General features: G+C 72.5%; 40 protein-coding genes. 21 read left to right on the top strand and 19 right to left on the bottom strand.

Translation table 11 applies throughout. The annotated features are described in order from the left end of the window. Positions 1–122 precede the first annotated feature (122 nt). Positions 123–542: a DUF4383 domain-containing protein gene (locus tag ACFV9Q_RS02780; RefSeq protein ID WP_377227765.1), complete on the bottom strand. Its 420-nt coding sequence runs from the start codon at positions 540–542 to the stop codon at positions 123–125. A 185-nt stretch (positions 543–727) separates the two neighbouring features. On the opposite strand from ACFV9Q_RS02780, the gene ACFV9Q_RS02775 reads away from it, so the two are divergent. Further along, positions 728–907, top strand: coding sequence for a CsbD family protein (locus ACFV9Q_RS02775; RefSeq protein WP_377227764.1), 180 nt, complete (start codon positions 728–730; stop codon positions 905–907). Between the two features lie 25 nt (positions 908–932). On the opposite strand, the gene ACFV9Q_RS02770 is transcribed toward ACFV9Q_RS02775, so the two are convergent. From ACFV9Q_RS02770 to ACFV9Q_RS02730, 9 genes are all read right to left on the bottom strand, one after another. Next, entirely contained in the window at positions 933–1,589 is a 657-nt protein-coding gene (locus tag ACFV9Q_RS02770; protein ID WP_377233037.1) for a response regulator, read from the bottom strand. Beyond that, a complete protein-coding gene (locus tag ACFV9Q_RS02765) occupies positions 1,586–2,626 on the bottom strand; it encodes a sensor histidine kinase (protein ID WP_377233036.1) in 1,041 nt (346 codons plus the stop codon). Before ACFV9Q_RS02765 ends, ACFV9Q_RS02770 begins: the two co-directional genes overlap by 4 nt. Beyond that, positions 2,623–4,080, bottom strand: a complete 1,458-nt coding sequence (locus ACFV9Q_RS02760) for a serine hydrolase domain-containing protein (protein ID WP_377233035.1) — start codon at positions 4,078–4,080, stop codon at positions 2,623–2,625. The genes ACFV9Q_RS02765 and ACFV9Q_RS02760 overlap by 4 nt, the downstream gene beginning before the upstream one ends. Positions 4,081–4,120: 40 nt before the next feature. Continuing rightward, complete coding sequence (locus ACFV9Q_RS02755; protein WP_377233444.1) at positions 4,121–5,617, bottom strand: mannitol dehydrogenase family protein; 1,497 nt, start codon at positions 5,615–5,617, stop codon at positions 4,121–4,123. A 20-nt stretch (positions 5,618–5,637) separates the two neighbouring features. Beyond that, the gene (locus ACFV9Q_RS02750) at positions 5,638–6,456 is read right to left on the bottom strand and encodes a carbohydrate ABC transporter permease (RefSeq protein ID WP_377233034.1); all 819 of its coding nucleotides are present in this window, start codon (positions 6,454–6,456) and stop codon (positions 5,638–5,640) included. Beyond that, positions 6,453–7,397, bottom strand: a complete 945-nt coding sequence (locus tag ACFV9Q_RS02745; protein WP_377233033.1) for a carbohydrate ABC transporter permease — start codon at positions 7,395–7,397, stop codon at positions 6,453–6,455. Before ACFV9Q_RS02745 ends, ACFV9Q_RS02750 begins: the two co-directional genes overlap by 4 nt. 9 nt (positions 7,398–7,406) lie before the next feature. Then, entirely contained in the window at positions 7,407–8,780 is a 1,374-nt protein-coding gene (locus ACFV9Q_RS02740) for an ABC transporter substrate-binding protein (protein WP_377233032.1), read from the bottom strand. A 294-nt stretch (positions 8,781–9,074) separates the two neighbouring features. Then, positions 9,075–9,875: a DeoR/GlpR family DNA-binding transcription regulator gene (locus ACFV9Q_RS02735; protein WP_377233031.1), complete on the bottom strand. Its 801-nt coding sequence runs from the start codon at positions 9,873–9,875 to the stop codon at positions 9,075–9,077. A gap of 77 nt (positions 9,876–9,952) precedes the next feature. Beyond that, positions 9,953–11,347: an aminotransferase class I/II-fold pyridoxal phosphate-dependent enzyme gene (locus ACFV9Q_RS02730; RefSeq protein WP_377233030.1), complete on the bottom strand. Its 1,395-nt coding sequence runs from the start codon at positions 11,345–11,347 to the stop codon at positions 9,953–9,955. 191 nt (positions 11,348–11,538) lie between these two features. On the opposite strand from ACFV9Q_RS02730, the gene ACFV9Q_RS02725 reads away from it, so the two are divergent. Genes ACFV9Q_RS02725 through ACFV9Q_RS02690 form a run of 8 tightly spaced genes read left to right on the top strand, consistent with a single transcriptional unit; the run spans position 11,539 to position 23,018 of the window. Then, positions 11,539–12,951 (top strand): amidase, encoded by a 1,413-nt coding sequence (locus ACFV9Q_RS02725; RefSeq protein ID WP_377233029.1) that lies wholly within the window; start codon positions 11,539–11,541, stop codon positions 12,949–12,951. Continuing rightward, positions 12,948–14,072 (top strand): PotD/PotF family extracellular solute-binding protein, encoded by a 1,125-nt coding sequence (locus tag ACFV9Q_RS02720; RefSeq protein WP_377233028.1) that lies wholly within the window; start codon positions 12,948–12,950, stop codon positions 14,070–14,072. Before ACFV9Q_RS02725 ends, ACFV9Q_RS02720 begins: the two co-directional genes overlap by 4 nt. Then, on the top strand, positions 14,072–15,106 hold the full coding sequence (locus ACFV9Q_RS02715) for an ABC transporter ATP-binding protein (protein ID WP_377233027.1): 1,035 nt from the start codon (positions 14,072–14,074) through the stop codon (positions 15,104–15,106). The genes ACFV9Q_RS02720 and ACFV9Q_RS02715 overlap by 1 nt, the downstream gene beginning before the upstream one ends. Before the next feature lies 1 nt (position 15,107). Continuing rightward, positions 15,108–15,983, top strand: a complete 876-nt coding sequence (locus ACFV9Q_RS02710; protein ID WP_377233026.1) for an ABC transporter permease — start codon at positions 15,108–15,110, stop codon at positions 15,981–15,983. Then, entirely contained in the window at positions 15,976–16,800 is an 825-nt protein-coding gene (locus ACFV9Q_RS02705; RefSeq protein WP_377227750.1) for an ABC transporter permease, read from the top strand. Before ACFV9Q_RS02710 ends, ACFV9Q_RS02705 begins: the two co-directional genes overlap by 8 nt. A gap of 3 nt (positions 16,801–16,803) precedes the next feature. Continuing rightward, positions 16,804–18,942: a hydantoinase/oxoprolinase family protein gene (locus ACFV9Q_RS02700; RefSeq protein ID WP_377233025.1), complete on the top strand. Its 2,139-nt coding sequence runs from the start codon at positions 16,804–16,806 to the stop codon at positions 18,940–18,942. A gap of 3 nt (positions 18,943–18,945) precedes the next feature. Next, positions 18,946–20,940 (top strand): hydantoinase B/oxoprolinase family protein, encoded by a 1,995-nt coding sequence (locus ACFV9Q_RS02695; RefSeq protein ID WP_377233024.1) that lies wholly within the window; start codon positions 18,946–18,948, stop codon positions 20,938–20,940. Further along, the gene (locus ACFV9Q_RS02690) at positions 20,937–23,018 is read left to right on the top strand and encodes an FAD/NAD(P)-binding protein (protein WP_377233023.1); all 2,082 of its coding nucleotides are present in this window, start codon (positions 20,937–20,939) and stop codon (positions 23,016–23,018) included. The genes ACFV9Q_RS02695 and ACFV9Q_RS02690 overlap by 4 nt, the downstream gene beginning before the upstream one ends. Here ACFV9Q_RS02690 and ACFV9Q_RS02685 read toward each other — a convergent pair. Then, positions 23,015–23,806: a helix-turn-helix domain-containing protein gene (locus ACFV9Q_RS02685; protein ID WP_377233022.1), complete on the bottom strand. Its 792-nt coding sequence runs from the start codon at positions 23,804–23,806 to the stop codon at positions 23,015–23,017. The two genes, ACFV9Q_RS02690 and ACFV9Q_RS02685, sit on opposite strands and share 4 nt — an antisense overlap. A 201-nt stretch (positions 23,807–24,007) precedes the next feature. Here ACFV9Q_RS02685 and cynS point away from each other — a divergent pair, with 201 nt between their 5' ends. Together cynS and ACFV9Q_RS02675 are read left to right on the top strand one after the other, a co-directional pair. Further along, a complete protein-coding gene (gene cynS, locus ACFV9Q_RS02680) occupies positions 24,008–24,460 on the top strand; it encodes a cyanase (protein WP_377233021.1) in 453 nt (150 codons plus the stop codon). Between the two features lie 26 nt (positions 24,461–24,486). Further along, the gene (locus ACFV9Q_RS02675; RefSeq protein ID WP_377233443.1) at positions 24,487–25,299 is read left to right on the top strand and encodes a formate/nitrite transporter family protein; all 813 of its coding nucleotides are present in this window, start codon (positions 24,487–24,489) and stop codon (positions 25,297–25,299) included. Here ACFV9Q_RS02675 and ACFV9Q_RS02670 read toward each other — a convergent pair. After that, positions 25,296–26,504, bottom strand: coding sequence for a TerC family protein (locus ACFV9Q_RS02670; protein ID WP_377233020.1), 1,209 nt, complete (start codon positions 26,502–26,504; stop codon positions 25,296–25,298). The genes ACFV9Q_RS02675 and ACFV9Q_RS02670 overlap by 4 nt on opposite strands. A 240-nt stretch (positions 26,505–26,744) precedes the next feature. Here ACFV9Q_RS02670 and ACFV9Q_RS02665 point away from each other — a divergent pair, with 240 nt between their 5' ends. After that, positions 26,745–27,215 carry a macro domain-containing protein gene (locus tag ACFV9Q_RS02665; RefSeq protein WP_377233019.1) on the top strand — a complete coding sequence of 157 codons (471 nt, stop codon included), beginning with the start codon at positions 26,745–26,747 and terminating at the stop codon, positions 27,213–27,215. A 51-nt stretch (positions 27,216–27,266) separates the two neighbouring features. Here ACFV9Q_RS02665 and ACFV9Q_RS02660 read toward each other — a convergent pair whose 3' ends face one another. Then, entirely contained in the window at positions 27,267–28,196 is a 930-nt protein-coding gene (locus ACFV9Q_RS02660) for an inositol monophosphatase family protein (RefSeq protein ID WP_377233018.1), read from the bottom strand. Positions 28,197–28,215: 19 nt separating this feature from the next. Continuing rightward, on the bottom strand, positions 28,216–29,256 hold the full coding sequence (locus tag ACFV9Q_RS02655; protein ID WP_377233017.1) for a helix-turn-helix domain-containing protein: 1,041 nt from the start codon (positions 29,254–29,256) through the stop codon (positions 28,216–28,218). A 320-nt stretch (positions 29,257–29,576) separates the two neighbouring features. On the opposite strand from ACFV9Q_RS02655, the gene ACFV9Q_RS02650 reads away from it, so the two are divergent. The 7 genes from ACFV9Q_RS02650 (at position 29,577) to ACFV9Q_RS02620 (ending at position 35,555) form a co-directional block, all read left to right on the top strand. Then, positions 29,577–29,948 (top strand): hypothetical protein, encoded by a 372-nt coding sequence (locus tag ACFV9Q_RS02650; RefSeq protein ID WP_377233016.1) that lies wholly within the window; start codon positions 29,577–29,579, stop codon positions 29,946–29,948. Beyond that, positions 29,945–31,066, top strand: a complete 1,122-nt coding sequence (locus ACFV9Q_RS02645) for an HAD family hydrolase (RefSeq protein WP_377233015.1) — start codon at positions 29,945–29,947, stop codon at positions 31,064–31,066. The genes ACFV9Q_RS02650 and ACFV9Q_RS02645 overlap by 4 nt, the downstream gene beginning before the upstream one ends. A gap of 123 nt (positions 31,067–31,189) precedes the next feature. After that, complete coding sequence (locus ACFV9Q_RS02640; protein WP_377233014.1) at positions 31,190–31,651, top strand: glycine-rich domain-containing protein; 462 nt, start codon at positions 31,190–31,192, stop codon at positions 31,649–31,651. A 35-nt stretch (positions 31,652–31,686) separates the two neighbouring features. Further along, positions 31,687–32,583: an aminoglycoside phosphotransferase family protein gene (locus ACFV9Q_RS02635; RefSeq protein ID WP_377233013.1), complete on the top strand. Its 897-nt coding sequence runs from the start codon at positions 31,687–31,689 to the stop codon at positions 32,581–32,583. Between the two features lie 138 nt (positions 32,584–32,721). Continuing rightward, positions 32,722–33,768, top strand: coding sequence for a DUF418 domain-containing protein (locus ACFV9Q_RS02630; protein ID WP_377233012.1), 1,047 nt, complete (start codon positions 32,722–32,724; stop codon positions 33,766–33,768). A gap of 30 nt (positions 33,769–33,798) precedes the next feature. Further along, positions 33,799–34,368, top strand: a complete 570-nt coding sequence (locus ACFV9Q_RS02625; RefSeq protein ID WP_377233011.1) for a TetR/AcrR family transcriptional regulator — start codon at positions 33,799–33,801, stop codon at positions 34,366–34,368. Positions 34,369–34,382: 14 nt separating this feature from the next. After that, positions 34,383–35,555 carry a GDSL-type esterase/lipase family protein gene (locus ACFV9Q_RS02620; protein ID WP_377233010.1) on the top strand — a complete coding sequence of 391 codons (1,173 nt, stop codon included), beginning with the start codon at positions 34,383–34,385 and terminating at the stop codon, positions 35,553–35,555. Here ACFV9Q_RS02620 and ACFV9Q_RS02615 read toward each other — a convergent pair. Continuing rightward, complete coding sequence (locus ACFV9Q_RS02615; RefSeq protein WP_377233009.1) at positions 35,539–36,723, bottom strand: sensor histidine kinase; 1,185 nt, start codon at positions 36,721–36,723, stop codon at positions 35,539–35,541. The genes ACFV9Q_RS02620 and ACFV9Q_RS02615 overlap by 17 nt on opposite strands. A 163-nt stretch (positions 36,724–36,886) precedes the next feature. Here ACFV9Q_RS02615 and ACFV9Q_RS02610 point away from each other — a divergent pair, with 163 nt between their 5' ends. Both ACFV9Q_RS02610 and ACFV9Q_RS02605 read left to right on the top strand, forming a co-directional pair. Beyond that, a complete protein-coding gene (locus ACFV9Q_RS02610; protein WP_377233008.1) occupies positions 36,887–37,783 on the top strand; it encodes an ABC transporter ATP-binding protein in 897 nt (298 codons plus the stop codon). A gap of 39 nt (positions 37,784–37,822) precedes the next feature. Beyond that, positions 37,823–38,542, top strand: a complete 720-nt coding sequence (locus tag ACFV9Q_RS02605) for an ABC transporter permease (RefSeq protein ID WP_377233007.1) — start codon at positions 37,823–37,825, stop codon at positions 38,540–38,542. A gap of 53 nt (positions 38,543–38,595) precedes the next feature. On the opposite strand, the gene ACFV9Q_RS02600 is transcribed toward ACFV9Q_RS02605, so the two are convergent. From ACFV9Q_RS02600 to ACFV9Q_RS02585, 4 genes are all read right to left on the bottom strand, one after another. Further along, positions 38,596–39,360, bottom strand: a complete 765-nt coding sequence (locus ACFV9Q_RS02600; RefSeq protein WP_377232447.1) for an ABC transporter permease — start codon at positions 39,358–39,360, stop codon at positions 38,596–38,598. Beyond that, complete coding sequence (locus tag ACFV9Q_RS02595) at positions 39,357–40,196, bottom strand: ABC transporter ATP-binding protein (RefSeq protein ID WP_377232446.1); 840 nt, start codon at positions 40,194–40,196, stop codon at positions 39,357–39,359. Before ACFV9Q_RS02595 ends, ACFV9Q_RS02600 begins: the two co-directional genes overlap by 4 nt. Before the next feature lie 43 nt (positions 40,197–40,239). Further along, positions 40,240–41,079, bottom strand: a complete 840-nt coding sequence (locus ACFV9Q_RS02590) for a DUF4097 domain-containing protein (RefSeq protein ID WP_377233006.1) — start codon at positions 41,077–41,079, stop codon at positions 40,240–40,242. 105 nt (positions 41,080–41,184) lie between these two features. Further along, a complete protein-coding gene (locus ACFV9Q_RS02585; protein WP_377233005.1) occupies positions 41,185–41,718 on the bottom strand; it encodes a toxin-antitoxin system HicB family antitoxin in 534 nt (177 codons plus the stop codon). Positions 41,719–41,903 lie beyond the last annotated feature (185 nt).

Raw genomic sequence — 41,903 nt, 5'->3', positions numbered from 1 at the left:
GCCTCGTTTTCTCCCCGCCCCCCCCCCTTTCCCTCCTTATCCACCCCCCCTCCTGTGTGCTCTCCCTGTCGCGTCCTTCCCCCCCCGCCCCGTCCGGAGCCCCCTGCGGTCGAACGCGTCGCCTAGTAGGCGGCGGCCTCGGTCTTGCGCTGCGGCCAGAGCGCGATGGCCAGGCCGGCCAGGACGCTCAGGGCGTGCAGCCCGTTGTCCGCGGCGTTGATGTTGAGGAAGTTGATCTCGGGGTTGCCCACCGCGAACAGGCCGTACACGAATGCCGCGCCGTACCCGGCCACGAGCAGCCAGCCGAACGTGCGCGCCTTGCCGATGGTGGACCACAGGCTGATCCCGACCACCCCGATCAGGAGGTGCACGATGTTGTGCAGCGGGTTGATCGCGAACCCGAGCAGCGTCTGGCTGTGGTCGTGCTCGGCGAACCCGCTGAACCCGGTCACGAGGAACCCCACGGCTCCCACCAGCAGGTAGACCACGCCGATCGTCAGGGCGAGCCACTGGGACACCCCGCGAGTGCGTGTCGAGGACATGGATTGCGTCATGGCGTTACTCCGTTCTGTTCGGCGTTCTCGCAGGTGGTTCGGAGCCGACACAGGTCCGGATGGGGCGGGTTTACGGCGACTTCTGCGCACGGGCGGAAGCGTTGCCGTGGCGAGTGCGCGACATCGAGGTAAGGGTGAAGGTCCAGGAGTCCCCGAACGAAGGAGAGGACGTCATGGGTATCGACGACAAGCTCAAGAACACTGCCGAGGACGTGACCGGCAAGGTCAAGGAGGCGACGGGCAAGGCCACCGACGACGAGGAGCTGGAGGCCGAGGGCCGGACGGACCAGGCCAAGGCCTCGCTCAAGAAGGCCGGCGAGAACGTCAAGGACGTCTTCAAGAAGAGCGACTGAGCCGAGCCGGCGGCTGAGCAGGACCTCAGGCCTGCTCGACGAGCCCCGCCTCGTACGCGAGGATCGCCGCCTGCACCCGGTTGCGCACACCGAGCCGCGCCAGGATCGTGCTGACGTGCGCCTTGACGGTGCCCTCCGAGAGGTGCAGGCGGGCAGCGACGGCCTGGTTGGCCAGCCCCTGGCCGACCAGGCCGAGCACCTCCGTCTCGCGCGGGGTCAGCACGCCCACCCGGTCGCTCGCCTCCCGCCGCCGGGCGGGGAGGCCCGTGCGGAACCCAGTGATCATCCGGTGCGCGATGCGCGGCGAGAGGTACGCGGCGCCCTCGGCCACCGCGCGCACTGCGATGATCAGCTCGCGGGGGTCGGCGGCCTTCAGCAGGAACCCGGCGGCCCCCTCGTCCAGCGCACGGGCGACGTAGTCGTCCTCGTCGAACGTGGTCAGCACGACGACCGCGACCTCCGGGGCCGCGCGCCGCAGCTCGGCTGCCGCCTCGAGCCCGTCCATGGTCGGCATGCGGACGTCGAGCAGGGCGACGTCGGGCCGGTGCCGCCGGGCGAGCTCGACCGCCTGCGCGCCGTCCCCGGCCTCCGCGACGACCTCAATGCCGGGGTCGCTGCCGAGGATGGCGGCGACACCCACCCGGAGCATGGCGTCGTCGTCGGCCAGCAGGACCCTGATCACGCGACCTCCCGCGCGGCCGGGATGCGGGCGCGCACGGCGAAGCCGTCGCCCGACGGACCCGCGCCGAACGTCCCACCCAGGAGCCGGACCCGCTCGGCGAGGCCGAGCAGGCCGCTGCCGCCCTGCCCCGGTTCCGGCGCCGCCGGTCCGCCGGCGTCGGTCACCTCGACCCGCACCGCGTCCTCGTCCCGCCGGACCCGCACGGTCACCGCGGCCCCCGGCGCGTGCCGGGCGGCATTGGTGAGCGCCTCCTGCACCACGCGGTGCGCGGCCTGCTCCGCCAGGCTCCCCGCGCCGTTCCCCGTGAGGCCGGACGCCGCGTCCGGCGCGTCGTCCAGCCGTACGTCCAGCCCGGCCGACGCCGCCCGCGCGACGAGCGCCGCGATCGTCTCGTGCGGCGGGGCGAGCGGCCCGTCCCCGGCCGGCCCGTCCCGGAGCGCGCCGAGCACGCCGCGGAGGCGGTCGGTGGCCTCCATGGCGGTGACGCGGATCCCGGCGACCGCCGCGCGGTCCGCGTGCCGGTCGGCGGGGGCCAGGCCGGCGGACACCTCCAGCGCCCCGGCCCGGACCGCGATGAGCGCGAGGTCGTGCCCCACCAGGTCGTGCAGCTCGGTCGCGATCCGGGCCCGTTCCTCGGCCCGGGCGCTCCGGGCGACGAGCTCCTGCTCGCGCTCGAGCCGGGCCACCCGCTCGCCCGCGAGCCGGGCGAGCTCCGCCTGCTGGCGGCGGTTGCGACCCGCCAGCCACGGCGCCACGACGAAGACGGCCAGGAGCATCGCCGCGGTGGCGGCCGTGCCGACGTCCACGACCGCGAGCGCCGCCGCCAGGACCGCCGCGCCGGCGAGCAGCCAGGCGGTACCGCGGGCGCGCAGGTGCCTGCCGTGCAGGTAGGCGAGCGGCGCGAGGGCGGGGAAGACGAGCTGCCGCCAGAGCGGCAGCGCGTCGGCCCCGATGCTGTTCAGGACCGCGAGCGCCGCGAGGGCAGCCAGGCCGACGCCGCCGGCGACCTCGTGGCGGTCGGGGCGGTGGTCGGTCACGCGGCCGACCCTACCGGGCTGCGTCGGGGCAGTCCCCGGAGCAGTACCCCGAGCCGGGCGCCGAGCACGCCGAGCCCGGCCAGCGCCGCCACCAGCAGCATCAGCACCGCGGGCAGCCCGAAGTAGAGCAGGGAGGGCCACGGGAAGGTGCGGCCGCCGGTGAGGAAGGACGCGAGCGCCGGCAGGAACGCGAGGACGACGGCGGGGAGCGCGAGCCACACCAGCCGCAGCGCGGTGGCCCACCGGGCCCGGCCCGCGCGGCGCGCGGCCCAGCGCGGCGCGTGCCGCACACCGACGACGCCGAGCGCGCCGGAGGCGAGCAGCAGGGCCGCGAGCCCGAGGTCGAGCGTCCGGGACCCGGCCGGGGGCTCGGGGTCCTCGCCCCGGGTCAGCGCGACCAGCCCGTCCAGCGCGGTCCGGGTGACGTCGGTGAGCCCCGCGCCGTTGGTCAGCACCGCGACGCCGTACCCGGTCGCCGGGTCGATCCACTCGACGGCCCGGTACGTCATGACGAAGCCGGAGTGCCAGCGTGTCCCGTCGTCCTCGGTGTGCCACCCGAGGCCGTAGTCGCCGACGGCGGAGGGCGTGTGCATCGCGTCCAGGCCGGCGGCGGAGACGAGCTGGCGGCCGTGCCCCGTCTGGCTGATCAGCCAGGGTCCCAGGTCTGCGGCGCTGGTGATGACGCCGGCGCTGCCGGTGTCGTCGAACCACCGGGGCTCGGGGCGCCGGACCCACCAGCCGAACAGGGAGTTGTACCCGTCGGCGGGCCGGACGACGTCGTCGCGGGTGGCGCTGCCGGTCATGCCGAGCGGCCCGAACACGCGCTCGGCCAGGAAGTCGCCGAAGTCCTGGCCGGAGGCCACCTCCACGAGGCGGGCGGCGAGGTCGAAGTTGACGTTGCAGTAGGCGTAGGTGGTGCCCGGGTCGGCGGCGAGGGCGTCGTCGTGCAGGCGGGCGACGTAGTCGCTGCGGGACGTCGCCTCGGCCAGGTCGGCGACGTCGACGCTCGTGTCGGCGAGCCCGGAGGTCTGGTCCAGGAGCTGGCGGACGGTGATCTCGTCGACCCGCGGGTCGGCCATCCGCAGCTCCGGGAGCTGGTCGGTGACGCTGCCGTCGAGGTCGATCTTCCCGTCCTCGGCCAGGATCACGACGGCCGTCGCGGTGAAGGACTTGGTGACCGACGCGATCCGCATGGGTGTGTCCGCGGTGACCGGGGACCCGTCCGCGTCGTGCCCGTACCCGGCGGCATGGACCACCTGGTCGTCGTGGGTCACCACGGCGGACAGGCCGGGCACCCCCGAGGCCTCGGCGAGGTCGGCGAGGTAGGTGTCGATCGCCTCGGGGGTGGGCGCGGCGGGCGGCGGCGCCGCGGCGGCCGGCGGGATACCCGCCGTCGCGATGCCCAGCGTCAGCAGCGCCGCCGTGAGATGCCTGGTCAGGGGTGCGTGTTCCATGTCCGGCACGCTAGGGAGCGGCCGGCCCCGGACACATCTGTCAGGTGTCCGGACCACCCCTGACGAAAGTCAGGGCCGCCAGCGTCGCGCGCGCCCCCGCCTGGTGCAGCGAGCCGAGCGCGTCGAGGTAGGCCGCGACGAAGCGCGGCTCGGTCACGAGCGACCCGAACAGGTCCGGGCTGCGCAGGAACGCCACGGCGTCGCCCCGCTGCGAGCGGGCGAGCGGCACGAGCCGGTCCGCGAGCCGGTCGACGACGTCGATGGGCTCGCCCTGCTCGTCGGTCCCCTCGGCGTACCGGGCCCAGCTCGCGACGATCGCCGCCGACCGGACGATCTCGCCGCCGGTGCCGAGCTGCTCGCGCACGATCGGCACCAGCCACTTCGGGATGCGGTCGGAGGTCTCCGCGCACAGCCGGGCGAGCGTGTCCCGCACCTCCGGGTTGCCGAACCGCTCCACCAGCGAGGTCTTGTACTCGTCGAGGTCGACACCGGGGACCGGCCGCAGGGTCGGCGTCGCCTCGCGGTCCATGAAGTCGCGCACGAACCGCGCCAGGGCGGGGTCCGCCATCGCCTCGTGCGCGTACCGGTAGCCGATCAGCCACCCGAGGTAGGCGATGGCCTGGTGGCTCGCGTTGAGCAGGCGGAGCTTCATCAGCTCGTACGGCTCGACGTCCGCGACGAGCTGCACGCCCGCGTGCTCCAGCGGCGGCCGGCCCAGCGGGAAGTCGTCCTCCAGCACCCACTGGAAGAACGGCTCGGCCACCACGGGCCAGCGGTCCGCGACGCCGAGCCGCTCGGCGACCAGGGCTCGGTCCGCGTCCGTGGTCACGGGCGTGATGCGGTCCACCATCGAGCTGGGGAACGCGACCTCGTCGTGCACCCACCGGCCGAGGTCCGGGTCGCGCAGGGCCGCGAAGGCGGCGAAGACGGTCCGGGCCTTCTCGCCGTTGCCCTGCACGTTGTCGCAGGACATCACGGTGAACGGCGGCAGGCCGCGCGCCCGCCGTCGGGCCAGGGCCTCCACCACGTAGCCGAACACGGTGGCCGGCACGGCCCCCGGCCGGGCGTCGGCGACGACGGCGGGCGCCGTCGCGTCGAACTCGCCCGTGACCTGGTCGAACCCGTAGCCGCCCTCGGTGATGGTCAGCGACACGATGCGGGTGTCCGGGTGCGCCATGCGCTCCAGCACGGCCTCCGGGTCGTCCGGCGCGAACAGGTACTCCACGATGCTGCCGACCACCCGCGCGTCGAGGCGCCCGTCCGGGTGCTTGGTCACCAGCGTGTACAGGCCGTCCTGCGCCTGGAGCGCGTCGCGCATGGCGGCGTCGCCGGGCAGCAGGCCGACGCCGCAGATGCCCCAGTCGCGGCCCTCGCCGCGGCGCAGCAGCTCGTCGACCGCGAGCGCCTGGTGCGCGCGGTGGAAGCCGCCGACGCCGAGGTGCACGATCCCGACGCGGACGCCGGCGCGGTCGTAGGGCGGCAGGCTCACGGCGCCCGTCCCGGCGTCTGGCCCGGCGTCGGGCAGCGGGACCGGCAGCGGGACGGCGAGGTCCAGCGTCACTTGATCGCTCCCATCGCCAGGCCGCGGACGAGCTGCTTCTGCGCGATCCAGCCCGCCAGCACCACGGGCACGATGGCGACGGTCGCCGCCGCGGACAGGACGGCCAGGAACTGGCCGCGGCCGTCCACGAAGCTGGTCAGGAACGGCGGGGTGGGCCGCGCCACCTGGGCCGTGAGGAGGTTCGCGAGGAAGAACTCGTTCCACGCGAAGATGAAGCAGATCAGGCCCGCGGCGGCGACGCCCGGCAGCACGATGGGCAGCACGACGCGGAAGATCTCGGTGCCGAGGCGGGCGCCGTCGAGCTGCGCGGCCTCGATGACCTCGCGCGGCACCTCGGCGAGGAACGACCGCATCATCCACACCGCGATGGGCAGGTTGACGCCCACGTAGAGGATGGTCAGCCAGGTGATGTTGTCGAGCCCGCCCACGGACTGGAGCAGCAGGTAGACCGGGATGATCGAGGCGGCCACCGGCATGAAGCGGGTGGAGATGAAGAAGAACAGGGCGTCGCGCACGTTGGCGACCGGGCGGATGCTCAGCGCGTAGGCGGCCGGGACGGCCAGCACGAGGACCAGCAGCGTGGACCCGACGCTCGCGCTGAGCGAGTTGATCAGGTACGGCAGCATGTCGCGCGCGAAGACGGCGTCGAACTGGTCGAGCGTGAGGTCGGGGGCGAAGGTGGGCGGCACCGTGGCGGCCTGGTGCTCGGGCTTGAAGGCCGTGAACACCATCCACGCCACGGGGAAGAAGAACATGAGCACGAGCACCCAGGTGACCGCGGTGATCAGGGCCCCTCGAAGGCGCGAGGAGGTCATCGGTCGATCCCTTCCGTGGAGAAGACCTTGAAGAGGGTGCGCAGCGCGACCGAGGCGACGACGATCGTGACGAGCACGGTCATCACGCCGTACGCGGCGGCCTCGCCGACCTCCAGGCCGACGAACGCCCGCTCGTAGAGCAGGTACGACAGCGTCTTGGTGCCGCCCGTGCCGCGGGTCATGATCGCGATCGGGTCGAAGACCTGCAGCAGCATGATCGAGGCCAGCAGCACCGCGATCTCGACGTACTGGCGCAGGTGCGGCAGCGTGATCGAGCCGAACGTGCGCAGCGCCCCGGCGCCGTCGACGGCGGCGGCCTCCAGGACGTCGCGGTCCTGCGCCTGGAGCCCGGCCAGCAGGATCAGCATGGCGAACGGCGTGTACTGCCAGGTCAGCACCAGGATGATCGTGAGCATCGGCAGCTCGGTGTTCCACGCCACGGGCGGCAGGCCGACCAGGCCGAGGCCCCAGTTGGCCATGCCGGTGGCGGCGTCCAGGATGGACCACTTCCACACCAGGGCCGCGGCGGCGGGCATCACGAGGAACGGCGTGATCATCAGGGTGCGGGCCACGCCTCGTCCCACGAAGTTCCGGTCGAGCAGCACGGCGAACAGCATGCCGAGCAGGGTCGAGGCCACCACGGAGGTGCCGGTGACGGCGACGGTCGCGGCTAGCGACGACAGGAACGAGCCGTCGCGCAGCACGGTCACGTAGTTGTCGAGGCCCGTGAACCCGCGGTCGCCGGGCCGCAGCATGTTCCAGCGCTGCAGCGAGTAGTAGATCGTCAGCACGAACGGGATCTGGGTCAGGACGATCGAGGTGGCCAGGGCGGGCCAGAGCAGGGCGCGCGAGACGGCCAGCCGGCGTCGGCGGCTCTGCTCCCCGGTGGGTGTCGTCCGCTGTGGCCGACGGCGCGTCGGGGCGGACATCAGAACGGTCATCGGACCCTCCTACTTCTGGGCGTCGCCCGCCTCCTGGGCGAGGTCCTGGGCGCGGTCGAGCACGGGGGCGAGCTCGCTGCGGCCCGCGAAGACGTCGGCCAGGTCCTGCGAGACCTGGTTGCCGAGGTCCTGGAACTCCGGGATGGTGACGTACTGGATGCCGGTCCACGACTGCGGTGCGACACCCGGCTGCTCGGGGTTCACGGCGAGCATGATGTCGCGCGTGATGGGCGCGAACGACGCCGCGGCCTCCTCGTACTCCGGGATCTCGTACGTCGAGTTCCGCGCGCCCGGGGGCACCCGGCTCCAGCCGAGTTCCGTGCCGACGAGCTGGTGGTACTCCTTGCTGGTGGCCCACTTCACGAACTCGACCGCGGCGTCCCGGTTCTGCGTGGTCTCGGGGATCGCGAGGTTCCACGACCACAGCCAGCCAGACTCCTCGGTCTCGACCACGGGCGCGTGGGCGTAGCCCATCTTGCCCGCGACCTGCGACGACTCCGGGTCCTCCAGCAGGCCGGCGGCAACCGTCGCGTCCACCCACATCGCGGACCGGCCCTGGCTCACGTTGTTCAGGCACTCGGTGAAGCCGGTGGAGACGGGGTCGGCCTCGCCCGCGTCCTCGACCAGGTCGACGTAGAACTGGACGGCCTCGGCGAACTCCGGCTGGTCCACCTGCGCGTTCCAGTCGGCGTCGAACCAGCTCCCGCCGAACGTGTTCACCACCGTCGTCAGCGGCGCGAAGACCTCGCCCCAGCCGGGCTTGCCGCGCAGGCAGATGCCGTCGACGTCGTCCGTGTCGACCTCGCGGGCGATGTCCGCGACCTCCTGCCACGTCGGGTGCTCGGGCATGGTCACGCCCGCCGCGTCGAGCAGCTCCTTGTTGTACATGAGCATCGAGGACTCGCCGTAGAACGGGACGGCGTACAGGGAGTCGTCGACGGTGAGCGCGTCCTTGACCGGCTCGAACAGGTCGTCGACGTCGTAGTCCGCGTCGGACTCGAGGTCGCCCGTGAGGTCGGTGAGCCAGCCGTTCTGCGCCCAGATCGGCACCTCGTAGGAGCCGACGGTGACGATGTCGTACTGGCCGCCGTCGGTCGCGACGTCCTTGGTGACGGCGTCGCGCAGGTCGTTCTCCTCCATCTGGATGAAGTTCACCGTGATGTCCGGGTGCTCCTCCTCGAAGGCGGACTTCAGCTCCTCCATGTCCTTCATCTGCGGGTTGTTGACGGTCGCGAGCGTGAGCTCGACCGGACCGCCGTCCTGTCCCGCGGCGTCGCCGTTACCGCCGCCTCCCGCTCCGGCGCAGGCGGTCAGCGCCAGCGCGAGCGCCGCGGTCGCGAGGCCGGCGGGCGCGGCCTGGCGGCGCGCAGTTCTCGTGAGCATCATTGCTTCGACCCTTCTGGTCACGTCGTCGTGAGGTGTCGTGGTGCCGCACATCGTGGGCCGGGCCGCATACCGGGTCAACGAGGGTGAAACCCAAACGGTCAGCGAGACTGTGGTATCGCACAGCGCGGTGGGGTCCGGGGGCCCGACGGCGGGGCGCGCGCGGCTCACCTGGGGCGACGCGGCCGGCGCCGGGGTCCGTTCTGCCCGGTTCTACACCGCGCCGTCGCCGGGGAAAACGCATCCCGCACCGGGCACGAACTGCTGGTCCCGAGGGGTCGACCGGTCACGCCGTCAGACCTGGACGATCTCCGCCCCGGCCGCGTGGAACGCGCGCGCCCGCGCGGCGCCGAGCTGCGTGCCGGTGATCATCGCCTCGAAGTCGTCGAGGCCGGCGAACCGCACGAAGCTGGTCACGCCGAACTTGTGGTGCGCCCCGATGAAGATCCGGCGCCGGCTCACCTCGATCGCGGCAGCCTTCACGCCCGCGACCGCCGGGTCGGGCGTGGTCAGGCCGTCCTCAACGGTCACCCCGTTCGCGCCGATCAGCCCGAGGTCGAGGCGGAAGGTGCGCAGCATGTCCACGGCGGCGCCGTCGACCACGCCCAGGGTCTTGCCCCGCACCCGCCCGCCGATGATGATCACCTGCACGTTGGGCCGGGCCGACAGCTCCGTCGCGACCGGCAGGGACGCCGTGACCAGCGTGAGCTCACGGTCGGTCGGCAGGGCCCGCGCCGCGAGCAGCGGCTGGAACCCCTCGTCGACAAAGATCGTCCGCGCCTCCCCCAGGCGCCGCGCCACCTCGGCGGCGATCCGCGCCTTCTCCTCCGGGAAGCTCTCCCGGCGCTGCGACAGCGCCGTCTCGAACGAGCTGGTCTCGACCGGGAAGGCGAGCCCGTAGCTGCGCCGCACCAGGCCCTGGGCCTCCAGCTTGCGCAGCTCGCGGCGCACCGTCTCCTGCGAGACGGACAGCATCCGAGCCGACTCGCTCACCTCGATGCGGCCGCGCCGCCGCACCAGGGCGAGCAGCTCCGCGGATCGCGCGGCCTGCCGGACGGCGCTCGCCGGCACCGCACCGGACGCGTCGAGCGCCATCGCCTGCTCCCGTCGTCGGGCTCCTGGGCCCCCGATTCTGCCGCTTGCCGCGACATCCCGGAACCCCCGGTCGCAGGTCAGCCCGCCAGCAGCGCACCCCGTGCGGCGCCCGCGAGCGCCTCGGCCAGCTCCTCGACCCGCTGCGGGTCGGCCGGGATCTGGGGCGTGGCGACGCGGAGCCAGGCGGGGCGCGGCGGCGTGGCGAACGTGCGCGACGACGGTGTGAGCACCATCCCGCGCGCCCCGAGCTCGACCAGGGCCTCGTCCTCGTTCTCGGCGCGCAGCCAGACGACGAGGCCGCCCGGGGGTGTCGCGGTGCGCACGTCGCGCGCGGCGAGCGCCCGGGTCAGGTCCCGGCCGCGTTCCGCGTACCAGCGGCCGGAGTCCGTCACGAGGCTGCCGACACCGGGGTTGGCCAGGAGGTACGCGAGCGCGTTCTGCAGGATGCGGCTCTGGGCGAGGATGCCGTGGCTGCGCAGGCGGCGCACGCCGAGCACCACGTCGCGCGCCCCGCCGACGACGGTGGTGCGCAGGTCGAGCCCGAAGGCGCGGCAGAAGGACGTGATCCGCACGACCCGGCCGGGCAGCAGCTCGCCCAGGCTGAGCGGCCGCACCGGGGCCAGCGGGCCGAGCACGTCCTCCTCCAGGACCCAGGCGTCCGGGGCATGCTTCGTGAGCACGTCGGCGAGCTCGGCGAGCCGCGGCGCGGTGACGGCGCCCTCCAGCGTGAACTCCCCGCCCGGCTGGTAGACGAAGGTGCGCGCACCGGCGGCCAGGGCGCGCTCCAGCGCGCCGGGGAGCGGGCCGGAGGCGTCGGAGGCGACGCCGACGACGTCGAAGCCGACGGAGCGCAGGTTGCCGATGGTGCCGGAGACCGCGGGCTCCTGGACGGCGATCAGCCCGCCCGGCGCGGTGGCCGCCTCGGCGGTGAGCAGCGTGGCCTCGCCGGCCCCGCTGACGGTCACCCACTCGGCGGCGTCGAACGGCCAGTCCTGGCGCACGGCGTCGAGCAGCGCGGGCGTGATCGCCTCGCGGCGCAGCGAGTTGGTCTGGGGTTCGCGCAGGCTGTGCGCGAAGGCCTCCAGCAGGTCGGGCAGCCGGTCGGTCGTGGGGTGCGCGGACGAGAGGTCCACCGAGGACCAGCCGTCGAACACGGGCGGCTCCCCCGCGCGCGGCCACAGGGGCGCGCTGGCCGGGCCGGCCACGATGGTGCCGCCGCGCCGCCGCGTGGTGACCAGGCCGCGGTCGACCAGGAGGGACCAGGTGCCCGCGATGGTCGAGCGGCCGAGGCCGGACGCGGTGGCGACCTCCTCGATCGTGGGCAGCCGGGTGCCCGGCGCGAGCACGCCCTGCTCGATCCAGGCGGTGAGCTGCTCGGCGAGCGCCGGGCCGGACAACCCGCGCACCGATGCGATCAGGTCGGACGGCGTGCCCGGGGTGGTACTCGCGGCGTCGGGTCCTGTGGTCGTCATCGCCCCTCGTCAGTCTGTTCCGGCACTTATCATCCAGATGTATATCAGGCGAGCGCAGGGTCGCGCGACCACCTTCCATCCGCGCGCAGCCGTTGTCTCACCAGGCGGACGGCACGGGGATCGGCTTGGAGCGATCGGCCCGCCGTGGTTAACGTCTACCCGTGATCATGAATCTTCCATCACATATGGGTGTGGTGGACACGGCCGACCGGATCCGCTCCGGTCGCGAGAGCGCGCGCTCCGTCGCGGAGCACGCCCTCGCCCGGGCGGACGCCGTCGACCCGGCCGTGCGGTCCCTCGTGTGGCGCGACGACGCCGCGACGCTCGCGGCCGCGGACGCCGTCGACCGCGCGCGGGCCGCCGGCGCGGACCTGCCGCCGTTCGCCGGCGTGCCGATCACGGTCAAGGACACGTTCGCGGTCCAGGGCCAGCCGTGGACCCGCGGCTCCCTCGCGATCGACGAGACGCCCGCGCCGTCGACCGACCTGCTGCCCGCCGCGGCGTTCGCCGCCGGCTTCGTCCAGCTCGGGCGCGCGGCCACGCCGGAGCTGGCCATGACCACGTCCTGCGAGAGCCCGCGCTCCGGCGTCACGCACAACCCGTGGGACCTGACCCGCTCGCCGGGCGGGTCCAGCGGCGGTTCTGCGGCGGCCGTGGCCGCCGGCATCGTGCCCGTCGCGCTCGCGAGCGACGGCGGCGGCTCGCTGCGGGTCCCGGCCGCGTTCTGCGGCCTGGTCGGCCTCAAGCCCGGCCGCGGCCTGCTCCCCCAGCGCGTCCAGGGCTGGGAGGGCGGCGCCACCGAGGGCGTCGTCACGCGCACCGTGGCCGACACGGCCGCCGTCGTGACGCACCTGGCCGCGCCCGACCCGCTGGCCTGGTCGCGCGGCCCCGCCGCCCCGGACTACCTCGCCCTGCTGGACCACGCGCCCGACCCGCTGCGGGTCGGGCTGCTCACCCGCTCCTGGGACCCGCGCATCGAGGTCGACGCCGCGTGCGTCGCCGCGGTGCAGGACGTCGCGGCCGTGCTGCGCTCCCTGGGGCACACGGTCGTCGCGCTCGACGCCCCGGAAGAGGGCGCCGAGCTCATGGACCTGTACCCGGGCGTCGTCATCCCGGCGTGGCTGCGGCAGACGCCGCTGGACCATCCCGAGCTCCTGCAGCCGTACATCCACCGCGTGATGGACCGGGCCGACACCCTCGGCGCGGCCGAGTACGTGCGCGGGGCCGTCCGGATGCGCGCCCTGGCCCGCACGGTCACCGAGGCCCTGTTCGGCGCCGCCGACGTCGTCCTCACCCCCACGACCGCCACCCGGGTGCCCGCGACCGGCGTCGTGCTGGACGAGCTGACCCGGCAGGCGCCGTCCCGCGACTCCGTCGTGTACGAGCGCACGCTCGCGTTCACCACCGTGCCGAGCGTGCTCGGCACCCCCGCCCTGACCCTCCCCACCCACCTGGACGACGACGGCCTGCCGCTCGGCACGCAGCTCGTCGCCCCGCAGGGCGGCGAGGCCCTCCTGCTCCGGCTCGGCGCCGTCCTGGAAGGGCACTACGCCTGGGACCGCCGCCTGCCGCCCCACCACCCCGAAGGAACGAGAACACGATGACCTCCCGCTCCACGCGCCGGACCGCCCGGCCCCTGACCCGCACCCTCGCCGTGACGACGGCCCTGGCCCTGACCGGCTCGCTGGCCGCCTGCTCCGCGGACGACGCGGGCGGCGACGCCGCCGGCGGCGACCTGTCGGGCCGCACCCTCAAGGTCGCGGTGTACGCCGGCTCCTGGGGCGAGTCGTTCGCCAAGGCCTTCGTCGAGCCGTTCGAGGAGGAGACCGGCGCCACCGTCGAGCTCGTGCCCGGCGGCCCCGCCGACTGGCTCACCGCGCTGCGCTCCACCAAGGGCGGCACGCCCGCCTACGACGTCGTCGCGTTCACGCCCAACGTCATCCCGAGCGCCGTCTCGGCGGGCGTCGTCGCCGAGCTCGACACCGCCCGGATCGAGCAGTTCGACCAGCTCAACACCGTGCTCGCCGAGCAGAGCAACGTGGGCGGCACCCAGTACGGCGTGCCCCTGACCGTGGGCTCCACCGGCATCGCCTACCGCACCGACAAGGTCGACGAGCCGCCGACCGACTGGTCCGACCTGCTCGACCCGGCCTACTGCGGGCACGTGGCCGTCTCGCCGCTGACCTTCAACACGGGCGTCGAGTTCGTCGCGGGCCTGATCAACGAGGCCGGGGGCAGCATCACCAACCCGGACGACGTCGACGCCGCGTTCGAGCAGCTCGAGACCCTCAAGGACTGCGCCTCCACCTTCCCCGCCGACGGCACGAGCGTCGAGACCGCGCTCTCGAACGGCGACGCCTGGGTCGCGGCGCACTGGGACGGCCGCGCGTTCGTGCAGCAGAACGCGGGCGAGCCCATCGGCTTCGCCTACCCCGCCTCGGGCTCCGTGGGCGCCCTGACCTCGCTCTTCGTCACTGAGGGAACGCAGGAGGAGGAGCTGGCCTACACGTTCCTGAACTACGTCGCCTCCAGCGAGTACCAGCCCGTCTTCTCCGAGGGCACCTGGTACGCCGCCTCCAACGACCAGAACGAGTACCCCGCGCAGTTCGACGAGCAGATCACCAGCGGCAAGGGCGCGTACGACGACTTCGTGTGGGTCGACTACGAGGCCATCACCCCGCAGCTCCCGGACCTGCAGGCGCGCTGGCAGGAGATCTTCGGCTGATGACTGCGACCCAGGGCCGCGTGGAGATCCGCGGGCTCAGCGTCGGGTACGGCGGCGACCCGGTGCTGGAGCTCGACGAGCTGACGATCGAGGCGGGCGAGTTCCTCTCGGTCCTCGGTCCGTCGGGCTGCGGCAAGTCGACGCTCCTGTCCGTGCTCGCGGGGTTCGTCGCGCCGACGACGGGGACCGTCGTCATCGACGGCGAGGACGTCACCCATGTGGCGCCGAACCGCCGCGAGACGGGCCTGGTGTTCCAGAGCTACGCCCTGTTCCCGCACATGACGGTGCGGCGCAACCTGGAGTACGGGCTGCGCACGCGGCGCGTGCCGCGCGACGAGCGGGCCGAGCGCGTGCGCGACGCCCTGCGGCTGGTCGACCTGGTCGACTACGCGGACCGTTACCCGCAGCAGCTCTCCGGCGGCCAGCAGCAGCGCGTCGCCATCGCCCGCGCGCTGGTCACGCGGCCGCGGGTGCTGCTGCTCGACGAGCCGCTGTCCAACCTGGACGCCAAGCTGCGCCGCCAGATGCGGCACGAGCTGCGCGAGCTGCAGCGCGAGGTCGGCACCACCACCGTGTTCGTCACGCACGACCAGGCGGAGGCGCTCGCGCTGTCCGACCGGGTCGCGCTGCTCGCGCACGGCGACCTGGAGCAGCTCGGCACCCCCGAGGAGCTGTACCGCACCCCGCGTACCCGGTTCGCCGCGGACTTCGTCGGCGCCGCGAACCTCCTGCCGGTGGCGGACGGCGACGGCGGGCCCACGGTGCTGGGGCGGCCGGTCCGGCTCGGTTCCGCGGGCGCGACCGTCGCGCTGCGGCCCGAGCACGTGCGGGTCGTCGAGCCGGGCGGGGACGCCGCGGCGGCGACCGTGCTCTCGGTCGGCTTCGCCGGCGAACGGTACGAGTACCGCCTGCGCACCACGGACGGCACCGAGCTGCTCGCGAGCCCCGCGGACGGCGGACGCCGCTTCGCCGAGGACGAGAGCGTCGGGCTCACGTGGTCCGACGACGCCCTCCTGCCGCTCGGGGCGGCCTGACGTGCCGGCCACCCGCACCCGCTCCCGCGACCTGCGCGGCCACGTCGCCGCGATCGTGCCCACGGCCTTCGTCGTGGTCGCGTTCCTGGTGCCGCTGGTCGGGCTGCTCCTGCTGAGCCTGCGCCCCACCGACCAGATGAACAACGTGCTGCCCGGGTTCACCGGGGCGCAGTACGCCGAGGTCTTCGGCACGCCCTACCTGTGGGGCTCGGTCGTCGAGAGTCTCTGGCTCGCCGTCCGGGTCAGCGTCACGTGCCTCGTCCTGGCGTTCCCCCTCGCCTGGTACCTCGCCCGCTCGACGTCGGGCGTGGGCAAGTCCCTGGTCTTCGTGGTCACCCTGTCCCCGCTGCTGACCAGCGAGGTCGTGCGGTCCTTCGGCTGGCGCGTGGTCATGTCGGGCGAGGGCCCCGTCAACGTCACGCTCCAGGCCCTCGGGCTGATCGACGAGTCCCTGCCGCTGCTGCGCTCGCCGTGGACGGTGTTCCTCGCCGTCGTGCACGTGCTGCTGCCGTTCGCCGTGCTGGCCCTGTCCGCGTCGCTCGGCGCGATCGACAACCGGCTGCTGCAGGCCTCCGCCGACCTAGGCGCGTCCGCGCTGCGCACGTTCCGCTCCGTGGTGCTGCCGCTGGCCACCCCGGGCGTCGTGGCCGCGACCGTGATCGTCTTCTCCCTGAGCATGGGCGTGTACGTGACGCCGCTGCTCGTGGGCGGGGCCAACCAGTCCCTGGCCGGGCTCCGGATCCAGACCGAGGCCATGGTCGCCTTCGACCAGCCGCGCGCCGCCGCCCTGAGCTTCGTGCTCCTGGCCGTCACGCTCGCGGTCTGCGGCCTGATCGGCCTGCTGGGCCGGTTCGCCGAGAGGGGGCGTCGTGCCTGACCGTCGTGTCGTTCGCGTCACCGGCGCCGGCCGGGCCCGCGCCCGCCGCGCGCTGACACTCGTGCCCGTGGTGCTCGTCTGCGCCTTCCTGCTGCTCCCGCTCGCCGTCGTCGCGCTGAGCTCGTTCAACGCCGGGAACAACTTCCGGTTCCCGCCGTCCGGCCTGAGCCTGCGCTGGTACGCCGAGGTGTTCGGCTCCGCGCAGTGGCTCGACTCGCTCGGCTACTCGCTGCTGCTCGTGCTGCTCGTCGTGCCGGTCGTCGTCGTGCTGGGCACCCTCGGCGGGTACGCCGTCGGCGCCGGGAACTTCCCCGGCCGGCGCGCGCTCGGCCTGCTGTTCCTGTCCCCCATGGCCGTGCCCGGCGTGATGGTCGGCCTGGCGCTGCTCTACCAGCTCCAGCGCACCGGCATGGTCGGCTCGGCGCAGGGCCTGTGGCTCGCGCACCTGGTGGTGACCTTCCCGTTCTGCGTGCGGGTCGTCGCGGTCAGCGCCGCGGCACTCGACCCCGCGCTGCCCCGCGCCGCGCGGTCGCTCGGGGCGTCGCCGCTGCGCACCTTCCTCACCGTGACCGTGCCGCTCATGCGGCCGGGGATCGTCGCCGGGGCATTCCTGGGCGCCGTCATCTCGCTCGGCGAGGTCGCGGTGTCCGTGCTGGTGGCGGGCGCCGGCGAGGCCACCGTGCCCGTGCGCATCTACTCCGCGGTGCAGGTCCAGCTCGAACCCACCGTCGCGGCCGTCTCCACGCTCCTGCTGCTGGTCAGCGTGGCGACCATCGCCGTGCTCGACCGCACCGTCCACGTCTCGAGGTTCCTCTAACCCATGTCATCCCCCGTGGCTGTCCCCGCCGGACGTCGTCGCTGGCGCATCGGTATCGACGTCGGCGGTACGTTCACCGACCTGGTCGCCGTCCCCGGCGACGGCGTCTCGTGGTCGCTCGCCGACGCGATCACGCACAAGGTGCCGAGCACCCCGCACGACCCCTCCGAAGGGGTCGAGACAGGGCTGGCGCAGCTCCTGGCGCGCGGGATCGCCGTCGACGACGTCGCGGCGGTGGCCCACGGCACCACGATCGGCCTCAACGCGATCCTCCAGGGCCGCGTGGCCCGGGCGGCGCTCGTGACCAGCGCGGGGCACCGGGACGTGCTGCAGATCGCCCGCGCGCGGATGCCGCGGTCGTTCGACCTGCACGCGACCCCCGCGCGGCCCGTCGTGCCGCGCGAGCACGTGCTGGAGGTGGCGCACCGGTTCGCCGCGGACGGCGCCGCCGTCGGCACCGGGGTGGACGACGCCGAGCTGGACCGGCTCGTGGAGCGCCTGACCGCCGTCGCGCCCGAGGTCGTGGCCGTGAGCCTGGTGGGCGGGTACGCCGCGCGCGAGGCCGAGCAGCTCCTGGCCGACCGGCTGGCCGCCGCCCTGGACGTCCCGGTGACGTCGGCCGCCGCGGTGTGGCCCGAGGCCGGCGAGTACGAGCGCACCACGCTGGCGCTCCTGGACGCCCAGATCACGCCGCTGATGACCGGCTACTTCACCGCGCTGCGCGAGCGCCTGCGTCGCCTGCGGGTCGACGCCCGCGTCTACATCACCACGTCGAACGGCGGCTCGGTGTCCATCGAGGACGCGATCCGGCGTCCCGTGCAGACCGTGCTCTCGGGGCCGGCCGGCGGGGTGTCCGCCGCCGCGACCGCGTGGCCCGGCACGGACATGGTCACCGTGGACATGGGCGGCACGAGCAGCGACATCGGCGTGCTGCGCGGCGGCCGCCCCGTCCTGACCACGACCGCCACCGTGGGGCCGCACCCGCTGATGACTCCCGTGGTCGAGGTGTCCGCGATCGGCGCGGGCGGCGGGTCCGTGATCAGCGCCGACCGGTCGGGCGCCCGGGCGGTGCTGCGCGTCGGCCCGGCGAGCGTCGGCGCCGTGCCCGGCCCGGCCGCGTACGGCGCGGGCGGCACGCAGCCCGCCCTGACCGACGCCTACGTGCACGCCGGCGTCATCGACCCGGCCACGTTCCTGGGCGGCACGTTCCCGCTGCGCGCGGACCTCGCGACGGCGGCGCTCGGGCGGGTCGCGGACGAGCTGGCGGAAGATGCCGGTGCCGACGGCGTCACCGACGCCGCGCTGCGTGTCGCGTCGGTCGGCATGGCCGCACGCCTGCGGACCGTGCTGGCCGCGCACGGCGAGGTGCCCGAGCGGTACACGTTCGTCGCCTTCGGCGGGGCCGGCGGCACACATGCCGCGCTGCTGGCCGACGAGGTCGGCGTCCGCCGCGTGCTCGTCCCGGCCGCGGCCGGGACCTTCTGCGCGCTGGGCGCGGCGATCGCCCCGATCCGGCGCGACGTCGCGCGCACGGTGCGCACCGCCGTCGTGCCGGAGAACCTCGACGCGCTGACGGCGGCGTCGGCCGGGCTGGAGCGCGAGGTACTGGACTGGCTGCGCACGCAGGACGTCGCCGCGGCAGGCACCGTGACGCTGAGCGCCGACCTGCGGTACGCGGGCCAGCCGACCACGCTGGAGGTGGTGCTCGCGGAGCGGCCCACCGAGGCGGGCGCGACGGAGCCGCTGCGCCTGGAGATCGAGCCGATGCTGCGCCGCTTCGCCGAGCAGCACGAGCGGGTCCACGGGTTCGCGGACCCCACTGCGACGGTGCGCGCCGAGACGCTGCGCGCGAGCGTCAGCGTGCGCCTCGGCGAGGTGCGCTCCGGGCACGGCGGCGCGGCGTTCGTGAAGACGGGCGCGCGGGACGTGCGGTACGACGGGACGCCCCGTCCGGCGAGCGTGCACACGCTCGGGTCGGACGGCGAGGCGTCGGTGACCGGCCCCGCCGTGATCGAGAAGGCGGACACGACGGTGCTCGTGCCGGCCGGGTGGACCGCGACGAGCGACGACGGCGGGAACCTGCACCTGGTGCGGTTGTTTGCTGGTACCGAGAACGCCGGTACCGAGAACAAGGAGGGCTGAGCCGTGCTGACGACGGTCGAGAAGGACGTCGCCCACACGCGGCTGCAGGCCGCGGTCGAGGAGATGTGCCTGACGCTGCGGCGCGCGAGCCGCAGCCTGTACGTGCGCGACGCCGCCGACTTCGCGTGCGCCGTGGCCGACCTGTCGGGCCGGTTCGTCGCCTACCCGCAGGACGTCGGCGTCTCCGGATTCGTCGGGCTGGACCTGACCCCCGCGATCGAAGCCGCGACGGCGGGCGGGCCGCTGGCGCCCGGCGACGTGGTGCTGACGAACGACCCGTACCTCTCCGGCGGCCTCTCGACGCACCTGCCCGACGTGCACGCGATCGCGCCGCTCTTCGACGGCGACGAGCTGGTCGGGTACGGCTGGGCTTTCGTGCACGTGTCCGACGTCGGCGGGCGCGTGCCCTCCTCCGTGAGCGTGCTCAACGACTCCGTGTTCGCCGAGGGGCTGCGGATCCCGCCCCTGCGGTACGTCCGCGCTGGGACCGTGGTGCCCGAGGTCGAGGCGATCCTGGCGGCCAACTCCCGCACGCCCGAGGCCAACCGGGGCGACCTGCACGCGATGCTCGCCGCGCTGGACACCGGACGGCGGCGGGTCGGCGAGCTCACCGCCGACCTCGGCCCGGCCGGGTTCGCCGACGTCGGCGCCTTCGCCCGCGAGCAGAGCGCGGCCCGCGCCCGCAGCGCCCTGCGCGCGCTCGCCGACGGCACCTACCGCTTCGAGGACTACCTCGACAACGACGGCGTGAGCGGCGTGCCGCTGCGGGTCGTGGTCACGGCCACGGTCGACGACGGCGCCGTGCACCTCGACCTGACGGGCACCGACCCGCAGGTCGAGGCCGCGCTGAACATGGTGACGTTCGGGCGCGCGCACTCGTGGGTGGTCACGCGGCTGTTCGCACTGATCGGCACGCTCGACCCGGCCGTGCCGCTCAACGGCGGGCTGATGGACGTCATCGGCTTCACCGCGCCCGAGGGCACGCTGCTCAACGCGACCGGCACCGCGGCGACCGGCGTGCGGCACGCCACGACGTCGCGGGTGAACGACGTGGTGTCCGGGGCGCTGGTCCAGGCCGCCCCCGAGGTACTGCCCGCGGCGTCCAGCGGGCTGGTCGTGCCCGTCGTCTTCGCGGCGGCCGACGGGTCCCGCGTGGACGTCGTCGAGCCGATGGTCGGTGGCACCGGGGCGCGGCACGGCGCCGACGGCGCGGACGGGCGCGACTCCGGCATCTCCAACCTCTCCAACAACCCGGTCGAGACCGTCGAGGCGAACGTGAGCGTGCGCGTGCTGCGCTACGCCCTGCGGGCCGACTCCGGCGGCGCCGGACGGTGGCGCGGCGGCTCCGGCCTGGAGCTGGAGTTCGAGGCGCTGACCGACGGCGGGCTGCTGGCCCGCGGGCTGGAGCGGCTGCGGTTCCGGCCCTGGGGCTTCGCGGGCGGGCGGCCCGGCGCGCTGACCGAGCTCGTGGTCAACGAGGGCCGCGCCGACGAGCGGCGGCTGTCGGTCGTGGACGTGCACCCGCTGCGCGCCGGCGACCGCGTGGTGCTGCGCACCTCCGGCGCGGGCGGCTACGGCGACCCGCTGGAGCGGGACGAGGCGGCCGTGCTGGCGGATGTCGCCGCAGGGCTCGTCACTCCCGGTGCGGCGCTGGAGGCGTACGGGGTCGTGGTGCGCGACGGCGTGCTGGACGTCGCCGCGACCGCGGCGGAACGGACGGGGCGTTCCGTTGCGGCGGAGGTTGGCCGGGCACACTCGCTCGGCCCCGAGCGCGAACGCTGGGAACGGGTCTTCCCCTCCGCGCTCGCCGACCGGCTCGACATTTACCTCCGCACGCTGCCGACGACGACGCGCGCGGCCCGGCGCCGGGAGATCCTCGGGGGTGTGCTGGCCGGGCTGCCCGACCGGTTCCCCGGCGTGGCCGCGTCCGAGGAGGCGCTCGTCGTGGCGGAGCATGCGTTCGCGGAAGCCGTGGCGGACGTGACCGGCGCCGCGTGAGCGACGCACACATGATGCCGTTCGACGCCGTGATCGTCGGCGGCGGACCGCGGGCCGTCGCCGTCGTCGCCCGGCTCGCCGCCCGGCGTCGGCCGGACGCGCCCTCGGGCGCGGCACCCGACGGGACGCTTCCCGTGCTGCGGATCGCCGTCGTCGACCGGGTGGAGGTCGGCGCCGGGGCGACCTGGCGTACCGACCAGTCCCCGCTGCTGCTGAACAACACGTGGGCGGCGCGCACCACCGTGCACGCCGACGCCTCCACGCCGATGACCGGGCCCGTCGTCGCCGGGCCGGACCTGGTCGACTGGGCGCACGCTGCGGCGTCGGACACCGACTCCCGCCCGGGCACCGACTGGGCCCGGGACGAGGCGCGCGGGCTCGGCCCCGGCTCGTACCCGACCCGGCGGCTCCAGGGCGCCTACTACCTGGACCAGCTCGACGAGGCCGCGCGGCGCGGGAGCATCGAGGTGGTGCCGGTGCACGGCACGGTCGTGGACGTGCGCGCGGCGGGGTTCGGCCTACGGGAGGTCGTGCTCGCGGAACAGGCCGCCGCGAGCGCCTCCGCTCGCCCGGCCGCTGCGAGCGCCTCCGCTCGGCCGCCCGCCCCGAGCGCCGTCGTCGAACCGGCGATCCTGACCACCCCCGTCGTCGTGCTCGCGCAGGGCATGATCCAGGCCAGGCGCTCCGCCCGCACCGAGCGGTTCGCCGACGCCGCCCGCGCGCACGGCCTGGTCTACGTCGAGCCGGGCATGCCCGCCGAACGCGACTGGGACGCCGTGCCCGCCGGCGAGGACGTACTGGTCGCGGGCCTGGGCGCCAACTTCTTCGACGTGCTCGCACTACTGACCGTGGGGCGCGGCGGCCGGTTCGTCGACGCCGGTACCGGTGCGCCGACCGACGCGTCCGGCCGCCCCTGCGACGACGGCGGCGCCGACGGTCCCCACGCGGGCGCCGCCCTGCGCTATGTCCCGAGCGGCAACGAACCGCACCTGCTCGCGGGATCGCGGCGCGGGCTGCCGTACCGGGGCAAGGGCGCGCTCGCCGACGGGCTGCCCACGCCCTACGTGGCGCGGATCGCGACGCGCGAGCGCTTCGCCGCCCTGGCGGCCCGCGCGGGCGGGCGGCCCGTGCTCGACCTGGCGCGTGACGTCTGGCCGCTGCTGTCCGCCGAGCTGGTGCTCGCCCACCTGACGGCGCTGGCCGAGCACCGGCCGTCCGCCCTGCGCCCGGGCCTGACGCCGGACGGCATCGCGGAACTCCTGGAGCAGTCCGCCGACCCGGTGCGCGCGGCCGCCGCCCTCGTCGTCGACCCCGCGGACGCCGTCGACCCGGCGCGCGCGGACCGGCCGCCGCTCGTCGACCCGTCGGCGTGGCCCGCGTGGGTCGAGGGCTGGGTGCGCGACGAGCAGGAGTCGGTGTCGTCCCCGCTCACGTCCCCGCGCGCCCGCGTCAACCAGGCCATGGAGACGCTGCGCGGCGAGGTCGCCCGGCTCACGCGGGCGGGCGTCGTCGACGGCGCGTCCCTGGAGGCATTCGGCGAGGGCGTGCTGATCCCGCTCGGCCTCGCACTCGCCTCGGGCCCTCCCCCACGGCGGACCGCCCAGCTCCTCGCGCTCGTCCGGGCCGGCGTCGTGGAGCTGCTCGGCGAGAACACCGGCATCGAGGTCGAGGACGGCGCATTCGTCGCACGCAGCAGGGTGCGCGACGCCGTCCGCACCCGGGCGCTGATCGAGACCCGGATGCACCGGGGCGCCGTGAGCCCGACCGACGACCCGCTGCTGCGCGCCCTGCTCGACTCCGGTCGGGCGCGCCGCCACCCGCTGCCCACGGCGGCGGGCGGCACGGTCGCCTCCGAGAGCCTCGACGTGACCAGGGACGGCTGCGCGCTCGTGGACGCCGCGGGCGCCGCCGACGACCGCGTCGTCGTGCTCGGTATCCCCGCCGAGGCCGTCCAGCGCGGCTCCGCGATCGGCGCGAGCCCGGGCGTGCCGTCCCCGCTGCTCGCGGGGGCGGACGTCGCGGCGGCGCGGATCCTCGGCGTCGTCTTGCCCGAGGCCGGCCCGTCAGACCGGCTCTAGCCGCTCGCCGCCGTCGGGCGCACCTGGCTCGGGGCGTAGCCGAAGCGCCGACGGAAGGCCCGTCCGAAGGACCCCGGGTCGAGGAACCCGGAGCGCTGGCACGCCGTCTGCACGCCGTGCCCCCGTTCCAGCATGCCGTGCGCGAACTCGAGACGGATCCGCCGCACCTCGGACGCGGGTGATCGCCCGACGTCCGCGAACAGGGCCTGAAGCGATCGCACCGAGACGTGCGCCTCGGCGGCCAGGTCGGCCACGGAGAACATGGGGTCCGCGAACCGTTCGTGGATGATCGCGTACAGCCCGTCGCGCAGCACTGCCCGCGACCGGGGGCGGGCGGACGCCGGCGCCGAGTCACGCAGACGCTCCTCAGCCCGGTGCCGCACGGCGTCGGGAGCGGTGGGCATGAAGCTCAGGACCGTGGCACCCGTGTCGTGGAGCCTTCTCGTCGACCAGTGCACCGGGCGTGGGTCTCCCGCACGCGTCACGAACCATTCCTGGCCCTGATGCTCCAGTCCCTGAGCGCAGATGATCGGACACTCGTCGGGTGGATATGCGGTCCCGTCGAGCCGGTTGCGGTGGAGCAGCTCATGACTGGGACCACCCACGAGATCGAGCTCGTTCCGGTAGCCGAGGAAAGAGACCGCTGCCCTGTTCGCGACGACCACGGATCCTTCAGGTCCGATGACCCATAACGGAACGGGAGCCTCACTGACCACATCCGCGAGCAGCAGCCATTCCGCGGCATGCTCCGCGGTGGGTTTCGTCGGGTATTGCGCCAGTGCGGCCATCGGTTCCTCCGTTCTCCCGGGGACGGTACGCGCAGGGCGATCCCGCGGCCGTTGCGCAGACGTTTCACGCTCGTAAAAGGACGTTGCGGCTGCGCTTTCTGCGCATAACCGTTCGCAAACGGCCTGGGAGTGCGGATGCCGGTTCGGTGAGATGAAGGCACACGGGCGGTACCCGACCGCCCCTTTCCGACCGGAGATCAGATGACGACATGGAACAGCACGCGTGAGGCCGCGACGCAGGACGTCCGCACATCCCTGCGCCGGTCGGGAACGACCTGGGCACAGGTCGCCGAAGAGATCGACCGCCCCCTGCTGTGGACCATCGCCGCGCTCCTGGGTTCGCACCCGGTCCCCGCCGACGTCGCCGAGGCGGTCGGCCGGCGGCTGGAGCTCGACGAGGACACCGTCGTCGCCCTCCAGGAGCAGCCGTACCGCCTGAACGGCGACACCCTCCGGGCGGACCCGACGATCTACCGCTTCTACGAGCTCCTGGACGTCTACGGCCCGGCCCTCAAGGAAGCCATCCACGAGGAGTTCGGCGACGGGATCATGAGCGCGATCAACTGCAACGTCGAGATCTCCCGCCGGGAGGACCCGGACGGGGACCGCGTCCGCGTCATCATCGACGGCAAGTTCCTGAAGTACCAGTGGTGACCGAGACCTCGATACGGAGCCCCCTCATGTCTTACGTTGCCCCCAAGGACTTCGCGATCCGGATGGTCGACGCCGGCCAGTCCAAGGCGTTGATGTCCACCCGCGACACCCTCATCCGCAGCTACATGGCCGGCGCGATCCTCGCCCTGGCCGCCGCCTTCGCCGTCACCGTCAGCGTGCAGACCGGCCAGCCGCTCGTGGGGGCCGTCCTCTTCCCGGTCGGCTTCTGCATGCTGTACCTGCTCGGCTACGACCTGCTGACCGGGGTGTTCACGCTCGTCCCGCTCGCGTGGCTGGACAAGCGCCCCGGCGTGACTGGCGCGGCCGTGCTCCGCAACTGGGGGCTCGTCTTCCTCGGAAATTTCGCCGGGGCGCTGACGACCGCCCTGCTCATGGCCATCGTCGTCACCTATGGCTTCTCCAGCCCGCCGAGCGAGGTCGGCCAGGCGATCGGTGTGATCGGTGAGGGCCGGACCGTGGGTTACGCGGAGCACGGAGCGGCCGGCATGCTCACCCTTTTCGTGCGCGGAATCCTCTGCAACTGGATGGTCTCGACCGGCGTCGTCGGCGCCATGATGTCGGACAGCCTCGCGGGCAAGGTCATCGCGATGTGGATGCCGATCCTGGTGTTCTTCTACATGGGTTTCGAGCATTCCGTCGTCAACATGTTCCTCTTCCCGATCGGGCTCATGCTCGGCGGCAATTTCACGATCACCGATTATTTGATCTGGAACGAGCTGCCGACCGTGCTCGGCAATCTCGTCGGAGGACTGATGTTCGTCGGAGTCGTGATCTATCGCACGCACCTCAGGACTGCCCCGGAAAGGGTGCTGCGCTAAGCCGTCCCGTCCCGGACGGCCCGGCGGACCGACTCGTCGTGCTCGGCGTGCGCCCGGTGCAGGAGGTCCATGAGCTCGCTCTCGTCGCGGGCCTTCTGCCGGTACTTCTCGCCGAGGTTCTTGATCGTCGTCTCCTCCTCGCAGAGCGCCGCGTAGACCCGGATGCGCTCGGCGTGGTCGGCCGTGTAGCCGAGGTCCAGGTATTCCGTCGCGTGCCGGCGGGCGTTGGCGATAGCCGTCTGCGCCCGCCCGGCCTTGCTCCACAGCGAAGCGACCACGGTCACCGTGATCACCCCGAGGATGACCGTGAGGGACAGACCCGTGCTGATCTCGAAGACCGGTACCGGCTCGCCGCCGTTGATGAACGGCACGTTGTTCTCGTGCAGCGCGTGGAGCACCAGCTTGACCCCGATGAAGGCGAGGATGATGGCCAGCCCGTACGAGAGGTAGATCAGCCGGTCGAGCAGGCCGTCCAGGAGGAAGTAGAGCTGACGCAGGCCCAGCAGCGAGAACGCGGTGGCGGTGAACACGATGTACACGTCCTGCGTCAGGCCGAAGATCGCGGGGATCGAGTCGAGCGCGAACAGCAGGTCCGTGCCGCCGATCGCCACCATGACCAGCAGCATCGGGGTCAGCGCCCGCTTGCCGTCGTGGATCGTGAACAGCTTGTCGCCGTCGTAGTCCGGGCTCGTGTGGAACAGCCTGCGGGCGACCCGCACCGCGATGTTCTCCTCGTGCCGTGACTCCGAGCTCTCCGGCTTGAGCATGTTGCCGGCGGTGACCAGCAGGATGAGGCCGAAGATGTAGAACACCCACGCGAACGAGTTGATCAGGGCCGCGCCGAGGAAGATGAACCCGGTGCGCGCGGCCAGCGAGAACGTGATGCCGAACAGCAGGACCTTCTGCTGGTCCTCCCGCGGCACGCGGAAGCTGGTCATGACGATGAGGAAGACGAACAGGTTGTCGACCGACAGCGCCTTCTCGGTGATGTAGCCGGAGAAGTACTCCGACCCCGCGGCGACCCCGCCCAGCACCAGCACACCCACCCCGAAGAGCAGCGCGATCCCCACGTAGATCGAGGACCAGATCGCGGCCTCTCTCAGCCCGGGGACGTGCGCCTTGCGCACGTGGAAGAAGTAGTCGAAGAGGAGCAGCAGCACGATCCCTGCGACCGTGAGCGTCCAGACGAGCGGCGAGACATCCATGCGGCCTGCTTTCGGTCGAGGGACAGAGCCGCTCGCTGCCCGCGACGGTTCGGGCAACGAGGTGGCGGGTGTCCGGACGAGGCGAGGTCTTAGAGGTTACTAGTCGGGGCGGGTCGGTTCTCGTCGAACGCATGGATCTTTTCGACGTCGGGCCGAGCGACGACAACGCGGCGCCCGATCACCGGAGCCGACGTCCGTGTCAGATACGGGTGGTACTCCTGGGGCGTGACGCAGACACCGATGACCGAAGTACACGGCGACCTGCTCGAGGCGGAGGTCGACGCCCTGGTGAACGCCGTGAACACCGTGGGCGTCATGGGCAAGGGCATCGCCCTGCAGTTCCGCCGCGCCTACCCCGAGATGTACGACGCCTACGCCCTGGCGTGCAAGGCCGGCGAGGTCGCCGTCGGACAGATGCACGTCTGGCCGACGGGTGCGTCGACCGGTCCGAGGTACGTCGTGAACTTCCCGACGAAGAAGCACTGGCGGGCGCGGTCTCAGCTCTCCTACATCGACGATGGCCTGGTCGATCTCGTCCGCGTGATCCGGGAGCTCGGCATCCGGTCGATCGCGGTCCCGCCGCTGGGTGCGGGTCACGGTGGGCTGGACTGGGCCGAGGTCCGTCCCCGGATCGAGGCGGTCCTCGCCGGGCTGCCGGACGTCGAGGTGCGCCTCTACGTCCCGGAGGTACGCCCGGCGGAGGCGTCGTGAAGCCGCTCGCGTGTCGCACGAATCCAGGAACAACCTCCCTGGACATCACAGCTAGACCTGGATGGTGCCTCGGATCTCTTCGGCGAGTGCCGGGTTGCCTGCTGCGATGAACTTTCGCCGGGAGCCCATGGTCGTGTTGATCTCGGGCAGGGTGTTGAGTCCGTAGTCGAGGTCGATGGGGTTGCCGTCGAGGTCGATGGTGACGCCGCCTGCGGCGTGCAGGATGTAGTGCCCGGGCGAGAGGTCCCACACGGCGAAGCCCTTGGCGATCTCCATGGTCGCGTCCGTGAAGCCGGCCGCGACGTGGCACAGGCTGATGGAGCCGAAGTCGACACCGATCCGTCCTCGCGCCTTCCCGTTCTCGCCCGGTGCGCTCAGTGCGTCGAGGAACTGTTCCTGCTGCGCCAGGACGCGGAAGCGTTCGGCGGGCCGCATCAGGTAGTTGGTCACCAATGCCTGCGAGAGGTGAGCGTTCGACGGGGAATCGAGTGCGTGCCGGTCCCCGTCCGCGGTGATCACGAACGCTCGGTCCGAACCGTCATGGTCGTGGAACGCGAGGTAGAGCTGTACGTGGTGGAAGATGTCGCCGACGATCGCGATGACGGGTCGCCTCAATGATCGTGAGTAGACCATCAGGTGCGTGTACCCATGGAGTGCGCGTACCGCTAGCTCGCTGGTGTCCAGAGGGTCGACCAGTACGCACAGGTCGGGATCGGGATCGTCGCCGATGACCTGCGGGTCGTCTTCCTCCGAGGCATAGATGAATGACGGCAGCACCTCGGACAGCAGCTCCTTGTATCGCCGGTGCATCCACAGGTCGTAGTCGGACAGGAAGTTGTCCTCGTGCCGCAGATTCTCGTTCTCGGCACGGTGCCCGGTGAGGGCGGCCTGAACGAGCCGGGCGCGGATGTCGCCCATCGTGGCTTTGACGAGTTCGGCGATGGTCTCAGCCAGTTCCGGTGCAGGTGTCTCGCTGCTCATGCAGGGCGTCTCCAGTCCGCTAGCGCAACTCAAGTGGGGGCTCGATGCCCGGCGGGCTCATGGTCGCAGCAATGAACACTGCCTCGAAGTCCGCAGCGCGCATGATCTTGGCACCCGTTAGGTCATCGAAGCTGTCGACGGCCAGCTCTCGGTCCTTGGTCATCGCCCCGAACACGGCGAAATACAGCTCGGCCCCGGGATACCTCGCGCGCACCTGCCGTGCGATGTACCCGATCACGTCAGCATGCTTGACCTCGAAATCGCAGATCACGATGGTCGGCGCGTCCCGGACGTCGGGGAAGAACGACGCATCATCGAGCACCACACCGTCGCTCACCTTGTTGCACCGCAGGTACCCGATGGGGCACCGGCCAAACCGGTCTGAAGCGAGGAAGGTCGCCATCACCAGCCCGGCCTCGTTGATCCCGAAGCAGATGTCAGCGTCCAGGCGCTTGCCGAGGTTCTTGATCTGCTGCGACAGGCTCGCAACACCAAGACCGAACGTCTCCCACGTCAGGTCGAGCAATCGTCCTGGCTGCGGGTTCGGGAGACTGAACACCTGAATCTCAGGATTGCCGTACTCGACGGTCGGAACGGTCAACATGAACTCCTGACCGATCTGGCCGCGTCGTTGGCCGGATTGCTGAACGCCGTCCTGTGGGGCTGCCGCCACTGCCGTTGACGCGTCGACCGCGGCCGCCTGCGTGTCCACGTCGAATTGCTTGAGCGCTAACTGATCCTCGGCCGTCAATCGTTCGTAAGCCTCAGCGATCAGCGCCGTGGGACCGATCTTCTCTTCGGCCACTCCTAACGGGCCTCGTCCATATGCCGCACACAGGATGAGCAGGCTCGACATCGAAGGCGGCGAGCCTTGCCCTCGACCTCGTGCCCAGGTTTCCCAGGCGTTGATGGTCGTGCCACCCAGGCTTGTTTGATGTCCTGTGACGTCGTTGTAGCGGCTCGCGGCCTGGTCCTGTGACAAGCCGGCGGCGTACCGGTACGCCTGCAAACTCGGCACATCCGGGAACCTGGCCATCAGCTCGACAGCAGCGTCTTTCACGGACCTCAACTCGGTCCATAACTGCTTCCCTTGGGCGGCGAGCTCACGCCCGCGAGCCTGCGGCGTGATCCCCTGGCGTTGGTTGGTGCGAGGGCGTGGCCCAGACGGTGATTCCGCGACGGATGAACCTTCCACCCCGGAAACCCTAGCCATCCTGCGCCCAATTGCCCATCGCATTGGGCAATCTCCGGCCTTGATGCCATTGCTACAGGTCAACACACCCACGGATCCGTTGATCCTCGGCCTGCTGACCAGGTGTGTGCGGCACCAGCCCGGTGCGACGGTGGTCGAACTCTCACCACCGACCCCAAGGAATCGCCGTGATGACTACGAGCCGCCCGACAGATATCGGCCACGTCAGAGCAGGCGTGGCCACGAACGAAGCCACGGCAAGTCACAGCCAATACCGCAACGAAGAAGATGCTGATCGGCTCGCGTTCGCAATGCGTGTCGCGACCGAGGCCGTGCGGAGCGTGGGCTCTGACAACATCGAGATCGTCACGTTCACGCGTGGCCGGATCTGCCTCCAGCCGACCGATCTGCGCGATGGGGAACGGCTCGCACGCGCCCTGGGCTGCGATATGCCACTCGACCACCGCATGTTTACTCCGGGGCACACGCTCTGGACGGGTGTCGTGGACGGTCTGGAAGTCCAGGTCCGGTCCGCGCTGCGTCAGGTGGTGACCCGATGAACGCGCGAACGACAACCTGCACGCGTGCCCTGGTCGCTCTCGACATTGACGGAACCCTCCTGGACGGCGAGCAGCGGATACCAACGGGCACGGTCGAGGCCCTGGACCTGGTCCGCGCCGCGGGTCATGAGGTGGTGCTGGCTTCTGGCCGGTCGTTGACAGGGCTGCTGCCGGTCGCGTCGAGGCTGGGCCTGACGCACGGCTGGGCGGTGTGCTCCAACGGCGCCCTGACCATGCGTCTCGACTGGGCCGCGCCGTCCGGGTATGCCGTGGTCGAAGCGCGCAGGTTCGACCCCGCACCTGTCATCCGTCGCACGCTGGACCTTGCCCCGGCCGTGCGGGTCGCGGTGGAAGAGGTCGGGTGGGGGTGGCGCACCAGCGGCGTCTTCGAGCCCGGTGAACTCAACGGTCAGCAGAAGACCGTCCTGCTGGCCGACCTGATGGCTGAACCGGCGACCCGGGTCGCACTCGCCGCGCCGGGCGTTCGCCGGTACACCGACGCCCTGCGCGCCTGTGGGGTCACAGTCGCTCCGCAGGGTCCGGACTGGCTCGACGTCACCGCATCCGGCGTAAACAAGGCCGCCGCCCTCGACGCCGTCCGCGCCCACCTCGGTATCCCCGCCGGCCGCACGGTCGCGGTCGGGGACGGCGTCAACGACCTGGACATGCTGGCCTGGGCCGCACGCTCGGTCGCGATGGGCCAGGCGCCCGCGATCGTGCGCAGCGCCGCAAACGAGACCACCGAGGGCATCGAGGAAGCCGGGGTCCTGCCCGTGCTGGCCTCGCTCGTCCCGCCCGTGGACAGCACGCTGTCACGGTTGGCCGCACAGATCGCTACCGCCGAGCGCACCGCCCCGGGACCCGTGGTGCTGCGGGTGTGGCACGGCAGCGGACCGGACCTAGCCCGATGCGAAACCTGGGCACTTCAGGACGGCCACTGGGTCCGCCATGCCCCCATCCCGTCCGGGGTCGGGGTCACGATGCGGGCGATCGAGACCGCCGCCCTGGACGCCGGAATGCCCTACCCGCGCGGGGACGAGGGCCGCCGCCGGGCGCAGTGGCGCAGCGTCACCGGCGACGGACCGGCCGGGTTCGAACTACCCCTGAGCGGCCCGTAGCCGGCCGTCCCATGATCTTGCGGCTGGGCAGCCCCCGGACCCCCTGACCACTGCCCGGCCGCAGGCCCGCCCCTGGGCGGGTGCACGTGCAGGTACCAACCCCGCACAACGAGGAGGAAACCCATGACCACCACCACACACGACCTGCGCGAAGGCAGGTCGCTCGTCGACCCGGGCTTGTTCCAGAAGCTCACCGAGCGCGTGTCCACCGAGCACGACCACGACCTGGGCATGGCGGCACGGATCGTGGACCAGGCACTCGCGTTCCTGGGCACCACCGCCACACACCAGGGCCGGCCCCTCTCACCGTCGGACGAGGTCGACCCGGGGTGGCACGAGTTCATCCTGCACACCGTTGACTACGCTGCGTTCTGCGACCAGATCGCGGGCCGGTTCCTGCACCACGTGCCCACCGACCCCCAGGACCCGTCCGCATACGGCGAGGGCGCCCACGAGAGCCTCCAGTACACCGTGGACGCCATCGCCACCGCCGGGTTCTACGTCGACACCGACCTGTGGACCACGGCGCACTCGGTCGCCTGTTCCCAGTGCCACCAGGGCTGCACCAGCTCTACCGCACCCTGACCGACCACGCAGGGACAGAACGACAGGGAGAGATGATGCACCGCCGTTCATGGGAGGAACTGCCCGCCGCGCTGCGGCATGCCGTCGAGGCGGAGATCGGGACGGTGCTGCGTGCCGAGGCGCCGTCGGCGGGGCGTAACTCCACCTTCGCCGCGTTCCTGCACACGGCCAACGGGTCGGTGTTCGTCAAGGGTGTCCCCGACTATGAGCGGCTGGTGACGGTGCACGAGCACGAGATCCAGGCCAACGCCCACCTGCGCGACGCGGTGCGTGAGGCGCCTCGCCTGCTGTGGGTCGTGCGCACCGAGGGATGGCTGCTCGCCGGGTACGAGACCGTGCCCGGCGAGCACGCCGACCTCACCCCCGGATCACCCGACGTCCAGGCGGTCGTCGATGCTCTCTCCCAACTCGCACGGCGGCTAACTCCCAGCCCTGCCGTTGGCGTGGCGCCGCTGCCCAAGCGGTACGCGCGCCTTGCCGGGTGGCAGTGGCTCGCGGACAACCATGCCGACGCCCTCGACCCCTGGGAGAAGCAGCACCTCGACCAGCTGATCCAAAATGACGCCGACGTCCCGGCTGCACTGGTCGGGGACAGCCTGGTCCACGCCGACATCCACGAGCTCAACCTCCTCGTGGACGACGACCAGGTCAACATCATCGACTGGGCCTGGTCCCGGACCGGCCCCGTCTGGGTCGACGCGGCCTTGCTCACGGTCCGGCTCATCGCTGCCGGACACCAGCCCGAGGATGCGGAACGCCTCGTGTCCGGCACCTGGGGCATGCAGCACCCCACGGCCACAGACGACGCCGTAACGGTCTTCGCGACGACCACCTACGGGCAGTGGCGCCGCTTCGCGATCGAGTCCCCCAGCCCACACCGCGACGCACCCCTCCGAGGCGCACAGCTGTGGGCCAGGCACCGGCTCCCGTGAGGTGACCAAACCGGAAGACCGACCGAGCACCCTGGTCAGAGCGCCGCCGGCACCCAGGGTTCACCCCGAGTCCCCCACGCAGAAGATCGTCTCGGGGTCGGACGACGCCGCCACCCTCCACTTGTTTGGATGGCCGTCATGAGCGCACCCGACACGGCCCTCGCGGCCCCGACCCCGACCGGCACCGCCCGCCCCCGCTGGCGGTTCATCGACTCGCTGCGCGGCTTCGCCGTGCTCGGGATCCTGCTGGTCAACGCCGTGGACATCACCCGGCTCGGCATGGCCCGCGTGATGGAGGGCGGCGCCCCGATCCAGGACCCGGTGCTCGACGCGCTCTACCTCACGGTGCAGACCCGGTTCGTGCCCATCTTCATGTTCCTGTTCGGCATCAGCCTGTGGATCGTGCTCGACGGCGCCCGGGCCCGCGCCGAGCGGCCGGTGCTCGTGCTGGTGCGCCGGCTCCTGGCGCTGTCGGTCATCGGCGGGCTGCTGATGATCGCCTACCCCGGCAACGTGCTGATCGAGTACGGCGTCGTCGGACTGGTGGTGCTGCCCGTCGTGGCGTTCGCCCCGCGCTGGGTCACCCTGGCCGGCGGCGCGGCGCTCACGGCCGTGGCCTACGTGATGTTCGGCGGCGGGCTGGCCTCCGTCCCGGGAGTCATCCTGCTCGGCGCGGGCGCAGCCGCCTACGGCCTGCCCAAGGCCCTGGAGTCCTCGGGCCGGGCGGTCGCGATCGTGTTCGCCGCGGCCGCCGTGCTGACCGGACCGGCACTGTACTGGCAGCTCAGCACGCCCGGCGGCGACCCCCGCTTCTCGACGGCGGGCTCCGTGGCCGGGCTGGTCATGGCCGTGCTGTACACCACCGGCCTGGCGCTGCTCTGGCGCACCCCGGCGCGCCGGGCCATCGCCGCGTTCTTCGAGCCGCTGGGCCGGATGGCGCTGACCAACTACGTGGGCGCCGCGATCGTGGTGGCGCTGACCGCGCTGGTCGTGGACTTCGGCCACATGACCAGCGCGGCGCCCGTGGTGGTCCTGGCCCTGGTGCTGATCGTGGTGCAGTCCCTGCTCAGCAGGCTCTGGCTCCGGCACTTCGTCTACGGGCCCGTCGAGTGGCTGTGGCGCACGGCGACCTGGCTCCGGCCCGCGAGCATGCGACGTCGGGTCGCTGCGACCGAAGGCCAGTAGGCAAATACCTAAAGGGTGTAGGCTGGGTCCATGACCCGCACACCCCTGACGTCCGGCTCGGTGATCGCCGAGGCGGCGGCGCTGGCCGACGAGAGCGGGCTGGAGGCAGTCACGCTCTCGGCGGTCGCCCGCCGCCTCGGCGTCCGCACGCCCAGCCTGTACTCGCACGTCCGGGACCACGCGGCGCTCCTGGACGGCGTCAGCGCCGTCGCCCTGGCGGACCTGTCCGCCCGGGTCGCCGAGGCTGTCGCGGGCCGTTCCGGGCTCCCCGCGCTGGAGGGCCTGGCCGAGGCGCACCGCGCGTTCGCCCGGCAGTCGCCGGGCCGGTGGCAGGCGCTCCAGCGCCGGGCGGGGCCCACCGTGGTCGCCTCCGACGCCGCCCGGTCGATCGTCGCCCTCACCGACGCCGTCCTGCGCGGCTACGACATCCCGCCCGGCGAGCGCGTGCACGTGACCCGGCTGCTCGGCAGCACGATCAACGGCTACCTCGCCCTGGAGCGCATCGGCAGCTTCGACCACAGCGCGCCCGACCCCGAGGTGTCGTGGCGCCGGACCATCGTCGCGCTCGACTCCCTCCTGCGCGCCTGGCCCACCGAGTGAACAAGGAACATCCCATGCTCAGCACACCCCTGACCTCCTCCCTCGTGCACGGCGCGGCCGAGGTCGAGACCACGGCCCGCGGCCTGCGTCCGCACCGGCTCCCGCAGTGGGCCCGCACGCAGTTCCCCGACCCGCACCTGCTCATGATGGAGGCCCAGCCCTCCGGCGTCCGTGTGGTCTTCACGACGACGGCGCGCACCGTCGCGCTGGAGACCCACCCCTCGCGGCTCGCCTACCGCGGCGCGGACCGCCCGCGCGGCAGCGTCGACCTCGTGGTCGACGGCGCCGTCGTGGCGAGCAGCCCGCTCGCCGACGGCGACGTGATCGAGTCCGACCTGCAGACCGGTGCCACCGAGTTCCGGCCCGGCCCCTCGCACACCACGACGTTCGACGACCTGCCCGCCGGCGACAAGCTCGTCGAGCTCTGGCTGCCCCACAACGAGTCGGTTGAGCTGATCGGCCTGCGCACCGACGAGCCGGTCACCCCGGTGGAGCCGGACCGCCGGGTGTGGCTGCACCACGGCAGCTCGATCAGCCACGGCTCCAACGCGAGCACGCCCACCCAGATCTGGCCCGCCGTCGCGGCGCTCCGCGGGGACGTCGAGCTGCGCAACCTCGGGTTCGGGGGCAACGCGCTCGTGGACCCGTTCGTCGCGCGCACGATCCGGGACGCGCCGGCCGACCTGATCAGCGTCAAGCTCGGCATCAACGTCGTCAACCTCGACGGGATGCGGCTGCGCACCTTCGTCCCGGCCGTCCACGGGTTCCTCGACACGATCCGGGACGGGCACCCGACCACGCCGCTCCTGCTGGTCTCCCCCATCTTCTGCGGCATCCACGAGGACACCCCCGGCCCGGGCGCCGTCGACCCGGCCACCCTCGGCACGGGCCACGTGCGCTTCCTCGCCACGGGCCGCCCCGAGGAGACACAGCAGGGCAAGCTCACCCTCCGCGTCATCCGCGACGCGCTGGCCTCGGTCGTCGAGCGCCGCGCGGACGACCCGAACCTGCACTACCTCGACGGCACCACCCTGTACGGGGCGGACGACGCCGTCGTGCACCCCCTGCCGGACGCCCTGCACCCCGACACCGCGACGCACCGGCTGATCGGCGAGCGGTTCGCCGACCACGCGTTCGCTCAAGCGGGGCCGTTCGGGCGGCCCGCCGACGTCACGGCGCGGGCGTAGCGGCCGGCGCCGGCGCCGGGAAGACAGCGGCCGTCACGAACCGGCCGTCCTCGATCCGCACGGTGAGCTCGCCGCCGTCGTCCGCCACGCGGCGCCTGAGGGTGGCGAGCCCGCGCAGCTCCGGGAGCGTGTCGTCGGCGACGCCGTCGTTGACCACGGTGAGGCCGTGCCCGGTGAGCTCGATGCGCACCAGCGTGGCCCGCGAGTGCCGCAGGATGTTCGTCGTCGTCTCCCGGAGCACCTGTGCCAGGAGGTCGGTCGCCCCGGCGCCGGCCTCGGCCCCGCGGTCCACGCGCACGCGCATCCCCGCCGCCTCCAGGAGGTTGCGCGCGTTCTCCAGCTCGGCGGACAGGTTGAGCTTGCGCTGCCCGTAGGCCAGCTCCTTGGTCTGCGCGATCGTGTCGCCCACCAGGGTGTACATCTCGGCCAGCTCCTGCTCCACGCGCGCGGTGTCGCTGTGCAGCAGCTTCTGGGCCAGCGCGATCTTCAGCTTGACCACGTGCAGGGTGTGGCCCTGGATGTCGTGCAGGTCGCTCGCGAACCGCATCCGCTCGCGCACCACCGCGAGCTCCGCGTCGCGCTCGCGTGCCTCCTCCAGCTCCGCCATGACGTCGTAGAACCCCTTGTTGGGGAACATCAGGCCGATCAGCACCACGGTGATCCCGGTCGGGATGACGACGTTCCCGAGCAGCTCGTCCACCCCGGGGTCGGCGGCGCGGGCCAGACCCAGCGCGCCGACCGCCGCCACGTAGGCGGCGATCCCGACCGCCGCCGCGGCGCGGTGGCGCGGGAGCTGGGCGACGCTCATGCCGCCGATGACCGCGAGCGAGTAGTACGCCGCCTGCGGGTCGCCGTCCATCGCCAGCACCCCGTAGGGCCAGACGGCGGCGGCCACCAGGAGGCACGGCAGCGCGACCCGGTTGATCTCGCCGACCGTCCAGCGCTCGAAGGCCACCACCACCGCGACGATCCCGAGCCCCAGGACGACGACGTCCAGGAGGGTCTGCGCCTGGCGCACCAGCATGAACACGCCGACGGCCACGAGCAGCGGCAGCATCATCGACAGGTTGAGCGTGCGGAACCGCCGCCGCGAGAGCCGGGTGGCGGCGGGCGACCAGGGGGCCGCCGGGAACGGGCCGCGCCCCGGGCGAGCAGATCCAGCGTTCATGGGTGGGTCTTCTCGTCGATCGGCAGGGAACCCCTCCCAGTATGGTCGCCGCGCGCGAGCGCAGCAGTGACGCTGCGTCATACGTTCCGCCCCGGGATGTCATGGCACGGACCTGACGTCAGCACACTGGTCCGGGACGCCCGCGGCGGGTGTGCTGGAGGGCATGACGACAACCCCCGCCATCGACATCGACCGGCTGAACGTCACCTACGGCGGCTTCCACGCGGTCAAGGACCTCTCGTTCCAGGTGGAGCAGGGCGAGCTGTACGCGCTGCTGGGCACCAACGGCGCGGGCAAGACCTCGACCCTGGAGGTCGTCGAGGGGCACCGCCGGGCGACGTCGGGCACGGTGCGCGTGCTCGGCAAGGACCCCGCCGACCGGCGCGCGGTGCGGCCCCGCATGGGGATCATGCTCCAGGAGAGCGGGTTCTCCCCCGACCTCACCGTCGCAGAGACGGTCCGGCTGATCGGCAAGCTCAGCGGCCGGACCGACTCGGCGGAGCGCGTGCTGGGCGTGGTCGACATGACCCGCAAGGCCGACACCCGGGTCTCCCAGCTCTCCGGCGGCGAGAAGCGGCGGCTCGACTTCGCCACCGCGGTGTACGGGCGGCCCGAATTGGTCTTCCTGGACGAGCCCACGACCGGGCTGGACATCCAGTCGCGCGACGCGCTGTGGGACGCCGTCGAGCAGCTCCGCGAGGACGGGTCCACCGTGGTGCTCACGACCCACTACCTGGAGGAGGCGCAGCAGCGCGCCGACCGCATCGGCCTGATGCACGACGGCACGTTCCGCCACCAGGGCACCGTCGCCGAGCTGACCCGCACCCTCCCGGCGGCCATCCAGTTCTCGCTCCCGCCGGGCGCGCCCACGCCGCTGCTCCAGGCCGCGCCGCTCGCCGACGGGTCGTACCAGATCGAGACGTTCGACCTGCAGCAGGACCTCAAGCTGCTCCTCGACTGGGCCCACGCGCACTCGGTCGAGCTGGTCGGCCTGTCCGCGGCACCGACCCGGCTCGACGACGTGTTCCGGGCCATCGAGGCCACCCCCGTCCCCGCCTGACCCGAGCCCGACTTCGAGATCCGAGAAACGGAAACGACCATGCTCTCCATCGCGCGCAGCGAGCTGACCCAGATCCTCCGCAACCGGGCCGTGCTGATCACCAGCCTGATCATGCCCGTGGCGGCCAGCGTCTTCTTCATCCGGTTCCGGGAGACGTTCGAGCAGATCGGCAGCCTCGGCTACATCGGCGCCGTCATCGTCTTCACCATCGCCGCGTTCAGCCTCTACGCCACCACGGTGACCACCCTGGCCGCCCGTCGCCAGGACCTCTTCCTCAAGCGCCTGCGCTCCACCGCCGCGAGCGACGGCTCCATCCTGACCGGCCTGGTGCTGCCGATCAGCGTCCTGTCCGCCGTCCAGGTGGGCGTGATCCTGGCGGTGTTCGCCGGGCTGAGCGACGGGCCCGCCGACGTGCCGCTCCTGGTGCTGGCCGTCGTCGCGACGTTCGTCATGATGCTCGCCCTGGGGCTGGCCACCGCGGGGATCACGAACTCCCCCGAGCACGCCCAGGTCACCTCGCTGCCCCTGAGCCTCGGGGTGGTCGCCGTGACGAGCTGGGTGGGCATCACCGGCACGGAGGACCTCACGCTGCTCAAGCGGCTGCTGCCCGGCGGCGCGGCCACGGAGCTGATCGTCAACGCCTGGAACGGCGGCGTGCCGCTCGGCGACTCGCTGCTGCTGCTCGCGCCCACGCTCGCCTGGGTGGTCGTGGCGGTCACGCTCGCCCTGCGCATGTTCCGCTGGGAGCCGCGGCGCTGAGCTGCGGTCCCGCGCACGACGGCGCGGCGTCCTTCGTCGTCGGGCCGACGGCGTCAGCTGATCTTGCGCTTGTAGGCGGCGATCGCGAGGACGTAGGCGATCACGAGGATGCCGACGAGCCAGCCGAGCGCGATCCAGATGTCGTTGCCGACGGGCTGCTGGGCGAACAGGGCGCGGATGGTGTCCACGATCGAGGTCACGGGCTGGTTCTCCGCGAACCAGGCGACCGGGCCCGGCATGGTCTCGGTGGGCACGAACGCCGAGCTGATGAACGGCAGGAAGATCAGCGGGTAACTGAACGCGCTCGCGCCGTCCACGGTCTTGGCGGAGAGCCCGGCGATCACCGCGAGCCAGGTCAGGGCCAGGGTGAACAGGACCAGGATGCCCGCGACGGCGAGCCAGTCGAGCAGCGAGGCGCCGGTGCGGAACCCCATGAGCAGCGCGACGCCGATGACGATCGCCACCGAGATCAGGTTGGACACCACGGACGTCAGCACGTGCGCCCACAGCACGCTGGAGCGCGCGATCGGCATCGACTGGAAGCGTTCGAAGATGCCGCCCTGCATGTCGAGGAACAGCCGGTAGGCGGTGTACGCGATGCCGGAGGCGATGGTGATGAGCAGGATGCCGGGGAGCATGTAGTTGACGTACGACTCGCCGGTGCCGGTGTTGATGGCGCCGCCCAGCACGTAGACGAACAGGAGCATCAGCGCGATCGGCGTGACGGCCGTGGTGATGATCGTGTCGGGGCTGCGCAGGATGTGGCGCAGGGAGCGACCGGTGAGCACACCGGTGTCGCCCAGGACGTGGGAGGTCATCGGGTTTCCTTTCCTGCCGCGGCGGTGCCGCTGGTCGTGTCGTCAGAGGTGGTGCCGGGCTCGGCCGGGTCGGGCTCGCCGACGAGGGTGAGGAACACGTCCTCCAGCGAGGGCTGCTTCTCCACGTACTCGACCTTGGCCGGCGGCAGGAGCGCCTTGAGCTCGGCCAGGGTGCCGTTCTGGATGATGGTGCCCTTGTGCAGGATCGCGATGCGGTCGGCGAGCTGCTCGGCCTCGTCCAGGTACTGCGTGGTCAGCAGCACGGTGGTGCCGTTGTTCGCGAGCTCCTTGACGGTCTGCCACACCTCGATCCGGGCCTGGGGGTCCAGGCCGGTGGTGGGCTCGTCGAGGAAGATGATCGGCGGGTTGCCGATCAGGCTCATCGCGATGTCGAGGCGGCGGCGCATGCCGCCCGAGTAGGTGGCGGCCCGGCGGCCGCCGGCGTCGGTCAGCGAGAAGCGGGCCAGCAGGCCGTCGGCGACGGCGCCCGGGTCGGGCAGGTGGCGCAGCTTCGCCACGAGCACCAGGTTCTCCCGGCCCGAGAGGATCTCGTCGACCGCGGCGAACTGCCCGGTCAGGCTGATCGACTCGCGCACGTCGCCGGCCTGGGAGCCGACGTCGAAGCCGTGCACGGTGGCGGTGCCCGCGTCGGCCTTGAGCAGCGTCGACAGGATCCGCACGAGCGTGGTCTTGCCCGCGCCGTTCGAGCCGAGCAGGGCGAAGATGCTGCCCGCCGCGACGTCGAAGTCGACGCCGCGCAGCACGTGCAGGTCCTTGAAGGACTTCTCGATGCCGTGCACCCGGATGGCGGGTGCCGTGGCCTGGTCGGTGGTCATGTCCAGTTCTCCTTCGCTGGGGAATCTCGGGGAAATCTGTGGGTCAGGGACGGCGGACGACGATGTCGCCGTAGCCGGTGCTGGCGTGGATCTCGGCGGTCGACTCGTTCTCGACCGGCCCCTCGGTGGGGGTCAGGTGGTTGCGGACGCTGCCGTGCTCGGAGACGACGTCGAGGTAGGCGGCCACGCCCTCGGGCACGCCGACCTCGATGGTGCCGTAGGACGTGGTGAGGGTGGCGCTGCCGGACTCCAGGTTGTTCACCCGGATGCCCGCGTGGGCGGACTTCACGGTCAGGGTGCCGTGCACCTGGCTGACCATGATGTCGGCGTGCGCTCCCTGCACCTGGAGGGTGCCGGTCACGGAGCCGACGGTCGTGGTGCCGTTGCTCGCGCGGATCGTGGCGTCGCCCGCGATCTCGTCGACGCGCACCGAGCCGGAGCTCACCTTGATGTCGGCGGTCCCGGCGACCCGGCGGGCGCTCACCGAGCCGGCGGACACCTTGAGGGTGACGCGGTCGACGTCGTCCAGGGTGACGTTGCCGGACGCGAGGGTCATGTCGACGGAGGCGAGGGCGCCCTCGGCGTAGAGCGAGCCGGTCTTGCCGCGCAGCTCGGAGCCGGTGGGCAGCTCGACGGTGATGTCGGCGGTGCCTGCCGCGAACGGCAGCACGTACTGCTTCCACGAGTTCGGGTAGGTGATGGTCACGGCGTCGCCGTCGCGCTCGACGCGGATCTCCTCGGCGGCGCGCACGCTGCCGGACTTCTTGTCGGTGGGCAGGACGGTGACGACGACGTCGTCCCGCTCGCCGGCGACGACGTGCAGGTTGGCGAACGGCACGTCCACGACGACGGGGACCGGGTGGGGGGCGGGGAACGTAGGCATGGCAAGGCTCCAAGGCGGTGTGAAAGGTGGTGGTGATGTCTGTGGTGTCGGTGTGGTGTCACCTGGTCTGGCGGGTGGTGCCGCGGCGCGAGGTCGCGCGTGCGGTCAGCGCACCCACCCGGTGACACGGCTGTTGGCGCGCTGGTCGGTGCCGGCCGGCTCGGCCGCCCGGCCGGGCGGCCGCTCGACGGCGGCGGCGACCGCCCGCACGAGCCAGGTGTTGACCGAGACGCCGTCGCGCGCGGCGGCGAGCTCAGCCTGCGCCTTGAGGTGATCGGGCAGGCGCAGAGTGGTGCGGGTGGTGGCCCCCGCCTCGGCCTCGACCTGGGCCGATGCCGGGGCGGCGGGGGTCGCGGGGGCGGCGGGCACCGTCGGGGCGGCCGGGCCGGCCTGGGCCGCCGGCGCGGTGACGACGAACTCCGGGGAGCCGCCGCGCAGCCGCACGTCGACCGAGCCCGGGGCGAGCTCCGCGGAGATCTCCCCGGCGGCGTCGGAGAGGGCGCTGAGCAGGACAAGCCGTGCGGCGGCGTCCAGCGGTGCGGTCAGGCGCGCGGCGAGCTCGCGGGCGTCGTCACCGCCGGCGGCGGCTGCCGTGGCGAGCTGACGCTGGAGTTCGTCGGCGTATCGGTTTAGGTCCATGGCACCATCATGACACCATCGTGGTGTCACCGCAAGGGGGTTGGTGCCACGAACTGACACCACGCGTCTGCGGCGAGGTTGGTGGTGGGGCGGCCGCCCCCCCTCCCACCCTCAACCCAACACCCCTCTGCCCCCACACAAGGGGGGGCGACACACAACCGCTCCGCGCCGAGGCGGGGAGGAGG

The organism is Promicromonospora sp. NPDC059942 (assembly GCF_042731755.1).
Taxonomy (GTDB): Bacteria; Actinomycetota; Actinomycetes; order Actinomycetales; family Cellulomonadaceae; genus Promicromonospora.
Note: the sequence above shows the minus strand (reverse complement) of the source record. Positions and strands in the feature narration are given on the sequence as shown.

Excerpts from the sequence above, each read along its gene's own strand:
- ACFV9Q_RS02620 (WP_377233010.1), top strand. The coding sequence starts at position 34,383 with ATGCTCAGCACACCCCTGACCTCCTCCCTCGTGCACGGCGCGGCCGAG.
- ACFV9Q_RS02590 (WP_377233006.1), bottom strand. The coding sequence starts at position 41,079 with ATGCCTACGTTCCCCGCCCCCCACCCGGTCCCCGTCGTCGTGGACGTG.
- cynS (WP_377233021.1), top strand. The coding sequence starts at position 24,008 with ATGACGACATGGAACAGCACGCGTGAGGCCGCGACGCAGGACGTCCGC.
- ACFV9Q_RS02720 (WP_377233028.1), top strand. The coding sequence starts at position 12,948 with ATGACCTCCCGCTCCACGCGCCGGACCGCCCGGCCCCTGACCCGCACC.
- ACFV9Q_RS02700 (WP_377233025.1), top strand. The coding sequence starts at position 16,804 with ATGTCATCCCCCGTGGCTGTCCCCGCCGGACGTCGTCGCTGGCGCATC.
- ACFV9Q_RS02750 (WP_377233034.1), bottom strand. The coding sequence starts at position 6,456 with ATGACCTCCTCGCGCCTTCGAGGGGCCCTGATCACCGCGGTCACCTGG.
- ACFV9Q_RS02635 (WP_377233013.1), top strand. The coding sequence starts at position 31,687 with ATGCACCGCCGTTCATGGGAGGAACTGCCCGCCGCGCTGCGGCATGCC.
- ACFV9Q_RS02600 (WP_377232447.1), bottom strand. The coding sequence starts at position 39,360 with ATGACCTCCCACGTCCTGGGCGACACCGGTGTGCTCACCGGTCGCTCC.
- ACFV9Q_RS02715 (WP_377233027.1), top strand. The coding sequence starts at position 14,072 with ATGACTGCGACCCAGGGCCGCGTGGAGATCCGCGGGCTCAGCGTCGGG.
- ACFV9Q_RS02735 (WP_377233031.1), bottom strand. The coding sequence starts at position 9,875 with ATGGCGCTCGACGCGTCCGGTGCGGTGCCGGCGAGCGCCGTCCGGCAG.
- ACFV9Q_RS02670 (WP_377233020.1), bottom strand. The coding sequence starts at position 26,504 with ATGGATGTCTCGCCGCTCGTCTGGACGCTCACGGTCGCAGGGATCGTG.
- ACFV9Q_RS02615 (WP_377233009.1), bottom strand. The coding sequence starts at position 36,723 with ATGAACGCTGGATCTGCTCGCCCGGGGCGCGGCCCGTTCCCGGCGGCC.
- ACFV9Q_RS02645 (WP_377233015.1), top strand. The coding sequence starts at position 29,945 with ATGAACGCGCGAACGACAACCTGCACGCGTGCCCTGGTCGCTCTCGAC.
- ACFV9Q_RS02660 (WP_377233018.1), bottom strand. The coding sequence starts at position 28,196 with ATGAGCAGCGAGACACCTGCACCGGAACTGGCTGAGACCATCGCCGAA.
- ACFV9Q_RS02610 (WP_377233008.1), top strand. The coding sequence starts at position 36,887 with ATGACGACAACCCCCGCCATCGACATCGACCGGCTGAACGTCACCTAC.
- ACFV9Q_RS02685 (WP_377233022.1), bottom strand. The coding sequence starts at position 23,806 with ATGGCCGCACTGGCGCAATACCCGACGAAACCCACCGCGGAGCATGCC.
- ACFV9Q_RS02595 (WP_377232446.1), bottom strand. The coding sequence starts at position 40,196 with ATGACCACCGACCAGGCCACGGCACCCGCCATCCGGGTGCACGGCATC.
- ACFV9Q_RS02760 (WP_377233035.1), bottom strand. The coding sequence starts at position 4,080 with ATGGAACACGCACCCCTGACCAGGCATCTCACGGCGGCGCTGCTGACG.
- ACFV9Q_RS02745 (WP_377233033.1), bottom strand. The coding sequence starts at position 7,397 with ATGACCGTTCTGATGTCCGCCCCGACGCGCCGTCGGCCACAGCGGACG.
- ACFV9Q_RS02665 (WP_377233019.1), top strand. The coding sequence starts at position 26,745 with ATGACCGAAGTACACGGCGACCTGCTCGAGGCGGAGGTCGACGCCCTG.
- ACFV9Q_RS02775 (WP_377227764.1), top strand. The coding sequence starts at position 728 with ATGGGTATCGACGACAAGCTCAAGAACACTGCCGAGGACGTGACCGGC.
- ACFV9Q_RS02640 (WP_377233014.1), top strand. The coding sequence starts at position 31,190 with ATGACCACCACCACACACGACCTGCGCGAAGGCAGGTCGCTCGTCGAC.
- ACFV9Q_RS02605 (WP_377233007.1), top strand. The coding sequence starts at position 37,823 with ATGCTCTCCATCGCGCGCAGCGAGCTGACCCAGATCCTCCGCAACCGG.
- ACFV9Q_RS02625 (WP_377233011.1), top strand. The coding sequence starts at position 33,799 with ATGACCCGCACACCCCTGACGTCCGGCTCGGTGATCGCCGAGGCGGCG.
- ACFV9Q_RS02585 (WP_377233005.1), bottom strand. The coding sequence starts at position 41,718 with ATGGACCTAAACCGATACGCCGACGAACTCCAGCGTCAGCTCGCCACG.
- ACFV9Q_RS02730 (WP_377233030.1), bottom strand. The coding sequence starts at position 11,347 with ATGACGACCACAGGACCCGACGCCGCGAGTACCACCCCGGGCACGCCG.
- ACFV9Q_RS02780 (WP_377227765.1), bottom strand. The coding sequence starts at position 542 with ATGTCCTCGACACGCACTCGCGGGGTGTCCCAGTGGCTCGCCCTGACG.
- ACFV9Q_RS02630 (WP_377233012.1), top strand. The coding sequence starts at position 32,722 with ATGAGCGCACCCGACACGGCCCTCGCGGCCCCGACCCCGACCGGCACC.
- ACFV9Q_RS02675 (WP_377233443.1), top strand. The coding sequence starts at position 24,487 with ATGTCTTACGTTGCCCCCAAGGACTTCGCGATCCGGATGGTCGACGCC.
- ACFV9Q_RS02740 (WP_377233032.1), bottom strand. The coding sequence starts at position 8,780 with ATGCTCACGAGAACTGCGCGCCGCCAGGCCGCGCCCGCCGGCCTCGCG.